The sequence below is a fragment of the Burkholderia sp. BCC1996 genome, from assembly GCF_905339955.1.
Taxonomy (GTDB): domain Bacteria; phylum Pseudomonadota; class Gammaproteobacteria; order Burkholderiales; family Burkholderiaceae; genus Burkholderia.
This window is the reverse complement of sequence record NZ_CAJPHM010000008.1, coordinates 56,744-113,444: the sequence shown is the minus strand read 5'-3', so window position 1 is coordinate 113,444 and position 56,701 is coordinate 56,744. Positions and strand designations below refer to the sequence as shown.

General features: G+C 67.1%; 53 protein-coding genes and 1 riboswitch (2 of these 54 cut by a window edge). Of the genes, 27 read left to right on the top strand and 26 right to left on the bottom strand.

Translation table 11 applies throughout. The features are described 5' to 3' along the window. The 6 genes from U4Z64_RS14025 to U4Z64_RS14000 form a co-directional block, all read right to left on the bottom strand. Positions 1-170 carry the 5' end (the start) of an ABC-three component system middle component 2 gene (locus tag U4Z64_RS14025; RefSeq protein WP_124453741.1) on the bottom strand. Its footprint begins 316 nt before the window's first position, so 170 of the gene's 486 nt are visible here — the first part of the coding sequence; its start codon is at positions 168-170; its stop codon lies off the left edge, out of view. Then, positions 145-1,203 carry an ABC-three component system protein gene (locus U4Z64_RS14020; RefSeq protein ID WP_011204877.1) on the bottom strand — a complete coding sequence of 353 codons (1,059 nt, stop codon included), beginning with the start codon at positions 1,201-1,203 and terminating at the stop codon, positions 145-147. The genes U4Z64_RS14025 and U4Z64_RS14020 overlap by 26 nt, the downstream gene beginning before the upstream one ends. A 637-nt stretch (positions 1,204-1,840) precedes the next feature. After that, positions 1,841-2,167 (bottom strand): hypothetical protein, encoded by a 327-nt coding sequence (locus tag U4Z64_RS14015; RefSeq protein WP_011204876.1) that lies wholly within the window; start codon positions 2,165-2,167, stop codon positions 1,841-1,843. Between the two features lies 1 nt (position 2,168). Then, positions 2,169-3,650: a hypothetical protein gene (locus U4Z64_RS14010; RefSeq protein WP_321820269.1), complete on the bottom strand. Its 1,482-nt coding sequence runs from the start codon at positions 3,648-3,650 to the stop codon at positions 2,169-2,171. Between the two features lie 68 nt (positions 3,651-3,718). Continuing rightward, entirely contained in the window at positions 3,719-3,976 is a 258-nt protein-coding gene (locus tag U4Z64_RS14005; protein ID WP_045606388.1) for a hypothetical protein, read from the bottom strand. A gap of 493 nt (positions 3,977-4,469) precedes the next feature. After that, a complete protein-coding gene (locus U4Z64_RS14000) occupies positions 4,470-5,183 on the bottom strand; it encodes a hypothetical protein (RefSeq protein ID WP_011204873.1) in 714 nt (237 codons plus the stop codon). 1,067 nt (positions 5,184-6,250) lie between these two features. Between U4Z64_RS14000 and U4Z64_RS13995 the strand changes: the two genes are divergently transcribed. Next, positions 6,251-6,961: a hypothetical protein gene (locus U4Z64_RS13995; RefSeq protein WP_321820268.1), complete on the top strand. Its 711-nt coding sequence runs from the start codon at positions 6,251-6,253 to the stop codon at positions 6,959-6,961. Between the two features lie 110 nt (positions 6,962-7,071). On the opposite strand, the gene U4Z64_RS13990 is transcribed toward U4Z64_RS13995, so the two are convergent. Next, on the bottom strand, positions 7,072-8,046 hold the full coding sequence (locus U4Z64_RS13990; protein WP_257773813.1) for a LysR family transcriptional regulator: 975 nt from the start codon (positions 8,044-8,046) through the stop codon (positions 7,072-7,074). Between the two features lie 197 nt (positions 8,047-8,243). Further along, positions 8,244-9,212 carry a GlxA family transcriptional regulator gene (locus U4Z64_RS13985; RefSeq protein ID WP_321820267.1) on the bottom strand — a complete coding sequence of 323 codons (969 nt, stop codon included), beginning with the start codon at positions 9,210-9,212 and terminating at the stop codon, positions 8,244-8,246. Positions 9,213-9,328: 116 nt separating this feature from the next. On the opposite strand from U4Z64_RS13985, the gene U4Z64_RS13980 reads away from it, so the two are divergent. Next, positions 9,329-10,012, top strand: a complete 684-nt coding sequence (locus tag U4Z64_RS13980; RefSeq protein ID WP_321820266.1) for a DJ-1/PfpI family protein — start codon at positions 9,329-9,331, stop codon at positions 10,010-10,012. Between the two features lie 82 nt (positions 10,013-10,094). Then, positions 10,095-10,406 carry a cupin gene (locus tag U4Z64_RS13975; RefSeq protein ID WP_321820265.1) on the top strand — a complete coding sequence of 104 codons (312 nt, stop codon included), beginning with the start codon at positions 10,095-10,097 and terminating at the stop codon, positions 10,404-10,406. A 43-nt stretch (positions 10,407-10,449) separates the two neighbouring features. Here U4Z64_RS13975 and U4Z64_RS13970 read toward each other — a convergent pair whose 3' ends face one another. The 4 genes from U4Z64_RS13970 to U4Z64_RS13955 form a co-directional block, all read right to left on the bottom strand. Beyond that, positions 10,450-10,734 (bottom strand): PAAR domain-containing protein, encoded by a 285-nt coding sequence (locus tag U4Z64_RS13970; protein WP_044844531.1) that lies wholly within the window; start codon positions 10,732-10,734, stop codon positions 10,450-10,452. A 127-nt stretch (positions 10,735-10,861) separates the two neighbouring features. After that, a complete protein-coding gene (locus U4Z64_RS13965) occupies positions 10,862-12,064 on the bottom strand; it encodes a porin (RefSeq protein ID WP_321820264.1) in 1,203 nt (400 codons plus the stop codon). A gap of 114 nt (positions 12,065-12,178) precedes the next feature. Beyond that, positions 12,179-13,651 carry an amidase gene (locus U4Z64_RS13960; RefSeq protein WP_321820263.1) on the bottom strand — a complete coding sequence of 491 codons (1,473 nt, stop codon included), beginning with the start codon at positions 13,649-13,651 and terminating at the stop codon, positions 12,179-12,181. A gap of 28 nt (positions 13,652-13,679) precedes the next feature. Next, positions 13,680-14,996: an MFS transporter gene (locus U4Z64_RS13955; protein ID WP_124486907.1), complete on the bottom strand. Its 1,317-nt coding sequence runs from the start codon at positions 14,994-14,996 to the stop codon at positions 13,680-13,682. 199 nt (positions 14,997-15,195) lie between these two features. Here U4Z64_RS13955 and U4Z64_RS13950 point away from each other — a divergent pair, with 199 nt between their 5' ends. Both U4Z64_RS13950 and U4Z64_RS13945 read left to right on the top strand, forming a co-directional pair. Further along, positions 15,196-16,113 carry a LysR substrate-binding domain-containing protein gene (locus tag U4Z64_RS13950; protein WP_044844534.1) on the top strand — a complete coding sequence of 306 codons (918 nt, stop codon included), beginning with the start codon at positions 15,196-15,198 and terminating at the stop codon, positions 16,111-16,113. 292 nt (positions 16,114-16,405) lie between these two features. Next, entirely contained in the window at positions 16,406-17,293 is an 888-nt protein-coding gene (locus tag U4Z64_RS13945) for a LysR family transcriptional regulator (RefSeq protein WP_321820262.1), read from the top strand. Positions 17,294-17,518: 225 nt separating this feature from the next. Here the strand turns inward: U4Z64_RS13945 and U4Z64_RS13940 are convergent, their stop codons facing one another. Continuing rightward, positions 17,519-17,911, bottom strand: coding sequence for an MAPEG family protein (locus tag U4Z64_RS13940; RefSeq protein ID WP_257773818.1), 393 nt, complete (start codon positions 17,909-17,911; stop codon positions 17,519-17,521). Positions 17,912-18,330: 419 nt separating this feature from the next. Here U4Z64_RS13940 and U4Z64_RS13935 point away from each other — a divergent pair, with 419 nt between their 5' ends. Next, the gene (locus U4Z64_RS13935) at positions 18,331-21,438 is read left to right on the top strand and encodes a transglycosylase domain-containing protein (RefSeq protein ID WP_321820261.1); all 3,108 of its coding nucleotides are present in this window, start codon (positions 18,331-18,333) and stop codon (positions 21,436-21,438) included. 34 nt (positions 21,439-21,472) lie between these two features. Here U4Z64_RS13935 and U4Z64_RS13930 read toward each other — a convergent pair whose 3' ends face one another. Then, the gene (locus U4Z64_RS13930) at positions 21,473-21,820 is read right to left on the bottom strand and encodes a GFA family protein (protein WP_321820260.1); all 348 of its coding nucleotides are present in this window, start codon (positions 21,818-21,820) and stop codon (positions 21,473-21,475) included. A 152-nt stretch (positions 21,821-21,972) separates the two neighbouring features. Here U4Z64_RS13930 and U4Z64_RS13925 point away from each other — a divergent pair, with 152 nt between their 5' ends. Next, the gene (locus U4Z64_RS13925; protein ID WP_124486902.1) at positions 21,973-22,218 is read left to right on the top strand and encodes a DUF1272 domain-containing protein; all 246 of its coding nucleotides are present in this window, start codon (positions 21,973-21,975) and stop codon (positions 22,216-22,218) included. 27 nt (positions 22,219-22,245) lie between these two features. Here the strand turns inward: U4Z64_RS13925 and U4Z64_RS13920 are convergent, their stop codons facing one another. Continuing rightward, complete coding sequence (locus U4Z64_RS13920; protein ID WP_235879271.1) at positions 22,246-22,965, bottom strand: FadR/GntR family transcriptional regulator; 720 nt, start codon at positions 22,963-22,965, stop codon at positions 22,246-22,248. Between the two features lie 119 nt (positions 22,966-23,084). Here U4Z64_RS13920 and dgoD point away from each other — a divergent pair, with 119 nt between their 5' ends. Continuing rightward, positions 23,085-24,233 carry a galactonate dehydratase gene (gene dgoD, locus U4Z64_RS13915; protein ID WP_321820259.1) on the top strand — a complete coding sequence of 383 codons (1,149 nt, stop codon included), beginning with the start codon at positions 23,085-23,087 and terminating at the stop codon, positions 24,231-24,233. A 146-nt stretch (positions 24,234-24,379) separates the two neighbouring features. Here the strand turns inward: dgoD and U4Z64_RS13910 are convergent, their stop codons facing one another. Next, positions 24,380-25,312: a CopD family protein gene (locus tag U4Z64_RS13910; protein ID WP_321820258.1), complete on the bottom strand. Its 933-nt coding sequence runs from the start codon at positions 25,310-25,312 to the stop codon at positions 24,380-24,382. Between the two features lie 377 nt (positions 25,313-25,689). On the opposite strand from U4Z64_RS13910, the gene U4Z64_RS13905 reads away from it, so the two are divergent. The 3 genes from U4Z64_RS13905 (at position 25,690) to U4Z64_RS13895 (ending at position 29,347) form a co-directional block, all read left to right on the top strand. After that, entirely contained in the window at positions 25,690-26,454 is a 765-nt protein-coding gene (locus U4Z64_RS13905) for a c-type cytochrome (RefSeq protein WP_044844542.1), read from the top strand. A 19-nt stretch (positions 26,455-26,473) separates the two neighbouring features. Continuing rightward, complete coding sequence (locus U4Z64_RS13900) at positions 26,474-27,772, top strand: c-type cytochrome (RefSeq protein WP_044844543.1); 1,299 nt, start codon at positions 26,474-26,476, stop codon at positions 27,770-27,772. A 129-nt stretch (positions 27,773-27,901) separates the two neighbouring features. Then, the gene (locus tag U4Z64_RS13895) at positions 27,902-29,347 is read left to right on the top strand and encodes a DEAD/DEAH box helicase (protein WP_321820257.1); all 1,446 of its coding nucleotides are present in this window, start codon (positions 27,902-27,904) and stop codon (positions 29,345-29,347) included. Here U4Z64_RS13895 and U4Z64_RS13890 read toward each other — a convergent pair. From U4Z64_RS13890 to U4Z64_RS13880, 3 genes are all read right to left on the bottom strand, one after another. Next, the gene (locus U4Z64_RS13890) at positions 29,341-29,850 is read right to left on the bottom strand and encodes a hypothetical protein (RefSeq protein ID WP_321820256.1); all 510 of its coding nucleotides are present in this window, start codon (positions 29,848-29,850) and stop codon (positions 29,341-29,343) included. The two genes, U4Z64_RS13895 and U4Z64_RS13890, sit on opposite strands and share 7 nt — an antisense overlap. 69 nt (positions 29,851-29,919) lie before the next feature. Next, complete coding sequence (locus U4Z64_RS13885) at positions 29,920-30,747, bottom strand: ferritin-like domain-containing protein (RefSeq protein ID WP_044846781.1); 828 nt, start codon at positions 30,745-30,747, stop codon at positions 29,920-29,922. Positions 30,748-31,061: 314 nt separating this feature from the next. Further along, positions 31,062-32,702, bottom strand: a complete 1,641-nt coding sequence (locus U4Z64_RS13880; protein WP_321820255.1) for a gamma-glutamyltransferase family protein — start codon at positions 32,700-32,702, stop codon at positions 31,062-31,064. A gap of 223 nt (positions 32,703-32,925) precedes the next feature. Between U4Z64_RS13880 and U4Z64_RS13875 the strand changes: the two genes are divergently transcribed. Then, positions 32,926-33,705 carry a DeoR/GlpR family DNA-binding transcription regulator gene (locus tag U4Z64_RS13875; protein WP_044846783.1) on the top strand — a complete coding sequence of 260 codons (780 nt, stop codon included), beginning with the start codon at positions 32,926-32,928 and terminating at the stop codon, positions 33,703-33,705. Positions 33,706-34,020: 315 nt separating this feature from the next. Further along, complete coding sequence (locus U4Z64_RS13870; protein ID WP_044846784.1) at positions 34,021-34,218, top strand: hypothetical protein; 198 nt, start codon at positions 34,021-34,023, stop codon at positions 34,216-34,218. 91 nt (positions 34,219-34,309) lie between these two features. On the opposite strand, the gene U4Z64_RS13865 is transcribed toward U4Z64_RS13870, so the two are convergent. Next, a complete protein-coding gene (locus U4Z64_RS13865) occupies positions 34,310-34,678 on the bottom strand; it encodes a hypothetical protein (RefSeq protein ID WP_321820254.1) in 369 nt (122 codons plus the stop codon). 162 nt (positions 34,679-34,840) lie between these two features. Between U4Z64_RS13865 and glpD the strand changes: the two genes are divergently transcribed. The 3 genes from glpD to U4Z64_RS13850 all read left to right on the top strand — a co-directional run bounded on the left by glpD (position 34,841) and on the right by U4Z64_RS13850 (position 38,785). Continuing rightward, on the top strand, positions 34,841-36,364 hold the full coding sequence (glpD, locus tag U4Z64_RS13860; protein WP_044846786.1) for a glycerol-3-phosphate dehydrogenase: 1,524 nt from the start codon (positions 34,841-34,843) through the stop codon (positions 36,362-36,364). Positions 36,365-36,469: 105 nt separating this feature from the next. Then, positions 36,470-37,972, top strand: coding sequence for a glycerol kinase GlpK (glpK, locus tag U4Z64_RS13855; protein WP_321820253.1), 1,503 nt, complete (start codon positions 36,470-36,472; stop codon positions 37,970-37,972). 96 nt (positions 37,973-38,068) lie between these two features. Next, the gene (locus tag U4Z64_RS13850; RefSeq protein ID WP_044846788.1) at positions 38,069-38,785 is read left to right on the top strand and encodes an MIP/aquaporin family protein; all 717 of its coding nucleotides are present in this window, start codon (positions 38,069-38,071) and stop codon (positions 38,783-38,785) included. 257 nt (positions 38,786-39,042) lie between these two features. Here the strand turns inward: U4Z64_RS13850 and U4Z64_RS13845 are convergent, their stop codons facing one another. From U4Z64_RS13845 to U4Z64_RS13835, 3 genes are read right to left on the bottom strand one after another with little or no spacing between them, the layout of a single operon-like run. Next, positions 39,043-40,293, bottom strand: coding sequence for an NAD(P)/FAD-dependent oxidoreductase (locus tag U4Z64_RS13845; RefSeq protein WP_321820252.1), 1,251 nt, complete (start codon positions 40,291-40,293; stop codon positions 39,043-39,045). Between the two features lie 4 nt (positions 40,294-40,297). Further along, entirely contained in the window at positions 40,298-40,606 is a 309-nt protein-coding gene (locus U4Z64_RS13840) for a non-heme iron oxygenase ferredoxin subunit (protein ID WP_044846790.1), read from the bottom strand. Positions 40,607-40,643: 37 nt separating this feature from the next. After that, positions 40,644-41,783, bottom strand: coding sequence for a fatty acid desaturase family protein (locus U4Z64_RS13835; protein WP_044846791.1), 1,140 nt, complete (start codon positions 41,781-41,783; stop codon positions 40,644-40,646). A gap of 121 nt (positions 41,784-41,904) precedes the next feature. Here U4Z64_RS13835 and U4Z64_RS13830 point away from each other — a divergent pair, with 121 nt between their 5' ends. The 6 genes from U4Z64_RS13830 to U4Z64_RS13805 all read left to right on the top strand — a co-directional run bounded on the left by U4Z64_RS13830 (position 41,905) and on the right by U4Z64_RS13805 (position 48,249). After that, on the top strand, positions 41,905-42,969 hold the full coding sequence (locus U4Z64_RS13830) for a LacI family DNA-binding transcriptional regulator (protein ID WP_321809338.1): 1,065 nt from the start codon (positions 41,905-41,907) through the stop codon (positions 42,967-42,969). Between the two features lie 140 nt (positions 42,970-43,109). After that, entirely contained in the window at positions 43,110-44,144 is a 1,035-nt protein-coding gene (locus U4Z64_RS13825) for a xylose isomerase (protein WP_321820251.1), read from the top strand. 36 nt (positions 44,145-44,180) lie between these two features. After that, positions 44,181-45,011 (top strand): TIM barrel protein, encoded by an 831-nt coding sequence (locus U4Z64_RS13820; RefSeq protein ID WP_044846794.1) that lies wholly within the window; start codon positions 44,181-44,183, stop codon positions 45,009-45,011. A gap of 179 nt (positions 45,012-45,190) precedes the next feature. Next, positions 45,191-46,312 (top strand): porin, encoded by a 1,122-nt coding sequence (locus U4Z64_RS13815; protein ID WP_321820250.1) that lies wholly within the window; start codon positions 45,191-45,193, stop codon positions 46,310-46,312. Between the two features lie 77 nt (positions 46,313-46,389). Continuing rightward, positions 46,390-47,376, top strand: coding sequence for an inositol 2-dehydrogenase (iolG, locus tag U4Z64_RS13810; protein WP_321809334.1), 987 nt, complete (start codon positions 46,390-46,392; stop codon positions 47,374-47,376). 186 nt (positions 47,377-47,562) lie between these two features. After that, a complete protein-coding gene (locus U4Z64_RS13805; protein ID WP_124488633.1) occupies positions 47,563-48,249 on the top strand; it encodes an HAD family hydrolase in 687 nt (228 codons plus the stop codon). 90 nt (positions 48,250-48,339) lie between these two features. Here the strand turns inward: U4Z64_RS13805 and ribB are convergent, their stop codons facing one another. The 3 genes from ribB to U4Z64_RS13790 form a co-directional block, all read right to left on the bottom strand. Further along, the gene (gene ribB / locus U4Z64_RS13800) at positions 48,340-49,050 is read right to left on the bottom strand and encodes a 3,4-dihydroxy-2-butanone-4-phosphate synthase (protein WP_124488632.1); all 711 of its coding nucleotides are present in this window, start codon (positions 49,048-49,050) and stop codon (positions 48,340-48,342) included. Positions 49,051-49,168: 118 nt separating this feature from the next. Next, a riboswitch (FMN riboswitch) is annotated at positions 49,169-49,317 on the bottom strand. Between the two features lie 188 nt (positions 49,318-49,505). Further along, a complete protein-coding gene (locus U4Z64_RS13795; protein WP_044846799.1) occupies positions 49,506-50,189 on the bottom strand; it encodes a helix-turn-helix domain-containing protein in 684 nt (227 codons plus the stop codon). Positions 50,190-50,407: 218 nt separating this feature from the next. Next, positions 50,408-51,583 (bottom strand): MFS transporter, encoded by a 1,176-nt coding sequence (locus U4Z64_RS13790; RefSeq protein WP_321820249.1) that lies wholly within the window; start codon positions 51,581-51,583, stop codon positions 50,408-50,410. Between the two features lie 147 nt (positions 51,584-51,730). Between U4Z64_RS13790 and U4Z64_RS13785 the strand changes: the two genes are divergently transcribed. From U4Z64_RS13785 to U4Z64_RS13765, 5 genes are all read left to right on the top strand, one after another. After that, positions 51,731-52,663, top strand: coding sequence for a LysR family transcriptional regulator (locus U4Z64_RS13785; protein WP_044846801.1), 933 nt, complete (start codon positions 51,731-51,733; stop codon positions 52,661-52,663). A gap of 273 nt (positions 52,664-52,936) precedes the next feature. After that, positions 52,937-54,310 carry a tRNA (N6-isopentenyl adenosine(37)-C2)-methylthiotransferase MiaB gene (miaB, locus tag U4Z64_RS13780; RefSeq protein WP_044846802.1) on the top strand — a complete coding sequence of 458 codons (1,374 nt, stop codon included), beginning with the start codon at positions 52,937-52,939 and terminating at the stop codon, positions 54,308-54,310. A gap of 33 nt (positions 54,311-54,343) precedes the next feature. Continuing rightward, entirely contained in the window at positions 54,344-55,390 is a 1,047-nt protein-coding gene (locus U4Z64_RS13775; RefSeq protein ID WP_044846803.1) for a PhoH family protein, read from the top strand. A gap of 158 nt (positions 55,391-55,548) precedes the next feature. Beyond that, complete coding sequence (gene ybeY, locus U4Z64_RS13770) at positions 55,549-56,334, top strand: rRNA maturation RNase YbeY (RefSeq protein ID WP_321820248.1); 786 nt, start codon at positions 55,549-55,551, stop codon at positions 56,332-56,334. 14 nt (positions 56,335-56,348) lie between these two features. Further along, a protein-coding gene (locus tag U4Z64_RS13765) for a gamma-glutamylcyclotransferase (RefSeq protein WP_044846805.1) crosses the window boundary here: on the top strand, positions 56,349-56,701 show its 5' portion. It continues 280 nt past the right edge of the window; only the first 353 of its 633 coding nucleotides appear in the window; the start codon lies at positions 56,349-56,351; the stop codon falls past the right edge of the window.

Here is a 56,701-nt window from a genome sequence, read left to right as displayed (position 1 = left end):
GGCGTATGAAGGCTGCTTGGGCCACCAAGGTCAGCTGAGTAAATTGCCGCATAGTCCAGATAGACAAGTGTCTGCAGGTCCGCCTTACGAGGATGCAATGCGAGCAGCAAGAACACCATCCGGACGCCAAGCTCGAATGGACTGTTAAACACTTTCGCCGTCTGCTTCATCGCTTTCGACCCATTGGGCCCGACCTTGATTTGCGAGATGATGACAACTGCCCTGCAGGTCGCCGGACCTGAGGCGCGCCCGTAACGGGTTATTCATTATCTGCAACACGTTTGCTGTTTTAAGAACGGAGTGCAGGCGAACGAATCCACTTTCGTGCGGAAAGGTCAACTCTGCCCCAATCCCGTTTTCCACCTCGTCCAGGAGCGCTTCAAATGCCCCAGGCAGCTTGTCACGGCTAAAGCGGTGCAATCCCTCCGCTGAATAAAAGAGCCGCCTCTGCGCCTTGAAGTGCGCCCCGTGCGCGGGCGGAATATCGGGCACGTCATCAATCTTCACCTGTGCATGCTCGGCATATACCCGCAGCAATGCGGTCACATACGTCGACTCGCTAGAAACCGGCTTTGGAGGCACTTCTGGGTCATTTTCTCGCGGAGCGAGGACTCCGAATCGCGCCCAATACGAAGCTGTATCTCTCTCGTGGATTGACAGCAGTTCCATGGGTGGCAGACGCTTCACAACGTCAAACGGGAATACCTCAATGAACTTTTCAAGGTCGGCGTCAAGGGGTTGTTTGAACTTCCCGAACTTGCCCCCTTTCTTTCGCCAGTCGTCGAGAAGTCGTTCCTTCAGTCGTACCGGATTCTTGAGCAGGTCGAAAAGCGTTGTGCCAACGTCCCTGCTTGCACATATGAAATACTTCGCAGGGCGCGTATAGTCTTCACGCCAGACGCACGTCACGAACTTTGCAAGCTCTGGAAAAAACTCGCTGGGCGTCAACGGACTATCGTAATGTTTTGCCTGATAGAGGTCCCAGGTGCCCGCTGCCGGATATTCCTTCGAGTACCCACATACGTCACGACCTTTGTCTCCACTCCCCCCGAGAGCCACCACTTCAACATAGTTCCCCTCCTTCTGAAGTTGACGGACGCATTCCTCGATAAAGTCTTCCCACTCGCCCTCGTGCATCAACAGTAACCGCTGCTGTGGCGAAATGGCGGCAGGACCAGGATGGAAGACACTTGGATGGTTCATAACGAAAACCCGCAAACGATTTTCAAGCGCTGCCAGCGGGAACGCTCAAGGCGGCATGTTGGCATTCGAAATACCACGTCGGCTGTATCGACATGCGATTGGAGCGCCGGCGCGTGCAAGACCGCTGTTTATCGGCGCATTTCTCTAAACCTTGAGAATGATAGCGAACACGGCGGAAATCAAGACCGTCGTGTCTCACCTAGTCAAGGATGCAGAAGGCACGCTCTCGTGCCGCAACAGCTCAAAAACCGATATGCCCGTCAAACGTCGAAGGTAACTGCGCGGCATCATCTTTGAGACGAAAGCTCGCTTCATGAGGTTACGCGCCACACGCGGCCGATTCAAGGAGCATGTGACCTGCGCCCGACATTAGTCCGATACGGCGGGACAGTCCGAGTTCAATCAACTTGGTAGCACCAAAGCGCATAGGCCTGCCTAGCTCTACGATAGTAGATGCGTTCGCTTGGCGCGGCGGCGGGCGGCTCCCTCAAAAGCAGCGGTCAGTAAATCTGCCTGCCTCGATGCGTAACGCCGAGCTATCACCGCGTCGCGCAACGAAATCCACGTCTACGATAGATAGGCCGTAATGCCAGAATTCCAGCGCGGACCGCAAATGTCGCTCGCCTTGCGTCGCAACTTAGCGAGAGCCACTACCTCTACCGGCCGCTTGCACATACCCCTCATCGATGAGGCGTCGACACCCGGCAGACACCTGCAGGGCCGAAACGAGGTCCGCCTTATCGATATCGAACCGGGCCCCAAGCTCTCCTGCAAGCTTGAATCCAGCCTCGAGGCTCACATGCCGGATTGCTTCACTGTAGGTACGCCCAATGACGTAGCCAATCCTGTACTCCGGAACCCTCGATTCGATTTCATGGAGCGGCGCGTCCTCAACGGCCTCCGCCCCATGTTCGAAGCCAAGCGCGAACGGGCTGCGCTGACAAGACCTGTTCTCCTTTGCCATTTCAGACAGCCACTATCGCGCCATTTTCTTTCTGCTGCTCGATATAGGCGGCTACTTGTGTGAACAGGTTCAGAAGTTCCTTCGACGTGCGTCCCTTAACCGCAAACTCGAATAGCTGTTCGTGGTACGCACGCTTGATGGTCTGAGTTTCTGCATGTTGACGGACACTTTCGGCACGCAGGTCCCAGCCTTGATTCGAAAAAAACATCTGACCGTAGACCTGTTCGATGAGTTCTTCCGCATGGATGGGCAACATCAGGCCATCTCCGCTGTCCAGTGTCGAAAATGCCGGGTATCTTGAGCTGTTTTTATTATGCTTGGCGGGAAACTCCTTGAGAGTCTGGACAGGGCGGAGTTGTGATTTTCCGCCCCAATAACCCTTGACGTAAAAAACGCTTACCGTCGCCATGGCGAAAATAAACAAATTCTCGGGGCTCCCATGGGCCAACTCTGCCTGCTCTGGCCCACAGTTTCCTCCCCGGTTCGCCTTATACCGTTTTTGCACTGACTCAGTTAGCTGTACCGCCCGGTCGATGTCGTGGGGCGTCATGACCCGCGCGAAGAAATCCTCCTTTTCACGTAGCCATCCCTTTGCACCAAACCATCGTGACAGCAGCTCCGCAAGCCCCGTCCACTCGGCTCCCCGCGTCGGTACTTCGTCGGGTACCATCCAGATACCACAGCCATTGAGCCTGCTGAGGAACTGCGCTGCTACTGTGGCCGACTCTTCTCCTCTGGCGTCCTTCGCGCAAGTCTCCCAAAGCGCGCGGTTCACCGACAGATTCACAGCGACCCGTGCCCGCAGACTATCGGAAGCTTCGCCTGCCAGGCTGGCATCCTTGCACCAAGCGTCGACGTTCTGCTTCATGAATTGAAGCGCATCACGGGAACACCGTTTGTCTTCGTTGGCTGGCAGCGCGACGCTTAGAGGCAATCCCAGGGCTTTGTGGCGCCGCCCTGCAAAAAGAGTAATCTGGAAACCGAGCAGTGTATCTAACCAGTTGATGGTCTCCATGAACGCGATATCCCCACTGAAGGGCAAGCTCTGCGCACCTTTCGACTTGAACTGCTTGGGAGCCTTCCATTCGGTCATCGCCGCGTAAGGGCCGCCGGGCTCGTGGAGTTCCTTCAACAGCTTCTCACGCTCTCCCGCCCACAGCTCCGCAGTCTCTTTGTCCTTGCCGGTTAGCAAGGGCGAGAGATACCGCATCGACGCGAAGTCGCGGGGTGTGATACGGCGCTCGCCGGTTGGTCCAACATCCCATGCATCAACAGGCAGCTTCGCAAGGAGCGGCGCATTCCACTTGTGGGCCAGCGTATTCGACGCCTTCCGAAAAAGTCCGACCAGAAAACTTACATCGTTCAGATGCCCGTCATGCAGAATTTCGGATGCCGTGCGCTCCTCAAGCGAGAGGATGTCCGCGAGATTTTCTCGCGCCCGGCGGAACTCTTCGTCCGTGTAGTTTTTCACGTCTTTGACCATCGCGCTCTCCACTTTCGGGTTGAATTGTTGCCGACCGGCGTGTTGCCGGCCGGCCTCCCGCGTCTAACTTAGTCGGGCTCGTGGATGTCTTCACCGTCACCGCAATCACCGTCATCCGGGCCGTTGCATTCGTAGCAGTGCCCCTCGATAAACCCGTCACGGCGGATGTCACCGTCGTCCATCTCATCGATGTGCGTGCAGTCGTTCAGCGCGAGGGCTTCATCGCTGACGTAGCCCTCGAGCATGGTCGGATTGTCCTGCGGGCAGGTATCGCACGGAACCGGGCGGTGATTTTTGTCGTGTCTGGGCTGGGTCGAGCCGTACATGGTAATCCCCAAATGAAAAATTGAATGTCGTCTCGCGACGGATTGGTGTGTGGCGGTTTCATTTGAGCAAATTACGCAAAGAAAAGCTCGGGCCGAAATGCACACACCCCCTCGGTCGCCCCGCAGACAAGGACATCGCGTAGCACAATGCGTCCCGCAAACTAGACAGATGCGTCCGCAGAACTCGTACGCGCTACAAATGGCGTGCTATGCCTTGCTAGGCTGGCGTACGGCCTCGCATCTTCGCCGCTACTGGCGTGCACCGGCGTCCCGAGCGAGTCAAGAAGCGAGACTCGATTTCCGGTGCTACATCGTGGTGATAGATGGGGTCTGACCGTCGCCACCATCGTACGCAAAGGGATTCCGAATTGCGCCACGCACCCATTCCTGTTGACACGGGCGACGACGTGCTCACGATTGCCCGAAACATCTTTGCAGGTCGACACCGCTGGTCGAGGCTTTGCGCCGGCAACTCATGGAACCTCTGCGGGCTTTACGTCGCGGGCTCCAGCGCTACCGCTCGCGACCGCCGCGCACGGCTGTCGATGTATTTCAGGGCTACTGCGGCGAACGGTATGTTCAAACGCTGGAAACAGCGCCGGACGGCCTCCTGCTTCATGGCAAGCGCGGGAATCATGGCATCTCGAAAAGCGTCTGCCTGTTGCCGCAGCCCCAGTTCGTCCACAAGACTGTCAGCCGCCAGGATTTGCGGTCCCTCCATGAGCACATGGTGGGTGAACAGCCAGTTCACCAGCGCGTGCCGTCGCCTGTCATCCGGCACGAGTGGATTGACACGGATTTCTTCAAATTTCCTTGTCATGACACCGGCCCAATACTCCCGCCGCCCGGGAAACCGGAAAATTTCTTCGGGCACGATGACAAGATGCTCAAGACCGTTATCGAGGTTTGTCAGCCCGCGCTCCAGCTCCGGCGTCCAGTCGTTGTAGTCTTCGTTCACCACTATCTGGGGGACACCGTCGACCAGAAACCGGCGGATATGCAGTAGTTCGTGCATTACGGACGCGGGCTGGAAGGACTCCTCCCCGGATACCAGAAGTGTCGCGCCATGTTCGTCAACGTGGCAGGCTACGGTTGCGCCTCGTGCGGGGTCCACTTCGACCTGAATGACGAGACCGCTCTGCTGCTCCGTCCCTTGCACGAGTGTCTGGAGGTCGTCCGGCAGCTGACGCAGGTAATGGTCGTCCATGGCGCGGCTCCGTTCGGGTCAGATTCTGCAAGCCTACGGCACGGTCCGCCCTTCCGTCACGTCGTACGTTTGCACGCAAGGCGTAGCCCGGGCAGCGATTCACCTGCGGGAGCCCTAGCATCCGACGGCAGCATCAACTACCCGGCGGGCACCCTTCCCCGGGACAACGGCAGGAGGCCTTCCAGCGGGTCCATTGAACCGACCCTGCGGGCCGAACCAGAACCAGAACCGGGACCCGCGAGCTACCACTTGTGCGTGCCGCCGAGGAGTGCCAAGATGGTTACAAAATCAGAGTTAAGTCTTTGTTTTTAAAGGACCGGCTTTATACTAAGCGAGAATCTCACCGCCGCCGCCAAATTCGAAGGCGAGGTCAGCCGAGCCAATCTTGCAAAAGCTGCCAATCTCAGAGCGGCTTGCGGTTAGCGAGAGGTTGGGTGAAGCTCCGGCGCATTGGAACGTACCTTGTCCACGACGCTCGCAAACAAGCATTTCGGTCGCTGGTTATGGAAGGACGTGCCTTGCGGCAGCGGTCCGTTTCTGGTACAAAGTCTCGGTACAAAGCGTGATGCAGTCGGCTCGATAACCCTTTGATTTGTTGAGGGTTATGCTCTCTGGACGAAGCTGGGAGCCTCCTCCCTGATTCGCCACCAAATGCGAAAAGCCGCTGTTCCGCAAGGATCAGCGGCTTTTTTCATTGCTCCGCGATCCGCGCGCGGCATCCATCGCCCTCCAGCCGACCACGCGGCGCCACGCACGCGACATCCAGCATCCGGTTCGCCCGAGTCGCGCATAGGCACGAGCGACCTCCGTCCTCCTCCTGCCAACCGAAATCCAGCGCCATTCATCACGCCGGGCCCATCCGTTCGGCCTCGCGAATCATCGTCGTCGACTACGTGCGTTACAGTGCGGTTCGAACGCCGAGCACCGACGGGCTCGCGGCCATCCCGATTTGATTCGAACCGAGGCAATCGGATCCGGTCGGCAACACAGATAACAACAATCCCATGACTGAACACAACGAATCGAAGCACGACCAGTCCGTTCGACGTACGCGAAAACCGTGGCTGGTGGCGGGCGTCGCGATCGCGGTCGCTGCATTTTTCGGCGCGCGCTTCATGACGACGCGAGACGATCTGGACAAGCGCACGATCGACGACATCCTGAAAGTCGCGCTCGCGGACAAGAACACCGCGCCAACGGACGCCTGCGTCGGCCTGGCCGGCGCCGAACTACCCGCGGACGTGAACGCGAAGGAATTGCTGAGAGTCGACGGTGTGGTGAGAAAGGACGTGCAGGCGTTGATCAACCGTGGCCTGATTACCGTGAAATTCAACGCGGGCCGGGGCAAGCCGACGATCAGAAATCCGGACTACGAGCCGCATGACACGAATGTCCCGCTGAGCCAAATCGAGCTCACGCCGGCCGGCAAGGCGTTCTATCGGTACAGGGAATTCGAGAGCAAGGACGCGTCCGCTCCCGGCGGGAGTGTCCTGTACATGATCAATTTGTTCTGCGCGCACGTGACCTACGGCGGCGTCGAGAAATTCATCGAGCCGATGAAGAATCCGTTCGACGACAATCCGCACCTGGTTTCGTGGGTCAACTTCCTGTGGAAACCGGATCAGCATGCCACGCCGTGGCTGGCAGACCCGGACCTCATGGACTCCCTGTCGTTCTACCCCGAAAAGGATGGCTGGGCGCACAAGGGGATTCTCATCGAACGGGACGACAACGGACACTGGGCGCTCGGCGACAATCCGTACGCGATCCGCTGGTAGACGCGCGATTGCGCGGCACGGCTCACCAGCCTGACGACCGATGAAGACGAGACGAGGCATTCACGACCTCACTCATCTTCATCGTCAACGCCCGGCAGCGTACCGCCGCCCTAAGCGACCACCGCCCCGCGCTGGGCGTCGGGCACCTCCGCCCGCACCTTCCCCCGCCAGTTCTCCCCGCCCTCCAGCGCCGGCGTCGACTCGAACAGCTCCGCGATCCAGTCCGCGAACACGCGCACCTTCTGCGACAGATGCCGGTTGTGCGGATACACGATCGAGATCGGCTTGGGCTTCGGATTGCAATCGGGCAGCACCTCGACCAGCGTGCCGTCGCGCAGGTTCGGCAGCACCATGAACAGCGTCGGCTGGATCATCCCGAACCCTTCGAGCCCGCACGTCACGTACGCATCCGAATCGTTCACGGTGACACTGCCGTTCATCCGCACCTCGACCGGCTTGCCCTCGATCATGAACACCCACGGAATCGCCCGCGCGCCGTGGCTCGCGCGGAAATTCACCGCATGATGGTCGGCCAGGTCGGCGATCTCCTGCGGCTCGCCGTGACGCGCGAGATAGTCGGGCGACGCGCAGGTCACGCGCTTGAGCATGCCGATCCGGCGCGCGACCATCGACGAATCTTCGAGCGGCCCGACCCGGATCATGCAGTCGATGCCCTCCTCGACCGGATCCACGTAGCGGTCCGCCAGGCCGAGGTCGAGCGTGATGTCCGGATAGCGCTGCCGGAAGATCGACAGCGCCGGCAGCACGACGCGCCGCCCGAGCGAACTCGGCATGTGGACGCGCAGCACGCCGCTCGGCTTGCGGTTGCCGGTCTGGAAACTCGCGTCGGCTTCCGCGATCTCCGAGATGATCTTCATGCAGTGCTCGTAATACGCGGCGCCCTCCGGCGTCAGCGACAGCCGGCGCGTCGTCCGGTGCATCAGGCGCACGCCGAGCAGCGCCTCGAGATTCTGGATGATGGTCGTGACCGACGCGCGCGGCATCGCGAGCGTGTCGGCCGCGCGCGTGAAGCTGTTCGCGTCGACCACGCGGGTGAAAACTTCCATTGCCTGGATGCGGTCCATGCTGCGCCCCCTTCGAATCGCCAACGGAACAGAATAGAGCGCGCAACGCGCGCGGCACAAGCCCCCGCCCATTGTTCTCCACGCCTGAACAGTCACGGCGTTTCGGATTGGAAAGTGATCGGGATTCGCGCAGTTCCGAACGTCGACGGCTCCGTCCCCGGTTGCCACGCACGGCACGCCCGCCGCGCATCGGCACGTTACCGCACGAACCGCTCGCGATAGCCCTGCGGCGACACGCCGAGCACGCGCACGAAACTGCGCCGCAGCGTCTCTTCCGAACCGAAGCCGCACCGCGTGGCGATCCGTTTGACGGGCCACGCGGTTTCGCCGAGCAAGCGCTGCGCAGCCTCGACGCGAATCTGTTCGACCGCGCGCGCGGGCGTGCGGCCGGTCCCCGCGCGGTAGTGCCGCACGAAGCTGCGTTCGCTCATGCTGACGCGCTCGGCGAGCGCCGGCACCGACAGGTCGGCCGTCAGGTGCTCGGCGATCCACGCATGCAGTTCGCCGAAGCGGTCGTCGGTGCGCTGCATCGACAGCATCGCGCTGAATTGCGCCTGCCCGCCCGGCCGCTTCAGGAACACGACGAGTTCGCGCGCGGCATCGAGCGCGATCGCCCGCCCGAGGTCCTCCTCGACGAGCGCGAGCGCGAGATCGATGCCGGCCGTCACGCCGGCCGACGTCCACAGCGCGCCTTCGCGGATGAAGATCGGATCGGGCTCGACGCGCACGTTCGGATAGCGCGCGGCGAATTCGTCGCAGCGCGCCCAGTGCGTGACCGCGCGCCGCCCGTCGAGCAGGCCAGCCTCGGCGAGCAGGAACGCGCCGGTGCAGACCGATGCGACACGTCGCGCGCGCTGCGCCTGCCGCCGGACCCAGCGCACCGTGCGCGCATCCCGCGACGCGGCCTGCACGCCTTTGCCGCCGGCCACGATCACCGTGTCGGGCCGCCCGGCCGAGCGCAGCGAATCGGCCATCACGACGAGCCCCGAGGACGTTTCAACCGGCCCCGCCTCGGCGGCCACGACGCGCGGCGCATACGGCGCGGGCCGGCCGCGCTCCTGCGCGAGTTCGTTGACGGAGGCGAACACCTGCAGCGGCCCGGTCACGTCGAGCAACTGCGCACGGGGGAACGCGAGGATCAGGATCGAGCGCGGGGCGGCTGGCATGGCAGTTGGCTGAAAACGTGGGTGATCTGGCAATTTCGCCAAACACTACGCGCCTAGAATCGATCTGTCCATCGTGCGCCGGCCGCGGCGCCTCCCCTTCCCTTCGGAGTGTTCGCATGACCCTGCATATCGGCCTTCTCGTGTTTCCGGGCGTCCAGCAACTCGATCTCACCGGCCCGCACGACGTGCTCGCATCGCTGCCCGACGCGGCGGTTCATCTGGTCTGGAAATCGCGCGACACCGTCGCGTCGAGCAGCGGCCTCGCGCTCGCGCCGACCTGCACGTTCGACGACTGCCCGCCGCTCGACGTCATCTGCGTGCCCGGCGGAATCGGGATCAACGAACTGCTGCTCGATGCCGAAACGATCGCGTTCGTGCAGCAGCGCGCGGCCGCCGCGCGCTACGTGACGTCGGTCTGCACGGGCGCGCTGCTGCTCGGCGTGGCCGGCCTGCTGCGCGGCCGCCGCGCGACGACGCACTGGGCGTTTCATGCGCTGCTCGCGCCGCTCGGTGCGGTGCCCGTGCGCGAACGCGTGGTGCGCGACGGCAACCTGATCACCGGCGGCGGCGTGACGGCCGGCATCGACTTCGCGTTGACGATCGCCGCCGAACTGGTCGGCGACGAAGAGGCGCAGGCGATCCAGCTCGCGCTCGAATATGCGCCCGCGCCGCCGTTCGATGCAGGCTCGCCGGATACCGCGCCGGCATCGGTCCTGAAGCGCGTGACCGAGCGTTCGGCTGCGGGGCTCGAGAAGCGGAAGCAGACGATCGACGCAGCCTTGCGCGCGATGTCGCGCTGATCCCCGGTACACGGAAACCGGCGCGCGGCCGTGCAGCCTGCCCGCGCTCCGCAGCCTTCACATTCACGGACCGGACCTACCGATGAACATCATCCGCAGCACCGCGTTCACCGCACAGCGCGCATGGGGCGCGCTGGACATCGCGAACCTGAACGGCATCACGGTCCGCCTGCACTGGACCGATCAGCCGTACCGGTGGCACGTGAACGACGGCGAGGAAGTCTTTGCGGTGCTCGACGGCCGCGTCGAGATGCGTTACCGCGAAGCAGACATCGAGCACGCGACGGTGCTCGAAACCGGAGACGTCTTCCATGCGACGGTCGGCACCGAACATGTCGCGCATCCGCTCGGAGAAGCGCGCATTCTGGTGATCGAGACCGCAGGCAGCGTCTGACGACGGGCGGCGCGCCGCGCGCGTCGCACTGAGTCGACGGGCATCAGCCCGAGATGGTGCCCGTCCCCTGCGACGGGATCAGCTTCGGCTGCGGCGCGCACAGGCACTGGCACAGGTCGTGTTCGAGCGCGACGACCTTGCCCATCACGGTCATCGTCCGCTCGCCGCCATCGGAGACGATCACCCCCTGGGTCTTGCACGCGGCGCAGAACACAGGCGCGCCGAGATAGGCAAGCTCGCGGCCGTCGAACGACGAATTGGCGATCCCGTCGAGCACGACGCCGCCGTGATCGGTCGTGTCGCCCTTCAGAATGAATTTGCGGCTCATGGTTCGGCTCTCCCTCGGAAACGCCGCGCAGCACGGCGTCGGGCCGCGTGCGGGCAGTCGGTATCCGCCCGTCGGTCGCGGGCGTTTCGCGAGGATATCACCGCGCAGCCGCTCGCCGTCGCCCTGATCAGAACTTGTGGCGCATGCCGATCCGCGCCTGGAACTGCCGGTCGTTCGCGGAGGCGCCGGGGCCGTTGATCGCCGCGACCGCCGCATGCCCGGTCGAGTCGGTGCCCGACGCACGCTGGAACACGGCGCTCACGTAGACGTCGGTGCGCTTCGACAGGAAATAGTCGAGCCCCGCGGCAACCTGGTGATACGTCGCGCCGTCGCGGCCGTCCACGCCGCCGCCGCGCGTGTAGTCGTACGCCACGCCGCCGAACAGGTAAGGCGTGAACTGATAGCGCACGCTCGCCTCGGCGTTGTTGAACACCGCGTTGCCGGACACGCCACCCGGATTCGGCCCGGACGACAGATCGCCGAGCTGGCGAAACGACGTGTTCGTGTACATCGCGCCGAGCGTCACCGCGCCGATCGCATAGGTGCCGCCGAGCGCCACGACCTGCAACGTGCGCGCCGACGCATAGCCCGAATACACCGGCGACAGCATGTTGTTGCCCGGCACGCCGCCCACGGTCGGCGCGGGGCTGCCGGTCGTGCCGAAGAACGACACGTTCGGGTTGCGCGCATTCAGGTAGCCGGCCGCCACCGCGAGCGGCCCACGCGTGTAGCCGGCCGTGGCCGACCACACCTGGTTGCGCGTCGTCGCGCCCGCCACGCCGCCGACCCCGTACATCGCGGCGACGCGCAACCCGCCGTAGTCGTTGCTGGTGAACTTGATCGCGTTGTTGGTCGAGTTCGCGTTGTTCACGTTGTCGAGGTCGCCGGGGTGCGCGACCATGTAGCCGCCGAACAGCGCAGCGGCCTCGAGCGGGCCGAGGAAGTCGACGTTGGTGTCGTACTGCCGCCCGAGCGTGACGGTGCCGAACGGTCCCGACAGCCCGACGAACGCCTTCTTGCCGAAGATCAGCCCGCCCTGCCCGAGCTTGCCGGTGCTCGGATCGAACCCATTCTCGAGCGTGAAGACGGCCTTCAGCCCGCCGCCGAGATCCTCGCTGCCACGCAGCCCCCAGCGGCTCGCCTGCTGCACGCCGCCGAGCATCCGCAGCGCGGGCTTGCCGCTTGCCACGCCGTTCGCGCCGGTCACCGCGACGTTGCTCGAGTAAGTCAGCCCTTCATCGATAATGCCGTACAGCGTGACGCTGCTCTGTGCGTGCGCCGCACCCGCGATCAGCGCGACGCCCGCGCCTGCCAACAGCCGTTTTTTCATCGAGAGATCTCCATTGCGCGGGTCGAATGGCCAAACGCAGGCGTGCGCGCCCCCCGCAGGCGCGCGGCCCGCCGGCACGGACCGGAACGGTCCGCTATCAGCCGGGAAAAGTGGTCAGCGCAGCGCGTCGGCGACGACGGGCGGCAGCATCCGGCGACGGCCGGCCGCGACTTCGTACGCATGGCCGAACTGGAGCACGCCCCAGTCGTCGCGGTAGCGGCCGACGATCTGCATGCCGATCGGCAAGCCGGTCGCGGAGAAACCGCACGGCACGGACAGGATCGGCGCCTCGGTCGACGACAGCAGCCAGCACACGCGCATCCAGTCGATGTAGGTCGTGTTCGCGATACCGAGCACGTCGGCGGGCACGCGCAGCGCGGCGTCGAACGGCATCACCTGCGTCGTCGGCAGCACGTAGAACGCATAGCGCTGCATGAACGCACGCATCCGGTCGAACAGCCGTGTCTTGCGCACGAACATGCGGCCGAGATCCGCGGCCGAGAGCGACCGATGCAGCCGGTATTCGTCGAGGAGTTCGGGCTTCAGCGCGGCACGCTGCCGTTCGTCGAAGCCGTCGACCAGCGTACCGATCATCCAGGCACGCTCGATGCGGAATACTTCTTCGGCGTCCGAAAGATCGGGATCGTCGAATTCGACTTCGCAGCCGAGCGACGCGAACACGCGCGCCTGCGCATCGACGGCGCGCCGGATCTCCGGATCGACCAGCACGCCGGGCAAGCCGCGCGACATCGCGATGCGCGTGCCGCGGAAATCGCGTTCGAGCGGCTGCGCGAAGCGCGCGCCCGGCTCCGCGATTTCAGTCGCGGTTTCGCCGCTCGGCCCGGCGATCGCGGACAGCAGCAGCGCGGTGTCGGCGACGTCGCGCGCCATCGGCCCGTCGACACCGAGCGTCGCCCAGCCGTTCAGGTCCGGCGCGCGCGGCACGCGGCCCGGCGACGGCCGCAGCCCGACCACGCTGTTCCACGCGGCCGGGTTGCGCAGCGAGCCGCCCATGTCGCTGCCGCATGCGAGCGGATTCATCCCGCAGGCGAGCGCCGCGGCAGCGCCGCCGCTGCTGCCGCCCGCGGAACGCGTCAGGTCCCACGGGTTGCGGGTCGCGCCGAACACCGCGTTGAACGTATGCGAGCCGGCGCCGAATTCCGGCGTGTTCGACTTGCCGATCATCAGCGCGCCGGCACTCGCGCAGCGGCGCACGATCAGCGCGTCGTGCTGCGGCACGTGATCGGCGAACAGCGGCGAGCCGAAGGTCGTGCGCACGCCGCGCGTCGCGGTCAGGTCCTTCTGCGACACCGGCAGCCCGTGCAGCGGCCCCACCCATTCGCCGCGCGCCCAGCGTGCGTCGATCTCGCGTGCGCGGGCACGCAGCGCATCGGGATCGACGACGGTGACGAGCGCGTTCACGCGCGGGTTGACCGTCGCGATGCGCGCGAGATGCGCATCGAGCAGGTCGCACGCGCTGATCTGCCGCGCCTTCAGCAGATCGAGCATGGTGCGTGCGGGCAGGTCGCACAGGTCGCCGGCGGCGACGTCGGCCGGCGACGACGAAAACGAAACGGTGGTGGTCATGGGCGAATGGAAGAAAAGGAAAGATCGGTCAGTCATCCTGAGCGCTTCGATCGGACGCAAACGCGAGCGCGACGAGCGACAGCACGCCGCAGACGATCACGTACCACGCCGGCGCGGCCGGATTGCCGGTTGCCCCGATCAGCCAGGTGACGATGAACTGCGCGAAGCCGCCGAAGATCGACACGCCGCCCGCATACGCGATCGACAGCGCGGTCGCGCGCGTGCTCTTCGGAAACAGCTCTGCGAGGATCACGCCGTTCGCGCCGGCATTGATCGAGTGCAGCGCGGCGAGCAGCATCACGACCGCGTACATCGTCGCGATCGACGGCACCGCGCGGATCAGCCAGAAGCCCGGCAGGATCAGCACGGTCAGCGCGACACGCGTCCACAGCGCGACGCGCTTGCTGCCGGTGCGGTCCGACAGCCGTCCGCCGATCGGCGCGGCGACGAACATCACCGCACCGGACAGGATTCCGCACCACAGCGCGGTATCCATCGGCAGGTGCAGCACGCGGATCGCGTACGTCGACATGTAATAGAGGACGATGAAGTGCGCCGCGGTGCCGCCGACCACGAGGCCGAGCGCGGTCAGCACGGCGCCGCCGTCGCGCCGCAGCACGGTGCCGAGTACCGCGGACGAGCGCCGCGCGGCCGCGGCCGGCGCGTGCTGCTCGATCGCATTGAAGCGCGCGCGCAGATACAGGCCGACCGGCGCGATCAGCACGCCGGCGAGGAACGGCACGCGCCAGCCCCACGATTCGAGCGCGGCGGGGGCGAGGAAATGCGACAGCAGGAAGCCGACGAACGAACCGGCCAGCGCCGCGGCGCCCTGGCTCGCGAACTGCCAGCTCGTGTAGTAGCCGCGCTCGCCGGGCGGCGCGCGTTCGGCGAGCAGCGACGTCGACACGCCGACCTCGCCGCCGGCCGAAAAGCCCTGCAGCAGCCTGGCGAGCACGACCAGCACGGGCGCCGCGATGCCGATCTGCGCATAGGTCGGCAGAATGCCGATCATCCCGGTGCCGAGCGCCATCGTGACGAGCGTGAGGTTCATTGCCGGCACGCGGCCGAAGCGGTCGGCCACGAGCCCGATCACGACGCCGCCGACCGGTCGCGCGATGAAGCCGACGCCGAACGTCGCGACCGACATCAGCAATTGCTGCTGCGCGGACGCGGCCGGAAAGAACAGTTTGCCGAGCAGCACCGCGAAGAAGCTGAACACGGTGAGATCGAAGAATTCGAGGCCGTTGCCGATCGTGATCGCGACGATCAGCTGGCGATTGGACGGGGATGCGGCAACGTCGCCGACATGCCCGCCGAACATGCTGTCCGCTCGGGGCGCCTTCATGAAGATGAGTCTCCGTACTGGTTATGCGGGTCTGGTGCGCGGCCCGTTCGACGGCCTGCGCATGCAGTCTAGGCATTCAAAATACGCAGCCCGGAGCGACATTTTCCGATCGTGATAACGCCCGGTTATCGCGTGCTTTTCGCGCGCCGCCGCGGTGTAGGATGCGAAGGTCGCCACTGCCGCCGCGCCCTGCCACGCCGTGAAACACCACCAGCTCCGGGCGCTTGCCGCCATCGCCGAACACGGCAGCCTGCGCGCCGCCGCGCGCGCGATCCACCTGTCGCAGCCCGCGCTCACGAAGGCGATCCGCGAACTCGAGCAGGACCTCGGCGTGCCGCTCGTCACGCGCAACGCGCGCGGCGCGCAGCTCACGCGCTTCGGGCAGGCCGTCTATGCGCGTGCGCGCCTGATCCTCGCGGAGATGCAGCATGCGCGCGACGACGTGATCCAGCTTTCAGGCGGCAAGGAAGGCGCGCTCGCGTGCGCGCTGACGCCGCTGATGTCGCTCGGTTTCCTGCCGGCCGCGCTCGATGCGTTTCGGCAGCGGATGCCGACGATCCGCCTCGACGTGCGCGAAGGCTTTCTCGACACGGCGCTGCCGCGCCTGCGCGACGGCTCGCTCGACTTCGTGATCGCGATCGTCGATGCGACGCGGCTGTCACCCGAATTCACGTTCCGGCCGCTGCTCGAATCGGAGCTGATCCTGATGACGCGCGCGAGCAATCCGCTGCGCCACTGCACGTCGCTCGCGCAGCTGCAGGATGCGCAGTGGGTGCTGAACACGTCGCCGGAAAGCATCGGCCGGCTGCTGCAGAACGTGTTCGTCGCGCACGGCTACCGGGCGCCGCAGCCGATCGTCGAATGCACGTCGTTCAGCGCGGCGTTCTCGCTGTCGGTGCACACCGACACCGTGTCGTGCGTGCCGAAGCATTTCATGGAAGTCGACTGGATCCGGGAACGGATGGTCACGATCGACGTGAAGGAGACGATCCCGACCGTGTCGGCCGGCGTGCTGACGCGCCGCGACGCGCTCAACACGGTCGCGTGCGACTACCTGATCCACTGCTTCGTCGAGGCCGTGCGGCGGCACGATCCCGCGAAGCTGCTGTGGCGATAGCGACGCGTCTGATTTGATTCGGCCTGCATTGATCATATCGATCGTTTTATACGAAAACTTTTCACGCATTTTCGTACATTTACTAAATACAGACCGATAAAATAGGTTTATATCGAGTTGAATACGAAGATGAATCCGCTGAATCCAAATCCGTCAAACCGCTTATTCTGAAGCCAATTCAGCACCCAATCAACACATCATTTCATAATAATTATTCGTTAAAACAAGCCGCTCAAGTCCAACCATCGAAGAATAAAATTCAATAAACCAATTCCTGTTCTTCGATAAAAAAATGGACGAATTCCTCCCAATGCGGCTGTTCATCAAGGTCGCCGAACTCCACAGTTTCGCGCGCGCGGCGACGGAACTGAACATCTCCAACTCGTCGGCCACGCGCCTCGTGATGGGCATCGAGGACCGGCTCGGCGCACGCCTGCTGAACCGCACGACGCGCAGCCTGTCGCTGACCGACGCCGGTCATCTGTACCTCGCCCAGATCCGGCACGTGATCGAGGAAATCGACCGCGTCGAGGAAACGATCGCGTCGATGCACCACGAGCCGATCGGGTCGCTGAAGATCGCCGCGCCGGTGATGTTCGGCATGCAGGTGCTCGCGCCTGCGATCGACGCGTTCAAGGCGCGGCATCCGGCCATCGTGCCGGAGGTCACGATGCTGGACCGCCATGTCGACCTCGTGTCGGAGGGCTTCGACGTCGGGCTGCTGCTGTCGCAGCACATCGGCAACAACACGCTGGTGAAACGCCCGCTCACGCGCCTGAAGCGGATCGTCTGCGCGGCGCCGTCGTATATCGAACGGCACGGTGCGCCGGCCCATCCTCACGACCTCGCATCCCACGCGTGCCTCGCGTTCCATGCCGACTTCGCGGGCGAGCACCTGTCGTTCGACCCGGGTTCCGCGTGTGTCACCGTGCGCCCGAACAAGTCCGCGTCGTCGAACAACATCGGGCTGATCCGCAACTGGGCGCTCGCCGGCATGGGCATCGCGGTGCTGCCGGACTTCCTCGCCGCACCGGATCTCGCCGCCGGCCGGCTGCGCGAACTGCTCGCCGACTATCGGCTCGAGGAACTCGAGATGAACATCGTATACCCGAGCCGGCGCCATTTTCCCCGCAAGGCGCGGCTTTTCATCGATCACCTGATCGATCATTTCGTCAGGTGAATGAAAGGCTGTAATCACGTGCCATTTTTACCAACGCCGGCGACGCCGTACGACCAGCGCCTCGGTTATTCGATGCTTCCCGCATTCCAGCAGCAGCTGCTCGCGCGCGGCTTCGTCATCGGCAAGCAGGTGCGCGATTCGGGCGTGCGACCAGCTGATCCACTGCTTCGTCGAGGCCGCGCGGCGGCACGATCCCGCGAAGCGGCCATGGCGACAGCGACCTGCTCAGACGAACAGCGCGACGCATAGCGCGGCGCCGCACAGATATGTGCCGAGCGCGCCGATGAACCGCAGGGGATTCGGCCTCGCCATGGTCGGCCATGCGAGCAATCCGATCACGAGCAGGCAGCGGCACGCGGTTGCCGCGACGATCAACGAGACGATCGCGCGCGATGGGTCGTGTGCGCCGAAATAGAGAAACAGCACCGCGAGAAACGGTGCGTATTCGGCCGTGTTGCCATGCGCGCGCACGATCTTGTGCAATCCGTCGCTCGGATCGGACGCACACCCGGAATTGGTGGTACGCCGGAAGCGCGTGACGGACACGACCAGGCCGAGCCCGAACAGCATCAACCCCAGGATCGCCGTGCAAACGAGCGCGACGGGATGAATCGACATGGCACCCCCGGCGAAAACGGACATGCGCCGCATATCCGGCGATCGTACCTGCGGCCCGTGCATCCGGCTATCTCGGAAACTCGTAGCTTCGTCGCGCATCGCGCCATGACTTCGGCAATACGATCGGACCCGATTTGTCGCGATTTCGCGATGCACAAGGCCGGTGCGTAAAACGATCAGCGCGATCGGCACGGCCACCTTGTCGCCGTTGACACACGCAGGCACGCGAGCGGAACGCGCAAACGTTACGTCACGGCGACACGCGCCACCGCACCACAGGCCGGTTCCCGCATGTCACAGGCATGCGCGTTGCGCCGACGCATCTCGGTAGTGAACCACCCTTGGCAGCCCGCTGCGGAGGACTACACTAATCCTTAATGGGGTGCGGCCGGAGCCTGCGCCTTCAGGGAGACGCCGCCATGAATCGGCCGCTGAATCGCATCCTGCCGCGCGTGACCGGGAGTGCATCGGTCTGGACGTGGATCAAGTGGTCCTTGCTCGCCGCGCTGGTGATCGCGGTGGCGATCATTGCCCGGCTCGTGATGACCGAGTTCGAGACGTCGCGCCTGCAGGCGCGCTACCTGTCCGAGCTCACCCGCGACATCGGCTATACCGTCGAGGCGGGCGCGAGCGATCACATCCGCTTCCCCGTCAACGGGCCGTACGACCAGCGCCTCGGCTATTCGCTGCTTCCCGCGTTCCAGCAACATCTGCTCGCGCGCGGCTTCGTCGTCGGCAAGCAAGCGCGCGATTCGGAACGGATGCTGTCGCTCGCCGATCGCGGCCTGTTCCTGCCTTACGAAGAGAAAGACCAGGCCGGGCTGATGCTGTTCGACTCGACCGGCTCGCCGCTGTTCGCGACCGTGTTCCCGCAACGCGTGTACGCCGACTTCGACACGGTGCCGCGCGTCGTCGCCGATTCGCTGCTGTTCATCGAGGATCGCTACCTGCTCGACGCGAACCAGCCGAACCGCAACCCGGCGATCGACTGGGGCCGCTTCGGCCGCGCGCTCGCCGACCAGGCGCTGCACGTCGTCAACCGTCATCAGGCACGCCCGGGCGGCAGCACGCTCGCGACGCAAATCGAGAAGTTCCGCCATTCGCCGGACGGCCGCACCGCGACGCCGCCGGAGAAGCTGCGCCAGATCGCGTCCGCGTCGATCCTCGCCTACATGAACGGCCCGCAGACGATGCTCGCGCGCCGCGCGATCGTCGTGCGCTACCTGAACTCGGTACCGCTCGCCGCGCGGCCGCACGTGGGTGAAATCACCGGCATCGGCGACGGTCTCGCCGCGTGGTACGGCCGCGACTTCAACGACGTGAACCGCATCCTGTCCGCGCCGACGACCGGCGACAACGTCGACGAACAGGGCAAGACATTCCGCGAAGTGCTGTCGCTGATCATCGCGCAGCGCGCGCCGTCGTACTTCCTGAATCGCGGCTATCCCGCGCTGCAGAAGCTGACCGACAGCTACCTGCGGCTCCTGTCGAACGGCGGCGTGATCTCGCCCGCGCTGCGCGATGCGGCACTTGCCGCGCAGATCGAGCGCAGCGCGCCGCCGGCCGCCGCGCACGTGCAGTCGTTCGTGTCGCGCAAGGCCGTGTCGTCCGCGCGCGCGTCGCTGCTGTCGGCACTCGGGATCAGCGACCTGTACCAGCTCGACCAGCTCGACCTGGAAGCCACCAGCACGCTCGACAACGGCGTGCAGCAGGCGGTCGCCGAACGGCTCGCGAAGGCGTCGACCCGCGACGGCGCGCAGGCCGCCGGCCTGTACGGCTTCGAGATGCTCGCGCCGAAGGACGACCCGTCGCACCTCACGTACAGCTTCACGCTGTACGAGCATCGCAACGGCGCGAACATGCTGCGCGTGCAGACCGACAGCGTGAACCAGCCGTTCGACGTGAACCGCGGCGGCCGCATCAACCTCGGCTCGACCGCGAAGCTGCGCACGCTGATCACCTACCTGCAGATCGTCTCCGACCTGCATGCGCGCTACGGCAACCTGTCGAACGCGCAACTCGCGAAGGTGAAGCCCGACCCGCTCGACGGGCTGTCGCACTGGGCGCTCGACTACCTGTCGCATACGCGCGACCGCTCGCTCCAGGCGATGCTCGACGCGTCGGTCGAACGCAAGTACTCGGCGAGCCCCGACGTGTTCTACACGGGCGGCGGCGCGCAGGTGTTCTCGAACTTCGAGAAGTCCGACAACGGCCGCATCCTCACGCTGCATACGGCGTTCGAACACTCGGTCAACCTCGTGTTCGTGCGGCTGATGCGCGACATCGTCCATTACGAGATGCTGCAGGCGGCCGGCCCGTCGTCGTCGTGGCTCGACGATCCGGCGCAGCGCAAGCATTACCTCGAGCAGTTCGTCGACGGCGAAAGCCAGGTCTACCTGAAGCGCTACTACACGCGCTATGCGGGCAAGGCGCCCGACGATGCGCTCGCGCTGCTGCTGCAGAACGTGCGCAAGTCGCCGCCGAAGATCGCGACGGTGCTGCGCAGCGTCGCGCCGAACGAATCGCTCGCGTGGTTCGATGCGCAGATGCGCGCGCAGCTGAAAGGCACGCCGGCCGCGACGCTGTCGGACGACGATCTCGCCGCGCTCTACGCGAAATACGCGATCGACCGCTTCAACCTCAACGATCGCGGCTATATCGCGAGCGTCCACCCGCTCGCGCTGTGGACGCTCAACTATCTGCGCGCCCACCCGAACGCGTCGCTCGCCGAGGTCCGGCGCGACAGCCGCGATGCGCGCTTCTACACGTACTCGTGGCTGTACAAGACGCGCTACCACGCGACCCAGGACCGGCGCATCCGCCGCATGGTCGAGCTGCGCGCGTATGCGGAAATCACGAAGGCGTGGCGCGCGCTCGGCTACCCGTTCGAGGAAGTCACGCCGTCCTACGCGGCCGCGATCGGCGCATCGGGCGACCAGCCCGACGCGCTCGCGAAACTGATCGGCCTGATCGCGACCGGCGGCCGGAAGGCGCCGACCGAGACGATCACGCGCCTCGATTTCGCGAAGGGCACGCCGTACGAAACGCGCTTCGTGCGCGCGGCCGCGCAGCCGCAGCCGATGCTGTCGCCGGAGATCGTCAACGTGGTGCGCACGCTGCTGCGCGACGTCGTGCTGAACGGCACGGCGCGGCGCCTGTCGGGCGGCTTCACGCTGCCCGACGGCAAGACGCTGCAGGTCTACGGCAAGACCGGGACGGGCGACCAGCGCTTCAATGTCTACGCGCGCGGCGCGCGGCTGATCGAGTCGCGCAAGGTCAATCGCAGCGGCACGTTCGTGTTCGTGCTCGGCGACCGCTTCTTCGGCGTGCTGACGGCGACCGCGCACGAACCTTACGCGGCGCGCTACGACTTCACCAGCGCGATGGCCGTGCAGTTGCTGAAGTCGATGGCGCCGGCGCTCGCGCCCCTGATCGAACGCCCGGTCGAGGCCGGCACGCGCACGACGGGCCCCGCGCCGCAGGCGGAAACGCCGGCGCCGCAGGTCGAGCAGGTCGAGCCGTCCTGACGGCGGCCCGCTCGCTCATGCCACGACGCGCCGCTCAGTGCGAGCGGCCGTCGTAGTGCGTGACGGGCAGCGCATCGAAATCGACATCCTCGAGGCATCGCACGTTGATCGCGGCCATCGCGGTGCCGTCCGGATGGGTCCCCTCGGCGAACGTGTGGATCCCGCAGCGCTTGCAGAAGCGATGGCGGATCACGTGCTTGTTGAACAGGTAGGTGGCGAGATTGTCGTCGGGCGTGAGGAGTGTCATGTGATCGCGCGGCACGAACCACATCAGCGCGCCCTTGCGCCGGCAGATCGAGCAGTTGCAGGCCATCACGCCCTGCAGGTCGCCTTGCGCCTCGAACTTCACGTCGCCGCAATGACAGCTTCCGTGATAAAGCATGGTCGTCTCCCGGGGCGGCCCGTGCGCGTCGGCGGTATCCGGGCGGACACCGTTGGCCAGGCCGGTCCAAACGCGTACAGTAGCGCTCGCATGCGCCGCATGCAACGTCCGGCGGCGCCCGCCCCGACCCTCTGCGACCAAGGAAAACCGTCATGCTCGAACTGCGCCCCGGCTGCGAATGCTGCGACAAGGACCTGCCGCCCGATTCGGCGGAGGCGCGCATCTGTACGTTCGAATGCACGTTCTGCGCGACCTGCGCCGACGACGTGCTGAAGGGCCGCTGCCCGAACTGCGGCGGCGACCTGGTCGCGCGTCCGCGGCGGCCGGCGAGCCTGCTCGCGAAGTACCCGCCATCGACGGAGCGCATCGTCAAGCCGGGCGGCTGCGCGAACGCCTGACGGCGCCGCACCGCCCGTCCGTTTCCGTCACGCCATCTCGATCCGCGCGCGCGTCACCGCGAGCAGCGACGCCATCGCGCGGCGCGCGCCGTCCTCGTCGCGCACGCGGATCGCATCGCTGACGGCAACGTGCTCGGCGAGCGATGCGTTGTAGACGTGCGCCCGGCGCGCGTTCAGATGCAATTGCGCTTCCAGCGTGCGGTCGATCAGCGCGCCGAGCGGCACCAGCAGTTCGTTGCCACCGGCCTCCAGCACGCTCAGGTGAAAACGCAGGTCCGCACGCACCCACTCGTCGACGTTGCGCGCGGCGGCCATCGCGCGCGCCGCGCCATCGATCGCATCGAACGCTTCGGGCGTATGCGTGCGAGCAGCCAGCGCGGCCGCATGCGGCTCGATCATCTCGCGCATTTCCTGCAGCTTCAGCGCGAACGCGAGCGGCGGCGCAACGCGCGCGTACCAGTCGAGCAGGTCGGCGTCGAGCAGGTTCCATGCGCGGCGCGGCCGCACGCGCGTGCCGACCTTCGGCCGCGATTCGACCAGTCCCTTCGACGTCAGCGTGCGCAGCGCCTCGCGCAGCACCGTGCGGCTCACGCCGAACATCGCCATCAGGTCCGGCTCGCGCGGCAGCAGCGACTCGGGCGGATGGTCGCCGCGCAGGATCGCCGTCGCCAGCCGGAAGGCCGTCTGTCCATGCAGGTCGCGTTGAATGATCGTTCTCCGGTGATGGGCAACGCCGCAGCTGCCCACTATCTGCACAATAGTGCTATTAATACTATTTTTTAACGCGCTACGCTAGGATCGTCGTCACGTACTCGACCGGCGCCGCGTCCGCACGTCCGCGCCGGTCCACCCTGGAGACAAGCGACATGAAAATCACCCGCCTCGAAACCTTCGTCGTCCCGCCGCGCTGGCTGTTCCTCAAGATCGAGACCGACGAGGGCATCGTCGGCTGGGGCGAGCCGATCGTCGAGGGCCGCGCGCACACCGTCGAGGCCGCGGTGCAGGAACTCGCCGACTACCTGGTCGGCCGCGACCCGCTGCTGATCGAGGATCACTGGCAGGTGATGTACCGCGCCGGCTTCTACCGCGGCGGCCCGATCACGATGAGCGCGATCGCGGGCGTCGACCAGGCGTTGTGGGACATCAAGGGCAAGCATCACGGCGTGCCCGTGCATGCGCTGCTCGGCGGCCAGGTGCGCGAGCGCATCAAGGTGTATTCGTGGATCGGCGGCGACCGGCCGAGCGACGTCGCGAACAATGCGCGCGCAGTGGTCGAGCGCGGCTTCAAGGCGGTGAAGATGAACGGCTCCGAAGAGCTGCAGATCGTCGACACCTACGACAAGGTCGAGCAGGTGATCGCGAACGTCGCGGCGGTGCGCGACGCGGTCGGCCCGCACGTCGGGATCGGCGTCGACTTCCACGGCCGCGTGCACAAGCCGATGGCGAAGGTGCTCGCGAAGGAGCTCGATCCGTACAAGCTGATGTTCATCGAGGAGCCGGTGCTGTCGGAGAACGCCGAGGCGCTGCGCGACATCGTCAACCAGACCAACACGCCGATCGCGCTCGGCGAGCGGCTCTACTCGCGCTGGGACTTCAAGCACATCCTCGCGGGCGGCTACGTCGACATCATCCAGCCCGATGCGTCGCACGCGGGCGGCATCACCGAGTGCCGCAAGATCGCGACGCTCGCGGAAAGCTACGACGTCGCGCTCGCGCTGCACTGCCCGCTCGGCCCGATCGCGCTGGCCGCATGCCTGCAGCTCGACGCGGTCAGCTACAACGCGTTCATCCAGGAACAGAGCCTCGGCATCCACTACAACCAGGGCAACGACCTGCTCGACTACCTGCGCAACCCCGAGGTGTTCCGCTACGAGGACGGCTTCGTCGCGATCCCGCAGGGCCCGGGGCTCGGCATCGACGTCAACGAGGAGAAGGTGCGCGACATGGCGAAGACGGGCCACCGCTGGCGCAACCCGGTGTGGCGCCACGCGGACGGCAGCGTCGCCGAGTGGTGATGCCGTGGTGAGATGAGATGCGTTGCGCGGCGGGCATGCCGCGCATCGGCTTCGAGACGGCCTCCCGGCAGGCGGCCGTTCTTGCATCCGCAGCACGCAGCACGCGGCGCGCGGGCACCCGGCCCTGCGCCGCGTCGGCCCGGCCGTCAGCCGAGCGCCGCGAACCCCGGCACGCAGGACGCCAGCACGGCGGCCGCGACGAACACGCCGATCATCGTCAGCGCCTCGAGGTGAAGGATGTTGCGGAACGTGTGCGCATCCTCGGTCGACGCGGTACGGCGCAGGCGCGGCAGCGCGGAGAAGCGGTTCAACCCGCCGAGCACGAGCGCGAGCGCGACGAGCAGCAGCTTGAGCAACAGCACGCGCCCCCACGTGCTGCCGTCGAGCGGCGCGACCGAGCCGCCGAGCCCGCGCAGTGCATTGAGCACGCCCGTGCCGAGCACGAAGACGACCGCGATCACCGACGTACGCGACAGGTGCTGGCCGATCCGGATCAGCGCGCCGCGCGCGACCGACGAGCCGAGCACCGGCAGCACCGCGAGCCCGCCCGCGAGCACGAGGCCACCCCACACCGCGGTGGCGAGCAGGTGCAGCGTCTGCACGCCGACCGCCGCGGACAGCGGGCCGGTATCGGCCGCATGGCCGAGCGACGCCTTGCCGACCGCGACCACGATCACCGCGAGCCACAGCACCGCGTGCGCGACCGGGCCGTCCGGCTTCGCGAGCGCGACGATCGCGAGCGCCACGGCGCCGGCAAACGCGACGCTCCACGCGAAGCCCGCGTGGGTCTGCGTGAGCATGACGGGAATCGCGGCGAACGCACCGCCGAGCCCCGCGCCGCTCATCGCCGCGGCTTCGTACACGAGCCAGCCGAGATCGGCGAGCACGAGCGCGAGCGCCGCCGCGACCAGCGAATGTTGCGCGCGCAGCCATGCGGGATGCGACGGCGCGACGACCGGCCGCGCGCCGTCCTTGCCGAGCCACGCCTTGAGCAGCGCCGAGCCGACCGCCATCGCGAACGTCGCGTCCATCAATGCCGCCAGCGCGACCTGCCCGATCCACAAGCTGTCGATCCTCATCGCGCGCACCCTCCCGGGAACGGCCGGCCGGCGGCGCGGCGGCAAGTGGAACGACAGCGGGAAGACGGCAACGGCACGGTAAGGAACGTCATCGATGAATCCGGAAACGGGAGAAATGACTGGATCTGCGGCGGAGGCGGCGCCGCGCGACCCGCGAGTGTACGGTCTTCGATGGTCAAAGCGCACGCCGGTTCACACGATGCGTGCAGATAGCGCGTCAAATTGTCGCAAGTCGTAAACAGGCAGGAACCGATGACCTTTTGCCAAATAGCCGTCATTACCCATCGATGATAGAATGCCGCGTCGCAGCAGCCCGGCTGTCCTGCCGTCCATGCGCCGAGCCGATCGTAGCCCGGACAGGTCCCCGACGAATAAACATGGAGTCTCGTGTGTCTTCAAGACGCCTCTTCCGTCCGTTGCTTGCCGTTCTCCTGATCGGTGGCGCGGGCCTTATGAGCGCTGCCCAAGCGCAGACCAAGCCCACGGAGCAAGCGCACGCCCAGCAGGCGCCGCTCAAGGCACCCGATACGATGGCCGAGCGTGTGCGCGGCTGTACCGCATGTCACGGCGTTCACGGCCAGGGCACGGACAACGACTATTTCCCGCGTCTTGCCGGCAAGCCGGCGGAGTACCTGTACAACCAGCTCGTCAACTTCCGTGATGGCCGGCGCAAGTACCCGCCGATGAACTATCTGCTGACCTACCTGAACGACGATTACCTGAAGGAAATCGCCGAGCACTTCTCGGCCGAGCGTCCGCCGTACCCGACGCCGGCCAAGCCGACGCTGCCGGCTGCCACGCTCGCGCGCGGCAAGCAGCTCGTCACGCAAGGCGATCCGTCGCGCAAGCTGCCGGCCTGCGTGGCCTGCCACGGCGCAGGGCTGACCGGCATGCAGCCGGCGATCCCGGGCCTCGTCGGCCTGCACGCCGATTACCTGAGCGCACAGCTCGGCGCATGGCGCTCGGGCAACCGCCACGCGAAGGCACCGGATTGCATGCACGACATCGCCGCGAAGCTTTCCGACGAAGACGTGACGGCCGTAACCGCATGGCTCGCCGCGCAACCGGCGCCCGCCAACCCCGTGCCGGCACCGGCGCGTTCGATGAAGACTCCGCTCGCCTGCGGCAGCGAACCGCAATAAGGCAAGGGAGACAGACACAATGAAACGCAAGTCCCTGTTTGCACTCTCGGCTGTCGCGATCGTCGCGGCCGCCGCCCTCGTGCCGGTCCTGTGGCCGGGCAACGACACGCTGCACGGCGCTGCCGCCGTCGCGGCCACGCCGGCCGACCAGGCCGCGCTGATCAAGAAGGGCGAATACCTCGCGCGCGTCGGCGACTGTATCGCGTGCCACACCGTGCGCGGCGGCAAGTCGTTCGCGGGCGGCCTGCCGATGGCGACGCCGTTCGGCACGATGTACACGCCGAACATCACGCCGGACGACAAGGACGGCATCGGCAAGTGGACGTCGGACGACTTCTACCGCGCGATGCACACCGGCCGTTCGAAGGACGGCAGCCTGCTCTACCCGGGCTTCCCGTTCGCGAGCTACACGAAGGTCACGCGCGCCGACTCGGACGCGATCTACGCGTACCTGCGTTCGGTCCCGCCGGTCTCGGTGCCGAGCCGTCCGCACGAACTGAAGTTCCCGTTCAACAACCGCAACCTGCTGATCGGCTGGCGCACGCTGTTCTTCAAGGAAGGCGAGTACAAGCCGGATCCGACCAAGTCGGTCGAATGGAACCGCGGCGCGTACCTCGTCGAAGGCCTCGGCCACTGCTCGATGTGCCACACGTCGATCAACATGATGGGCGGCCCGGTGAACTCGGCAGCCTTCGCGGGCGGCCTGATCCCGCTGCAGAACTGGTATGCGCCGTCGCTGACGAACGACAAGGAACTCGGCCTCGGCGACTGGCACGTGCAGGAGCTGTCGGACCTGCTGCAGGCCGGCGTGTCGAACAAGGGCGCGGTGTTCGGCCCGATGGCCGACGTGGTGCACAACAGCCTGCAGTACATGAGCGACGAAGATACGCGCGCGATGTCGACGTACCTGAAGTCGATCCCGCAGAAGGCTGAAGCGCCGAAGAACATGCAGTACGAGCCGTCGAAGCAGTTCGGCAACACGCTGTTCGACCAGGGCAAGAAGATCTACGCGGACAACTGCGCGACCTGCCACGCCGAAACCGGCGCGGGCAAGCCGCCGGCGTATCCGCCGCTCGCGGGCAACCATTCGATCGTGATGGAATCGGCGGTCAACCCGATCCGCATGGTGCTGAATGGCGGCTATCCGCCGAGCACGTTCAAGAATCCGCGTCCGTACGGGATGCCGCCGTTCGCACAGTCGCTGTCGAACCAGGAAGTCGCGGCAGTCGTCACGTATATCCGGATGTCGTGGGGCAACAACGGTACGCCGATCTCGCCGCAACAGGTGAGCGACCTGCGTTCCGCGCCGCTTGACTAAATAGCGCGCGACACAAACGGGGGCGCGGCTGCGGGAAACCGCAGCCGCGCCCCTTTGCTTTTTTGCGACGCCGTTCCCCGCGCTGGCCGCGCGAGGCGTCGCCGATCATAAAACTCAAGAGTGGTATCTATGTCTTTCGAATCTCTCGGCCTGGCCGAACCGCTCGTCAAGGCGGTCAACGAACTCGGCTACACGTCGCCGACGCCCATCCAGCAGCAGGCGATCCCGGCCGTCCTCGGCGGCGGCGACCTGCTCGCCGGCGCGCAGACCGGCACCGGCAAGACCGCCGGCTTCACGTTGCCGATCCTGCAGCGCCTGCACACGTTCTACGCCGAGCATCGCGGCGCGAAGCGCGCGGTGCGCGCGCTGATCCTCACGCCGACGCGCGAACTCGCCGCCCAGGTCGAGGAAAGCGTGCGCGCGTACAGCAAGTACCTGAAGCTGCGCTCGACCGTGATGTTCGGCGGCGTCAGCATCAATCCGCAGATCGATGCGCTCAAGCGCGGCGTCGACATCGTCGTCGCGACGCCGGGGCGTCTGCTCGATCACATGCAGCAGAAGACGATCGACCTGTCGGATCTCGACATCCTCGTGCTCGACGAAGCCGACCGGATGCTCGACATGGGCTTCATCCACGACATCAAGCGCGTGCTCGCGAAGCTGCCGCCGCAGCGCCAGAACCTGCTGTTCTCGGCGACCTTCTCCGACGAGATCAAGTCGCTCGCCGACAACCTGCTCGATTCACCGGCGCTGATCGAAGTCGCGCGCCGCAACACCACCGCGGAAAGCGTCGCGCAGAAGATCCACCCGGTCGACCGCGATCGCAAGCGCGAGCTGCTCACGCACCTGATCCGCGAACACAACTGGTTCCAGGTGCTCGTGTTCACGCGCACCAAGCACGGCGCGAACCGGCTCGCCGAGCAGCTGACGAAGGACGGTATCAGCGCGATGGCGATCCACGGCAACAAGAGCCAGTCGGCCCGCACGCGCGCGCTCGCGGAATTCAAGAACAGCACGCTGCAGGTGCTGGTCGCGACCGACATCGCCGCGCGCGGGATCGACATCGACCAGTTGCCGCACGTCGTCAACTTCGACCTGCCGAACGTGCCGGAAGATTACGTGCACCGGATCGGCCGCACGGGCCGTGCCGGCGCGACCGGCGAGGCCGTGTCGCTCGTGTGCGTCGACGAGAAGCAGCTGCTGCGCGACATCGAGCGGCTGATCAAGCGCGAGATTCCGCAAGAAGTGATCGCGGGCTTCGAACCCGATCCGACCGCGAAGCCTGAGCCGATCCAGCAACGCCGCGGCCAGCAGCCGCGCGGCGGCAACGGCGGCGGCGGTGGCGGCAATCGCCAGCCGCGTGCCGGCGGCTCGGGCCAGCCGGCCGCGAAGCGCGACGGCAATGCGCAGCCGAAGGCCGCGAAGGCGGCCAAGCCGCGCGCGGCCGGCGGTGCGAGCGGCAACGCCAGCGGCGGCGGCCGCCCGTCAGGCGGCAACGGCGCGCGTCCCGCGAACGGCAACGCCGCGCACGCGAACCGCAACCGTTCGTCGCGCAGCGGCCAGCGCGGTCACTGAAGCCGCGCGGCCGCGCGCCGCAGGTGCTCGACCTGGCGCTGCCAGCGCGCGAGCACCTCGGCGCGCGCCTCCCCTTCCAGCGCAAACGTGACGCCGGTCGCGAGACGCGCATAGCCGACCCGCTGCGCATCGCCGTGCGCGATCGTCGCAGCGAATCCGGCAAGGCCCCCGAAGTCCCCTTCGAGCGGCTCGATCCTCAGTTGTGCCTGAAAGAATGCGCCGTCCGCGACGAGCGTCAACGCGGCCGCGCGCCGTTGCGTCAGCGCGCGCGCCGCGCGCGATTGCGGCCAGAGCGCGAGCAGCAGCGTATGCGCGTCGCGCGCGTGGATCTCGCCGACGCTGAGCAGCGTCGTGCGCAGCTGGCCGTCGTCGGTCGCGACGATCAGCGATGCGGCGAAGTCGGCATGGCGTGCGAGCGCGGTGCCGTCGAACAGCGCAACGACGGCCGGCGGCCACGCGTCGAACGTCCATTGTTCGAGCGCGTGGCGATGGGAATCGGTCATGATGGCGGCCCCGGTGAAAAGCAGATGATGATCTGCGCAGCATACGCGCGCCGGACCGCGCGGTGACGATCAGCGCATGAACACGTGCCGCGTGATCTTCGTCAGCGGATAGTGGACGCTCGGCTGGATCTTCGCGGGCAGGTCGAGCGGCTTGAGCAGCATCTTCACGCACATGTCGGCCGACAGGTTGCGCCGCACGAGCGAGCTGATGCGCGCGGCACGCTCGCGGTTGTATTGACTGTCGCCGACGCGATCCGGGTAGCGGACTGCGAACACGTGGCGCAGCGCGATCTCGGAATCCTCGTTCTTGATTTCCATCACGCGGCGCATCAGCGCGCCGAGCACCGCGAGACGGCCGTTGCCTTCGAGCTTGTTGTACTTCTTGAAGAACTTGAAGAAGTGCTTGTAGTGACGCACTTCGTCCGAGCGGATGTTGTCGGTGATTTCCTTCAGCACCGGCTCGTCCGAGCATTCGTTGATCGCGCGATAGAGCGTGGCCGTGCCCGTCTCGACGACGCAGCGCGCGACCATCTCGAGCGCGCGGGTCTTCTCGAACGCGTCGACCGAGCAGGTCTTCGAATACTCGGCGAAGAAATTCGCGAACGCGGTGTCCCAGTCGAACTCGGGCCACACGTGCGCGATATACGCCTTCAGCGCGCGCCCGTGCTGCAGTTCCTCGTGCTCCCACGCATTGTTGAGCCACGCGGACACTTCCGGATCGTCGTTGAAGAACTCGCTCAGGTTGCTCGTGTAGAGATCCGAGCCGCTTTCGATGAACGACGACGCGCACAGCAACAGCAGCAGATCCTCGTTCGCGGCGGCGCGCTGACGATCGATCCGGTTCAGGTCGATGTCCTCGATACGCCACGGCATGACATGCGTCGTTTCAGTAGGCATGGTGGTGCGCTCCCAGTCGTCGCGCGGCCGGCCGGCCCCTCTCTTCGCACAGGCCCGGCGTGCCCGCAGGCGACGTTTTGCTTGCATTTATTAGTGGATTGGTCCGGCCGAACCATGCTGGCATCTTAGCCGGACTTTTATGTTCGTGCTTCAAAGCACTGACCATGCCCGCCGCGCGCAGTTCCGCCGCGCATGTTGCGGATCGTTAGATGAGGTGTTCGAACCGGTTGCGCGCGTGCGACGGCATGCGCTGCATCCAGGCAAAACGGGCGGCCATCCGGCCGCCCGTCGGGCACCACGCTGGAAGCGTTCCGTCAGAAACCGGCCGCAAGACCGTCGCGACGGCTGTCGCTCGCGGCCACGTAGCCGCGGTCGGGATCGTCGCGATCGAGACGCCACACGAACTGCCCCGAACCGAAATCCATGTAAGGATCGTCGATCGACTTGATCGTATGGCCGCGCGCGGCGAGCCCGTCGACCGTCTCGCGCTTCATCGTCGACTCGACGTCGAGCGTGAAGTCGCGATTGACCTTCCAGCGCGGCGCGTCGCAGGCGGCCTGCGGCTGCTGCCCGTAGCCGAGCATGCGCACGACGGTCTGCAGGTGGCCCTGCGGCTGCATGTCGCCGCCCATCACGCCGAAGCTCATCACGGCCTCGCTGCGGCCGTCGACTTCCTCGGTGACGAACGCGGGGATGATCGTATGGAACGGCCGCTTGCCGCCCGCGACGACGTTCGGCGACGCCGGATCCATCGAGAAGCCGTGCCCGCGGTTCTGCAGGGCAATGCCGGTACCGGGCACGACGAGCCCCGAACCGAAACCCATGTAGTTCGACTGAATGAAGCTCACCATCATCCCGCGTTCGTCCGCCGCGGACAGGTAGATCGTGCCGCCCGAATGCGGGCGGCCGGCAGCGAAGTGCGTCGCGCGCGCGCGATCGATCAGCTTCGCGCGTTCCGCGAGATACGCATCGTCGAGCATCTGCGCGGGCGTCACGTCCATCGCGCGCGGATCGGCGACGTAGCGATAGACGTCCGCGAACGCGAGCTTCATCGCCTCGATCTGCAGGTGCTGCGAGTCGACCGAATCGACCGGCCATTCGCTCAGGCCCGCCTGCTCGGCGATCCCGAGCGCGATCAGCGCGGCGATGCCCTGCCCGTTCGGCGGGATCTCGTGAATCGTATGACGGCCGAAGCGCTTGCCGATCGGCTCGACCCATTCCGGCCGGTACGCGCGCAGGTCGGCTTCGGTCAGCGCGCCGCCGCCTTCGCGCGCGAACGCCGCGAGCTGCGCGGCGAGCGCGCCTTCGTAGAACGCGCGCGGGCCGTCCTTCGCGAGCGTGCGCAGCGTCTGCGCATGGCCCGGCAGGCACATGCGCTCGCCGACGTGCGGCGCGCGCCCGCGCGGCATGAAGGTGTCGGCGAAACCCGGCAGTCCCTGCAGCTCGGGCACCGCGGCCGCCCATTTGTGCGCGACGATCGGCGACACCGCATAGCCGCGCTCGGCGATCTCGATCGCCGGCTCGAGCAGGTCCGCGAACGGCAGCGAGCCGAACTTCGCATGCAGCGCTTCCCAGCCCGCGATCACGCCCGGCACCGTGACGGTGTCCCAGCCGCGCGTCGGCTTGTTCGCGATGCCGTGCGCGTCCTCGCCGTGGCGCTTGCGGAAATAGTCGGGACTCCATGCGGCCGGCGCGACGCCCGACGCATTCAGCCCGGACAGCCGGCCGCCGTCCCACACGAGCGCGAACGCATCGCCGCCGAGCCCGCACGACACGGGCTCGACCACCGTGATCGCGGCCGCAGCGGCCAGCGCCGCATCGACGGCATTGCCGCCCTTCCACAGCATCCGCAGCCCGGCCTGCGCGGCGAGCGGGTGCGACGTCGACACGACGTTGCGCGCGAATACCGGGATGCGGGTCGTCGGATACGGGTTGTGCCAGTTGAAGCCAGTCATCGGTTCCACCTCGTCGAAAGCTGAATGAACGCGCCGGACGCACGACCGGCATGCGCGGACAGTCCGCCATTGCAGCGCGATCCGCGCGATCGCACAAATTCATTTGTCACATGAATCCATGTACTTTCCGCATGAATTCCGGGCGGTGATACGCCACAGGCCGGTCGAACGCCCTTCCCGCCCTTACAATACCCGCTCCGCCTCACGATCCGACCGCCGAGCCATGACCCGAGATCCCCGCCTCACCCTCAACGCGCGCCAGCAGGAACTGCTCGAATGGGTGCAGCGCGACGGCTTCGTGACCGTCGACGATCTCGCCGCGCACTTCGCGGTCACGCCGCAGACGATCCGCCGCGACGTGAACTGGCTCGCCGACCTGAACCTGCTGCGCCGCTACCACGGCGGCGCGAGCCTGCCGACCAGCTCGGAGAACGTGTCGTACACCGCGCGCCAGCGGATGTTCCATGACGAGAAGCGGCGCATCGCGGCGCTCGCCGCGTCGCACATCCCCGACCAGGCGTCGCTGTTCATCAATCTCGGCACCACGACCGAGGAAGTTGCGCGCGCACTGAATCGTCATCACGGGCTGCACGTGATCACGAACAACCTGAACGTCGCGTCGATGATGAGCGGCTATCCCGACTGCGAGGTGCTGATCACGGGCGGCATCGTGCGGCCGTGGGACAAGGGCATCGTCGGCGAACTCGCGATCGACTTCATCCGCCAGTTCAAGGTCGACTACGCGATCATCGGCACGTCGGCGATCGAAGCCGACGGCACGCTGCGCGACTTCGACACGCGCGAGGTGCGCGTGGCCGAGGCGATCATGCAGCATGCGCGCACGGTCTACCTCGTCGCCGATCATTCGAAGGTCGGCCGCCCTGCGCTGGTGCGCCAGGGCCACCTGAGCCAGGTTCATGCACTCTTCACCGACAAGCCGCTGCCGCCGGAGATGGCCGACGCGGTGGCGAACGCGGGCACCCAGGTGTACGTCGCGGAATGACCCCGCGGAATGACCCGCGCGATGCTGCACCGCACCTGAAACTTCAAGTGAAATCAAGAAGTTGGCGCGCCCGCTGAACCGCTAGCGGTTTGCGTGCCTGTCAAACTGAAAATTAACGGGGCACGATTTGTCGTTGCCCGCGCGCTCGACTAGACTCCAGTTCCCCGGCCCGTTCGCGCGATCCGCCCGTGCCAAGGCGTGTGCGAATCCGAAGGCCGGCGAATACAGCTTTCCCCCCAAGCCATACCCCGCCGGGTATCGCGCAGCGGCGTTTGCGCCGGCTGCGCGGGCAAACCGATTGCCATGGAGAGAACGATGCTGAGTCCGCATGAATTCGCCACGCTACTGCTTGTGAAGGATGCCCCCGATCACGGGGACATGGATCGCGATGAACTCGACGCGCTGCTCGAACAGCAGCTCGTGCGGCTGGAAGGGCTGGGATCGGGACGCAAATACTGCGTGACCGAAACCGGCGACGCCGCGTTGCGATCCATCAAATGCCGCTATTCCTGAAGTCCCGCTGTTCCTGACTTGAGCGCGCCGGCCGGATTTCCGGCCGAGCCGCTTTTCCCGCGCTTTTCCCGCCTCCCGCAGCGCTCCGGCGTCAGCCGCCGCGCAGCGTCGGATCGACCGCGGCCCGCCAGCTGACGGCCTGCGCGCGTGCGCCGTTGAAATACGCGACCCATCCGGCGCGCCCCGCCGCGTCGGGCGCCGCATAGTGCGCCGAAAGTTCGTTTACGAACGCGCAATAGTTCGCCTGCGTCAGCCCGCGATACCGTTTCGCCACATACGCGTCGTACAGCGTCGAATAGACCGGCTGCGCGTCCGCGCCCCAGTCGTGCGCGGTGCCGCCGCACGACGTCTGCAGGTCGACGAACGACGGCGCCCGCCAGTTGCCGGCAAGCGGTGGCGTGCCGGTGCTGCACCCTGCCAGGACGACGGCGCACGCACCGGCCCACATCCCAATACGCATGATTCACCTCGCGAAACGGTCGATTGCGCCAGTATCGTCCGGGATCGCGCCACGCGCTACTGGCCCCGCTTTTTCGAACTTTACTTTTTCGATTTCGTTCGTTAAATTTCGAATTCGAACATTTCATGTTCGCCCATTTCCATCAGACGATAAGGACAGCAGGTGACCCAACCGAATCGCTACGATCTGCTCGTCGTCGGCGGCGGCATCAACGGCGCCGGCATCGCGCGCGATGCGGCCGGCCGCGGCCTGTCGGTCCTGCTCTGCGAGCAGGACGACCTCGCGTCGCACACGTCGTCGTCCAGCACGAAGCTGATTCACGGCGGCCTGCGCTACCTCGAATACAACGAATTCGGACTCGTCCGCAAAGCGCTGCAGGAGCGTGAGACGCTGCTGCGCGCGGCGCCGCACATCATGTGGCCGCTGCGCTTCGTGATGCCGCACATGCCGAACCTGCGGCCGGCCTGGCTGATCCGCATCGGCCTGTTCCTCTACGATCACCTCGCGAAGCGCGAACTGCTGCCCGGCTCGCGCGGCATCGACATGCGCCGCCATGCGGCCGGCGCGCCGCTGATCGACTCGATCAAGCGCGGCTTCGTGTATTCGGACGGCTGGGTCGACGACGCGCGCCTCGTCGTGCTGAACGCGCTCGATGCGAAGGAGCGCGGCGCCGAGATCCTCACGCGCACGAAACTCGTGTCGGCGGAACGCCGCGGCGACGAATGGGAAGCGCGGCTGCGGCACGCGGACGGCTCGATCCGCGTGGTGCGTGCGCGCGCGGTCGCGAACGCGGCCGGCCCGTGGGTCGGCGAAGTGCTGCACGGCGCGCTCGGTCGCGGCGCGCAGCACAGCGTGCGGCTCGTGAAGGGCAGCCACATCATCACGCGGCGCCTGTTCGATCACGATCACGCATACATCTTCCAGAACCCGGACAAGCGGATCATCTTCGCGATTCCGTACGAGCACGACTTCACGCTGATCGGCACGACCGACGTCGAATACACGAACGATCCCGCGAAGGTCGCGATCGATCGCGACGAGACGCAGTATCTGTGCGATTCGATCAACCGCTACTTCAAGCGCAAGATCTCGCCGGCCGACGTGCACTGGACCTATTCGGGCGTGCGCCCGCTGCTCGAGGACGAAAACGCGGCGAATGCGTCGGCCGTCACGCGCGACTATCGCCTCGAGATGGACGACGGCGCCGGCGCGCCGCTGCTGTCGGTGTTCGGCGGCAAGATCACGACGTTCCGCAAGCTCGCGGAGGAAGCCGCCGACCTGCTGTGTCGCGCGCTCGGCCGCGACGCGAAGACCTGGACGGCCGGCGCGCCGCTGCCGGGCGGCGACATCGCGAACGCGAAGTTCGACGTGTTCGCCGACGCATTCGCGAAACGCCATCCGTGGCTGCCCGCCGCGCTTGCCCGTCGCTATGCGCGCGCGTACGGCACGCGCGCGGAACGCGTGGTCGACGGCGCGACGTCGCTCGCCGACCTCGGCGCCGAGATCGCACCGGGCATCCACGACGCCGAACTGCGCTACCTGCGCGACGTCGAATGGGCGACCTGTGCGCAGGACGTGCTGTGGCGCCGCTCGAAGCTCGGCCTGCACGTGGCGCCCGGCACGCTCGACGCGGTGACGGCCGCGGTCGATGCGTGGTTCGCCGCCGCGCACGCACCGCATGCGTGATCCGTTTGCAGTTGCAGTTGCCTGACCGACGTTGATTCACCGACGCGCCGCGTAACATGCGGCGCGCATCACAACTACGCCAATCCACGGATGGAGATGAGAGACATGCAGGATCAGTACATCCTCGCGCTTGACCAGGGCACGACGAGCTCCCGCGCAATGCTGTTCGATCGCCAGGGCAACATCGTATCGATCGCCCAGAAGGAATTCGAACAGATCTACCCGCAACCCGGCTGGGTCGAGCACGACCCGCAGGAAATCTGGTCGACGCAGGCGGGTGTCGCCGCCGAAGCCGTCACGCGCACCGGCCTGAACGGCATGTCGATCGCCGCGATCGGCATCACCAACCAGCGCGAGACGACGATCGTCTGGGATCGCGAGACGGGCCAGCCCGTCTACAACGCGATCGTGTGGCAGGACCGCCGCACCGCCGACTTCTGCGATTCGCTGAAAGCACAGGGCCTCGAGGCGAAGGTGCGCGCGAAGACCGGCCTGCCGATCGACTCGTACTTCTCCGCGACCAAGATCCGCTGGATCCTCGACAACGTGCCCGGCGCGCGCGACAAGGCTCGCCAGGGCAAGCTCGCGTTCGGCACCGTCGACAGCTGGCTCGTGTGGAACTTCACGAAGCACGAGCTGCACGTGACCGACGTGACGAACGCGTCGCGCACGATGCTGTTCAACATCCACACGCGCGAGTGGGACAGCGAGCTGCTCGAGCTGCTCGACATCCCGCGCAGCATGCTGCCGGAAGTGAAGGCGTCGTCGGAAATCTACGGCCACACGAAGACCACGGTATTCGCGTCGAAGATCCCGCTCGCGGGGATCGCCGGCGACCAGCACGCGGCGCTGTTCGGCCAGATGTGCACGACGTCGGGCATGGTGAAGAACACCTACGGCACCGGCTGCTTCCTGATGATGAACACCGGCAACAAGCCGATCGAGTCGAAGAACAACCTCGTCACGACGATCGCGTGGCAGATCGGCGACGACGTGCAGTACGCGCTCGAAGGCAGCATCTTCATCGCGGGCGCGGTCGTGCAGTGGCTGCGCGACGGTGTCGGCATCATCAAGACGGCCGCCGAGATCGAAGCGCTCGCCGCGAGCGTGCCGCATACCGACGGCGTCTATCTCGTGCCGGCGTTCGCGGGCCTCGGCGCGCCGCACTGGAACGCACGGGCGCGCGGTTCGGTGTTCGGCGTCACGCGCGGCACGACCTCCGCGCACCTCGCGCGCGCGGCGCTCGACGCGATCGCGTACCAGTCGCTCGACGTGCTGGCCGCGATGGAAGCCGACTCGGGCATCAGCATCGGCGAGCTGCGCGTCGACGGCGGCGCGAGCGCGAACGACCTGCTGATGCAGTTCCAGGCCGACCTGCTCGGCGTCGACGCGGTGCGTCCGCAGATCACCGAGACGACCGCGCTCGGTGCAGCCTATCTCGCGGGCCTCGCGATCGGCTACTGGAAGAACCTCGACGAAGTGCGCAGCCAGTGGCAGCTCGATCGCCGCTTCTCGCCGTCGATGCCGAAGGAGCAGGTCGAGCGCTGCATGGCCGGCTGGCAGCGTGCGGTGCGCGCCGCGAAGGCGTGGGCCGACGACGCGCAGTAAGCACCGCGGCAGCAATCACAAGAACTCCGAACGAAATACAACAACACCGGCGGACCGCGCAACGCGCGAGTCCGCCGCGACCTACGAGAGACAAACATGTCACCTTATATTGCAGAATTCATCGGCACCGCCATTCTCGTGCTGCTCGGCAACGGCGCGGTCGCCAACGTGCTGCTGGCGAAGACCAAGGGCAAGGGCGCGGACCTGATCGTGATCGTGATGGGCTGGGCGATGGCCGTGTTCGTCGCCGTCTACGTGACCGCATCGTTCAGCGGCGCGCACCTGAACCCGATCGTCACGATCAGCCTCGCGCTCGCGGGCAAGTTCGCGTGGTCGAAGGTCGGCGGCTACATCCTCGCGCAGATGCTCGGCGGGATGGCGGGCGCCTTGCTCGTGTGGCTCGCGTATCGCCAGCACTTCGCGAAGGAAGTCGATGCGGACCTGAAGCTCGCGGTGTTCTGCACGGCGCCCGCGATCCGCAGCACCACGCACAATGTGCTGACCGAAGCGATCTGCACGTTCGTGCTGATCCTCGGCGTGCTGTATCTCGCGTCGCCGCAGGTCGGCCTCGGCGCGCTCGACGCGCTGCCGGTCGGCCTGCTCGTGCTCGGCATCGGCATCTCGCTCGGCGGGCCGACCGGTTATGCGATGAGCCCGGCGCGCGACCTGTCGCCGCGCCTGATGCATGCGCTGCTGCCGATCCCCGGCAAGCGCGACAGCGACTGGCGCTATGCGTGGGTGCCGGTGATCGGCCCGCTGCTCGGCGGCGCCGCGGCGGCCGGCCTGTATCTGCGCCTGCACGCGATGGCCTGAGCGCGGGCTTGTTCATTCGGGCTCGGGTTCGAACCCGAGTCCGAGTCCGAGTCCGAGTCCGAGTCCGAGTCCGAGTCCGAGTCCGAGTCCGAGTCCGAGTCTGAGTCCGAGCCCGAGCCCGAGTCTGAGTCTGAGTCTGAGTCTGAGTCTGAGTCTGAGTTCGAGCCCGAGTCTGAGTCTGAGTCCGAACCAGAACCCGAGCCCGAGCGCGCGGCAGTGACTGCCGCGCGCCTCCCCTTCTCCTTCGCCCACCGCCGCTAGCGTTCGCCCGCGGCCGACACCAGCGACTTCAGCTTCACCCCCGCATCCGCGACCGCTTCCGTCGTCACGCCGATCCCGCGCTCGACCAGCAGGCGCGCAACGCGCATCTCCTTCACGAACCCCGACGCACGACCGAAACCGCTCGCCGCGACGAGCCGCTCGCCGGCATCGAAGTGGAAATGGATTTCCGCATCGTCGCCGAGCATGCGCGCGACCGTCCGCACACCGAGCGCCGGTTCGCCGGCCACCTGCAGTTGCGCGTCGTATTGATCGGACCAGAACCACGGCGTGTCGCGATACGGTTCGTCGGCGCCGAGCATGTTGCGTGCGGCGACGCGCGCCTGCGTTTCCGCGCCGTGCCAGGTTTCCTGACGCACGAGCCGCCCTGACGGCCCGCTCGGGAACACCGCGACATCGCCGGCCGCGTAGATGCCGCGTGCCGAGGTCTCGAGCCGCGCGTTCACGACGATCCCGCGCTCGGTGACGAGCCCCGCGTCGCGCGCCAGTTCGTCGGCCGGCTCGATCCCGATGCCGGCCACCACCGTATCGGCGAGCAGCGTGTCGCCGTCGTCGAGCACGACGGCCAGTGCGCCGCCTTGCGTGCGCTCGATCGCGACGGGCCGTCGGTTCAGGCCGATCGCGACGCCCCGCGCCGCATGCAGCGCATGCACGCGTGCCGCGATCGGCTCCGGCACCGCACGCCCGAGCAGGCGCGGTGCCGCGTCGAGCACGGTCACGCGACAGCCGCGCAACCGCGCCGACGCCGCGACCTCCAGACCGATGAAGCCGCCGCCGATCAGCACGACGCGCGCGTCGGGCACGAGCCGCGCACCGAGTGCCGCCGCGTCGTCGAGCGTGCGCAACGCGAATACGCCGTCGCGCTCCGCGCCCGGAATCGCGAGGCGGCGCGCACGGCCGCCGGTCGCGAGCAGCAGCGCTTCGCAAGCGAAGCCGCGGCCATCCGACACATGCACCTCGCGCGCCACCGGATCGATCCGCTCGACCGTCGCGACGATCGGCTCGATGCCGTCCGCGCGCCACGCATCCGGATCGCGCAGCCCGCATTGCGCGGCGCTGCGCTCGCCGGTCAGCACGCCCTTCGACAGCGGCGGCCGCTCGTACGGCAAGTGCGCCTCCGCGCCGATCAGCACGATGCGCCCGCGCCAGCCGCCCTCGCGCAACACCTGCGCCGCGCGGCCGCCCGCATGGCCCGCGCCGACGATCGCCATCACCCGGTCGTTCGCCATCGCGTCACACCTCGATCAGGATGCGGCCGTTCTCGATCTTCGCGCGGTAGGTGCGCAGCTTCTCGCACGCGGGCGCCGACAGTGCCCGGCCGTCGCGCACGTCGAAGCGCCCGTTGTGCTTCGGGCATTCGATCACGTGATCGATCACGAGCCCGTCCGCGAGATGCACGTGCTCGTGCGTGCACAGCCCGTCGCTCGCATACACGTTCCCGTCGATCCGGTAGATCGCGTATGTGCGGCCGTCGTGGTCGAAGCGCGCGACGTCTTCGTCGTCGATGTCGTCGAGGGCGCCGGTGTCGATCCATTGCGTCATGTTGCGTGTCTCCTTCGTTGGAATGTTCGATGCGCGGTCATGCGCGCGCCGCGTCGGGCACCGGCCGCACGACGTAATGCGACGGGTCGCGCGTCTGCCGGACGAGCGCCGGCACGATCTCCGCATACGCGGCCAGCGTGCTGCGGTAAGGCGGCGGCATGTCAGCCTTCACGGCTTCATGCAGTTTCGGCAGCGCGTGGAACGGCACCATCGGGAACATGTGGTGTTCGACGTGATAGTTCATGTTCCAGTACAGGAAGCGGAATACCGGATTCATCCTCACGGTCCGGCAGTTGCGCCGGTGATCGAGCACGTTCTCCGGCATGCCCGCGTGCTGCGTGAGGCCGAAGTACAGGTACAGCCACGCGCCGTACAGGCTCGGCAAGCCGATGTAGAGCACCGGCAGGATCGTGTGCCAGTACAACGCCGCACCGATCACGCACGCATAAACGGTCAGATGAATCCGCACCTCGCGCACGGCCTTCGGCCACTCCGATTCGGGCACGTAGGTGCGCTCCTCGGCGTCGAGCCGGCCGGCGAACGCGAGCACGATCATCTTGCGCAGCTCGCTCGCGACGTGCTTCAGCGCCACCACGTTCAACATGAGCCCGAGCCAGTCGGTCGGCTTCGGCGCGGCGATTTCCGGATCGCGGCCGACGATCAGCGTGTCGGTGTGATGGCGCGCGTGGCTCCAGCGCCAGACCGTCGCGCGGCGGAACACCTGGAACGACGCGACCTGGTACAGCACGTCGTTCATCCAGCGCGTGCGGAACGCGGTGCCGTGTCCGCACTCGTGCCAGCGCGAGTCGGCCGGGCTGCAGTAGAGCGTGCCGTACACGAAGAACGCGAGGATCGCCCACGCGGAATGCGCACGCCAGGCGAGCCACGCGAGCACGCCGCTCGCGACGATCGCCGCGTACCAGATCAGCGTGTCGCGGATCGCGCGCGCATCGTCGCGCTGCATCAGCTGCTTCATCAGCGGCCGCGGCACCGGGCACCGGTACCACGCGGCATTGACGAGGCCCGCGGCACGCGCACGCTCGCCGGCACCGCCGATCATTCGGTAATCCTGACGGCGTGCCGCCGCGTCGCGGTCGTGCGCCTGATCGTTCGTGTGGGCCACGCGTGTCTCCTGATTGTTCGTTTGCGGGAAGCGCGGCACGCGCTTCGCATGCATTCAAAATTAGGCGACGGCCATGCCCCGCTCAATCGAAACATTGACGAAATTTCGCCATCGCTTTAGCGTTCCGGACAGCGCCACACCCCGCTGGCGACGACAGACGAACACGGAGACGACCATGGCCGACCCGACCGGTCCGCGCTGGCGCAAGCGCACCGCGCGCTTCGACGAGATCGCGGCGCTCGCCGGGGTCAGCACGACCACCGTCGACCGCGTGCTGAACGAGCGCGGCAGCGTGTCCGCGCAGGCACGCGAGCGCGTGGTGGCGGCCGCGCGCCAGCTCGGCGTGCCGCGCCAGTTGCCCGACACGCGGCACGGGCTGCTTCACGTCGACGTGCTGCTGCCCGACACCGATGCACCGTTCTTCCGGCGGCTGCAGCAGGCGGTGCAACGCTCGCTGCAGATGCTCGACCGGCGCGTGGTCGTGCACCGGACCATCCTGCCCGCCGCGGACGACGAGCGCGCGGCCGCGCTGATCGAACGGCCCGCTTACCGGCGCGCGGCGCTGATCGTCACCGCGCGCGACACGCCGCGCGTGCGCGACGCACTGGCCGGCGCGATCGCGCGCGGCGAGACCGTCGTCACGATGGTCACCGACATCGGCGGCGTCGGCCGCGTGCACTACGCGGGCATCGACAACTATCGCGCCGGACGCACGGCCGGCTACTACATCGGCCGCCTCGCCGCGCGCCCCGGCCGCGTGCTGCTGCTCGCCGGACGGATGGGCTACCGCGCGCACGCCGACCGGATGGCCGGCTGCATCGACCAGTTGCGGGAAGCCTTTCCCGACCTCCGCTGCGACGACGCGCCGATCGAAACGCTCGACCAGGACGACCGCTGCTACCGCGCGGTGACGAACGCGCTGCACGCGCACGACGACATCGTCGGGATCTACAACAGCGGCGCGGGCTCGGCCGGCATCGAGGCCGCGCTGCGCAAGGCGGGCGCGTCCGGGCGCGTCGTCTGGATCGGCCACGAGATGATCGACCTGCACCGCACCTACATCGAGGCCGGTTCGATGGACATCGCGATCGACCAGGATCCGGACGGCCAGGCGATTTCCGCGCTGCAGCACGTGCTGCACGCGTGCGGGATCGTCGAACAGCCGCCGCCGGGCGACCCGGTCGAATTCCGCGTGTTCTGCTCGGCCAACGTGCGCACCAGCGCGTACCTGCCGGCCTGACGCCCGCCGCGCATCGCGCGGACGCGCGCCGCCAAAAAATCGACCGCCGCATGGGCGATTTTTCGTCAACGTTTGTCATGCAGCCCGCTCGGCACGTCCGTACATTTGGCAGCCATCCAGAACCGGAACGGACGGAGACGATGGCTGAAGCGATACTCATCGGCGTGAACCTCGACGGCGTGCTCGAACACGACGGCCTGCCGCTGCCCACGCCTGCCGAGCGGTTCCAGATGATCGCGGACGCCGGCGTGTTCGACTACGTCGAGAAGAACCCGGTGCACGGCGAGGACCTGTCGCCGTACTTCGCGCTCGTCGACCGGCATGCGCTGCCGATCCGCGTGATCGGCGGCATCTGGTGCGCCGGCCGCGACGAAGCGCACGTCGCCGAGATCGTCGACGCCGGCGCGCGGTTCGGCAGCACGGTACTCAACTGCCAGCTGTACGCGCACCATGCGGACGGCCATCCGCTGTCGGACCGCGAAGTCGCCGACTTCTACCTGCGCGTATACGAACGCGGCGAGCCGGTTGGCTGCCTGCCGAGCCTCGAAGTGCACGTCGACATGTGGAGCGAGGATTTCCCGCGGATCGCGCGCGTCGCGCAATGCGTCGAGCAAACAGGCGTGCCGTTCCGGATCACGCTCGACCATTCGCACCTGCTGTTCAAGCTCGGCAATCGCCCCGAACTCGATGCGTCGGGCCTGCGCGAGCCGGTCGAGCGCGTTCGGCAGCTGCTCGACCCGGCCTCGCCGTCGGCCGTCTACGCCGACTGGATCGCACGCGGCTGGGTCCGCCACGCGCATGCGCGCAGCGTGATTCCGAACAATCCGGAGAACCGCTGGATGCGCCGCGCGGACGGACGGCCCGGCCGCGGCATCCAGTACCCGTTCGTCGAACCGGCGCCGGGCGCGTATCACGGCGAATGGCGCGCGGCACCGCTCGACACGTGGAAGACGGCGCTGCGGCGCCTGCTGGAGTGGCAGGTGCATACGCGGCCGACACCGCTCGAGCAGATCAGCTGCGAGTTCATCCCGTTTCCGGACTACGGCGGCGGCGCCCGCTATTCGATCTTCGACAACAACGTCGCGTGCGCGCAATGGCTGCGCGCCACGTGGCGCGCGCTCGCCGCGGAACCGGCGGATGTGCCGGCCGGCACCGGCGCACGCAGCTTCACCTGATTCGCCCCGCCCCATTCGACACCTGAGGACCGAACGATGACGCAACCCGCCTTTCACTTTTCGCTGAACCGGATGAGCGCGCCGCGCCTGCCGCTCGACCGCTATGTCGCGCTGTGCCGGCGGCTCGGCATCGACTCGATCGAGATTCGCAACGATCTCGACGGCGTCGAGATCACCGACGGCACGCCGGCTTCGGCCGTGCGCGCGACGGCCGAAGCCGGCGGCGTGACGATCCTGACGATCAACGCGCTGCAGCGCTTCGACCAATGGAACGCCGAGCGCGCGGACGAAGCGACCGTGCTCGCCGACTACGCCGCGCAATGCGGCGCACGCGCGCTGGTGCTGTGCCCGACCAACAGCCGCGGCGACACGCGCGAGCCCGCCGCGCGGCACGCCGATCTCGTCAAGGCGCTCAAGGCGCTCGAGCCGATCCTCGACGCGCGCGGCCTGCTCGGCTTCATCGAGCCGCTCGGCTTCGAGGAATGCGCGCTGCGCCGCAAGTCGGACGCGGTGAAGGCCATCTACGCCGCAGCCGGCGAGCAGGTATTCCGGCTCGTGCACGACACGTTCCACCATCATCTGTCGGGCGAGGACATCTTCTTCCCGAACCTGACGGGCCTCGTGCACATCTCGGGCGTCGAAGAAGGCGACCTGCCGGTCGACCGGATGCGCGACGGCCATCGCGTGCTGGTCGGCGGCGCCGACCGGCTCGGCAATGTCCGGCAGCTGCGCGAGCTGCTCGCGCGCGGCTATCGCGGGGCATTCTCGTTCGAGCCGTTCGCGAACGAAATCGCGGAAGCGGGTGACATCGAAGACCGGCTGCGCGCCAGCATCGACTACATCCGCGGCGAGCTGGCGGCTCGCTGAGCGTCGCAGCGGCGCACGCCGCCGCGGCAATCGCCGCGCGGCACGTCGCGTCGCGCATCCTGCCGCGCATGATACGGAATGCGATGCGGTACACGACGTGACGTACGCGCGAGACACGCGCGACACGACGCAGGCAAGCAGGCAATCCACAACAAAACGACGACAGGTCTGGAGACGACATGAAACGAGTTTCGCCAACGGCACTCATCTGCTCAGGATTCCTATGTTATTCGAGTGCTTTCGCGCAAACATCGGTCACGCTATACGGCGTCGCCGACGCCGGCCTCGACTACGTGAGCCAGGTGCAGGCCGGCAACGGCACCACCGCGTCGCGGCTGCGCGCGCAAAGCAGCGACTGGGGCGCGAGCCGGTTCGGGCTGCTCGGCCAGGAAGACATCGGCGGCGGCTATCGCGTGATCTTCAATCTCGAATCGGGCATCAACCTGATGTCGGGCACCGCGGGCGACGGCAACGGCAGCCTGTTCAGCCGCAAGGCGCTCGTCGGCGTGCGCCACGACCGGCTCGGCACGCTGACGTTCGGCCGCAACCTGTTCATCGCGAACGATCAATGGGACATAGATCCGCTGCTGCAGCAAGCCTATTCCGCGACCGCGCTGGTGCGCAGCCGCAACGTGCCGATCACCAGCAACAACGTCGAATACCGGTCGCCATCCTGGAACGGCTTCAGCGTGCACGCGCAGTACGCGCTCGGCAACCAGGCAGGCGGCTTCAATCTCGGCGCGGCGCACGAGTACGGCCGCAGCGACGGCATTCAGCTCACGTACCGCAACGACGTCGTGATGCTGCGCGCGATGTACGACGAGCTGCGCGACGCGAACGGCCGGATGAGCAACGTGTTCGCGAGCTCGCGCGAGGTCTTCGCCGGTGCGAACCTCTATTGGCGCGCGCTGACGTTGCAGGCCGCGTACACGCACCTGAACGCGCCCGACACGCCTGCCGGCCTCGCGCGCAATGCCGATCACTACTGGATCGGCGCGCAGTATCGCGTGACGCCCGCGCTATCGCTCGGCGGCGCCGCGTACTACGTGCACGTCGGTTCGGGGGCCGGCGACGCGACGCACGATCCGTCCGGCCACGCGTCGATGTTCGCGCTCGGCGGCGCGTACAGCCTGTCGAAGCGCACGCTGCTCTACGCGACCGTCGCGCACGTGCGCAACGCGAGCGGCTCGAATTTCTCGGTCGCGAACAACAACCCCGGCACGGACAACGACAACCTCGCGAATCCGCTGCCGGGCCGTTCGCAGACCGGCGTGAACATCGGCATCAATCACTCGTTCTGACGAGCGCGACGGTGCGCGGCCGACGTGAGCCACGCAGCGTCCCACACAACGGAATCACCAGGAGAAAGGAGCACACCATGATCGAATTCGCGTTGTTCGGTGCGGGAAGAATCGGGAAGATCCACGCGGCGAATCTGGCGCGCCACCCGGGCGCGAAACTCAAGTACGTGGTCGACCGCCATGCGCCGTCGGCCGCGGCACTCGCGCAGGCGCACGGCGCGCAGGTCGCCGACCTCGAACGCGCGCTCGGCGACCCGTCCGTGCAGGCCGTCGTGATCGCATCGAGCACCGATACGCACGCGGACCTGATCGTCGCGGCGGCGAACGCGGGCAAGGCCGTGTTCTGCGAGAAGCCGGTCGACCTGAGCGTCGCACGCTCGCGCGAATGCGCGGAGGTCGTGCGCCGCCGCGGCGTCACCTGCATGATCGGCTTCCAGCGCCGCTTCGATCCGACCTTCGCCGCGCTGAAGGCGCGCGTCGAGCGCGGCGAGATCGGCACCCCGGAAATGCTGGTCGTCACGAGCCGCGACCCCGGCGCGCCGCCCGTCGACTACCTCCGCAGCTCGGGCGGCATCTTCAAGGACATGCTGATCCACGACTTCGACGTGTTCCGCTGGATCCTCGGCGACGAAGCGCAGACGCTGCACGCAACCGGCAGTTGCCTGACCGACCCGGCCGTGCGCGACGCCGGCGACATCGATTCGACCGCCGTGACGATCCGCACGCGGCGCGGCCTGCTGTGCCAGATCAACACGTCGCGCCGCGCGGCTTACGGCTACGACCAGCGCTTCGAGCTGCTCGGCAGCAACGGGATGCTGCAGGCCGGCAACGTGCGGCCGACCGAAGTGAGCGCATGGTCGGCGAACGGCATCGCCACCGACGTGCCGGAGCCGTTCTTCCTCGAGCGCTACCGGCACGCGTACGCGGCCGAGATCGCGCACTTCGTCGACGCGCTGCGCGACGGCACGCCGGTCAGGACGACGATCGACGACGGGCTCGCCGCGCTCGAGCTGGCGGAAGCCGCGATGACGTCGTGGCAGACGGGGCGCGTGGTCGAGGTGTGACGCACGCGACGGCGGCCGGCGGCAGCACGCCGCCGCCGTGCGGCGGGTGCCGGGCCGGATCCGCTACGCCGGACCGGCCCGGCCGCAGCGGCAGCGGCAGCGCGCCGAACGGCGCACGGCGCAGCCGTGAAAGCACGTATCATGGCGGCATGATCGGCGTCGCCGACACCCCGCTTCTTCACCATCATGCTCGATCACCTTATCTGCGACTGCGACGGCGTGCTCGTCGACAGCGAAGTCATTGCCGACCGCGTGCTGCTCGAAACGCTGTCCGCCACCTTCCCGCATCTCGATTTCGAAGCCGCCGCGAAGTCTGCGTTCGGCCAGCAGACGTCGCGCTTTCTCGCGGGGCTCGAAGCGCATTTCGGCATCCGGATGCCGGACAACTTCATCGAGACCGTCGAGCGCAACATCGAAACCGGTCTCGCGCAATCGCTCGCGCCGATCACCGGCGTGCGCGACGCGTTGCTGAAGGTCGGCCTGCCGGCCGCGGTGGTGTCGAACAGCCGGCTCGTGCGCGTGCGCAGCTCGCTGAAACGCGCGTCGCTCACCGAAATCTTCGGCGAGCGCGTGTTCAGCTCCGAGCAGGTCGCGCGGCCGAAGCCCTACCCCGACGTGTACCTGCATGCGGCGCGCACGCTTGGCGTCGCGCCGGCGCGCTGCATCGTCGTCGAGGACAGCGTGTCGGGCCTGAACGCCGCGCGCGCGGCGGGCATGAAGACGATCGCGTTCGTCGGCGCGAGCCACATCCCCGACAACTACGCGGACGCGCTGCGCGCGATGGGCATCACGCGGATCATGCGCAGGATGGATGAACTGCCGGCGCTCGTCGCGGCCGGCCTGCGCGGCGAATTCGGCGACGTGCAGTCCTGACCGACCGCCGCGCCGAAGCGACATCACCGGCGTGCGGCTCGCTGCGCACGCCGTATCGCGGGCGCCACGGTGCGCCCGCCACGCCGGCCCTCAGGCCGGCTCGCAGCAGCGCTCGCGCGCGGCCGCCAGCGCTTCGCGGAATTCGACGAGCTCCGCGATCGTCAGCATCGGCAGCCCGTGCTGCTGCGCGAAACGCTCGACGTCGTCGCCGCGCGTCATCGTGCCGTCGGGATTCATCAGCTCGCACAGCACGCCCGCCGGCTTCAGCCCCGCGAGGATCGACAGGTCGACCGTGCCTTCGGTGTGGCCGCGGCGCGCCAGCACGCCGCCCGGTTGCGCGCGCAGCGGAAACACGTGGCCGGGGCGCACGATGTCGTACGGCTTCGCATCGTCGGCGATCGCCGCGCGGATCGTCGTCACGCGGTCGGCCGCGGACACGCCGGTATGCACGCCTTCGCGCGCCTCGATCGACACGGTGAACGCGGTGCCGTTGCGGCTCTCGTTGGTCTGCACCATCGGCGGCAGCTCGAGCGCGCGGACCTTGTCGTCGGTCAGGCACAGGCACACGATGCCGCTGCACTCGCGGATCAGGAGCGCCATCGTCTCGGGCGTGATGCGTTCGGCGGCGACGATCAGGTCGGCCTCGTTTTCACGGTCGTGATCGTCCTGCAACACGACCGCGCGGCCCGCGCGCAACGCGTCGAGCGCGGCGGCGATGCGCGGCGGCACCGGTTCGGAATCCAGCAGCGGGAGATCGGCAAAGGCGTCGGCGGGTGCCGACGAAACGGACTTGAAGGACATGTGAAACGCTCCTCGCAATTACGATTTGGGCGAAAAACGTTTCAGGGCATTGCAAACAGACAGAACGACAACCCGCTTCGCACGCATGGCAAAGCGGCCCTGACGGACATGACTATCTGCACATCTTCTCTCATCCGGACTATGACCGTCGGCTCTGGCATTCGACCAGATCTGCTGACCCCGCGCGGATGCGCGGGCGCTCGCGGGCTCGCCGGCTTTCGCCAGCCTACCGCCGGTGGGGAATTTCGCCCCGCCCTGAAGACGCACTGATTACCGGCCCGGGGGTCTCCCCGTGGAACGGCCGGCCAAGCATACATCAGCTGCGCGCACCGCGCAGCGAACCACACCTAAAACCTTACTGACGACGCCGTCTAACGGGATCGTCCGAACGGCCGACACCGGGCCTGCGCGCGTCCCGATGGAACCGGCGCCGGGCCGCCGACCCGCCCGCGCGCTCAGCCGGCCGCGTGCGCGGCGTCGGGCACGAGCCAGCGCGGCGGCACCTCGGGGCTCACCGTCACGCGGAACGCGCGCGCCTCGCTGTCGCCGGGATTGCGCAGGCTGTACGGCTGGTCGGCGTCGAACACGATCGCGTCGCCGGTCGCGAGCAACTGGCGGCGATCGTGCACGCTGACTTCGAGCGTGCCCTCGCTGACGACCAGGTTGACCGTCGTGCCGGGCGCGCGGCGCGTGCCGGGCTCCGTGTGCAGCGGCGCGATCCGCAGCTCGTGGAACTCGGCCGCGGCCGGCTCGCCTTCCGGATACAGCGCGCGCGCCGAGAAGCGGCCGTTCGAGCTGACGACGCGCGCCGCGCGCTCGGCTGCCAGGTGCTCGAAGCCGTTCACCGCGTGACGGCGCAGGAATGCGGCGACCGATACCTTGAGCGCCGCGGCGATCTTGCAGAGCACCTTGATCGACGGCACGCTGCGCGCGGATTCGATCTGCGCGAGCATCGCGCGCGACACGCCGGACAGCCGCGCGAGCGCATCGAGCGACAGCTGCCGCTCGGCGCGCAGGCGCGCGAGGTTCACGCCGACGACCTGCTCGAGGACGTCGAGCGACGCGGACGTCCGCGCGTCGACGGCATTGCCGGATTCGAAGGAAGACACGTCGCGCACCAGCGCAAGGGGTGAAGACATAGCATGGCCTCCGGGCCGCCGCGCGGCCCTGCGAATGGGGTAAGCCTGAATCGGAATCGGGTTGCGCCACGAACGGCGCGTATCGAGACGCTATCACCCGGCCCCGACCCGGCAAACGAAGTTATCTTCACACCGTTATCAGCATCGCGGAGGAATGCGTTTCTCGCGAACCTTTTCCTGTCGCCATAGCGCCGGTGCACCGCCGCCCCGATGCACCGTCAATGCGCGGCCGGTGCGGCGCCGCGCGCCGGCGCGCGCGCATCGAGCCGCATCGCGAGCCACGTGACGACGAGCGCCGCGAACGTCACCGCGACGGCGACCCACGGCAGCGCGTCGAGCGCGAAGCCGTGCCCCAGCGCGAGGCCGCCGAGCCACGCGCCGGCCGCATTGCCGACGTTGAACGCGCCGATGTTCAGCGTCGACGCGAGGTGCGGCGCGCTCGCGGCCTTCTCGACGACGCGCGCCTGCAGCGGCGGCACCGTCGCGAACGCGGCGATTCCCCATACGAACACGGTCACCGCGGCCGCGACCGGCAGGTGGCTCGTCTTCGCGAACACGGCCATCACGGCCATCAGCGCGACCAGGATCGCGATCAGCGACGGCATCAGCGCGCAATCGGCGAGCTTGCCGCCGAGCGTGTTGCCGACCGTCAGCCCCGCGCCGAACAGCACGAGGATCAACGCGACCGCGCGCGGCGAATAACCGGTGACGGTTTCGAGGATCGGCGCGATATACGTGAACACGACGAACACGCCGCCGAAACCGAGCACGGTCATCAGCAGCGCGAGCCAGACCTGCGGCTCCTTCAGCACGCGCACTTCGTGGCCGAGGCCGACGGGCCTGCTGTCGTGGCGGTTCGGCACCAGCAGCGCGACGCCGCCGAGCGACAGCACGCCGAGCGCGGCGACGATCCAGAACGACGCGCGCCAGCCGAGCAGCTGGCCGACGAACGTGCCGAACGGCACGCCGAGCACGTTCGACAGCGTGAGGCCCGTGAACATCAGCGCGATCGCGCTCGCGCGCTTGTCGGCCGGCACGAGCGACGCGGCGACCACGGCGCCGATCCCGAAGAACGAGCCGTGCGCGAACGACGTGACGACACGCGCGACCATCAGCATCGCGTAGCCGGACGCGGTCGCGCACAGCACGTTGCCGACGATGAAGATCGCCATCAGCAGCTGCAGCGCGGCCTTGCGCGGCATGCGGCTCGTCAGCACCGCGAGCAGCGGCGCGCCGGCCGCAACGCCGAGCGCGTAGCCGGTGACCAGCAGCCCGGCCGACGGCAGCGACACGGCGAGGTCGTGCGCGACTTCGGGCAACAGGCCCATGATGATGAATTCGGTGGTGCCGATGGCGAAGGCGCTGATCGCGAGCGCCAGGAGCGGAATGGGCATGACGTTCTCCGAAAGGGCGGCGGGCGCGACGCCCGGTCGGTGCCGCACCGCACAAAAGGCGGGATCTGCGCGCATTGTCCCGAATACGCCTATCTTTGATAATTGGCGTGGCATTTGAACCATTTTCAAAAATTTCTGGAAAATCCGATGGATCGACTGGGCGACATCCGGCTGTTCGTCGAGGCGGCCGAACTGGGCAGCCTGTCCGCGGCCGGGCGCAAGCTGAACCTCACGCCGGCCGCCGCGAGCGCGCGCCTCGCGAAGCTCGAGGCGAAGGTCGCGACGCGGCTGTTCGAGCGCTCCACGCGGCAACTGCGGCTCACCGACGAAGGCCGGCTCTACCTGAACTGCTGCCGGCAGGCGCTGCAGGCGCTCGACGACGCGCACGCGCTGCTGCAGGAAGGCCGCAACGTGGTGGCCGGCAAGGTGCGGCTGTCGTCGACGTCCGATTTCGGCCGCAACCAGCTGCTCGACTGGCTCGACGAATTCACCACGCTGCATCCGGGCGTCACGTTCTCGCTGACGGCGTCCGATTCGGCGTCGAACCTGTGGCAGGACGAGATCGACCTCGCGATCCGCTTCGCCGCCCCGCCCGACGGCGCGTTGATCGCGCGCCGGCTCGCCGCGAACCGGCGCGTGCTGTGCGCGGCGCCGTCGTTCGTCGAGCGCCACGGCGTGCCGGCCGATCCGCACGATCTGGCCCGCTTTCCCTGCAACGTGATCACGATCGCGTCGGGCCCGATGAACACGTGGCGCTTCACGCGCGGCGACGAGGTGCAGACCCACACGGTGCCGGTGTCGACCGCGTTCGAGACCAACGACGGCGGCTTGACCCGCGAATGGACGCTGCGCGGCCACGGCATCGCGCTGAAGTCGCTGTGGGACATCGCCGACGACGTGCGCGCCGGCCGGCTGCGCGTGCTGCTGCCCGACTGGCGGCACCAGGACGCGCCGCTGCACGCGATCTATCACAGCAAGCGCTACATGGCGCCGCGCGTGCGCGTGCTGCTCGACTTCCTCGCCGAGCGCTTCGCGCGCGAGGAAGCGGCGCTCGACGACCTGCTGAACGCGTGCCGCTGACGGCTGCCGCGCCGTCATATCAGGGTCGGAATGCAACGAAAGGCGTCGCGCGGCCGCAACCCGCCGCCCGCCCGGCACGGCGCGTAAAGCTATAATGGAAGGCTTTCCCGACGGCTTTTCACGCGTTCACGCGTTGCGCGAGAGGCTCGCCCGACGCGCGCTGCGCGCCCCGGTCCGCCACGCGGCACCGGCACGCGCCGCTGCATCGCAGCAGCCGTCCCGATTCACCCTTGACGACGCCCCCAGGTCAACCACTGCGAACGGCGAATCCCCATGACCAAGAAAGTTTACGTAAAGACCTTCGGCTGCCAGATGAACGAGTACGACTCGGACAAGATGGTGGACGTGCTCAATGCGGCCGAAGGCCTCGAAAAGACCGATACCCCGGAAGACGCGGACATCATCCTGTTCAACACGTGCTCGGTGCGTGAGAAGGCGCAGGAAAAGGTGTTCTCCGATCTCGGCCGCGTGCGCGAGCTGAAGGAAGCGAAGCCGGGCCTGCTGATCGGCGTCGGCGGCTGCGTCGCCAGCCAGGAAGGCGCGTCGATCGTGTCGCGCGCGCCGTACGTCGACCTCGTGTTCGGCCCGCAAACCTTGCACCGCCTGCCGCAGATGATCGACGCGCGCCGCGAGAGCGGCCGCGCGCAGGTCGACATCTCGTTCCCGGAAATCGAGAAGTTCGACCACCTGCCGCCCGCGCGCGTCGAGGGGCCGAGCGCGTTCGTGTCGATCATGGAAGGCTGCTCGAAGTACTGCAGCTACTGCGTCGTGCCGTACACGCGCGGCGATGAAGTGTCGCGCCCGCTCGACGACGTGCTGACCGAAGTGGCCGGCCTCGCCGACCAGGGCGTGCGCGAAGTCACGCTGCTCGGCCAGAACGTGAACGCCTACCGCGGCGCGCTGGCGGCCGGCTCGTCCGAAATCGCCGATTTCGCGACGCTGATCGAATACGTCGCCGACATCCCCGGCATCGAACGGATCCGCTACACGACGTCGCATCCGAAGGAATTCACGCAGCGCCTGATCGACACCTACGCGAAGGTGCCGAAGCTCGTGAGCCACCTGCACCTGCCGGTCCAGCACGGCTCCGACCGCATCCTGATGGCGATGAAGCGCGGCTACACGGTGCTCGAATACAAGTCGGTGATCCGCAAGCTGCGCGCGATCCGCCCGGACCTGTCGCTGTCGACCGACATGATCGTCGGCTTCCCCGGCGAGACCGAAGAGGATTTCGACAAGATGATGGCGCTCGTGCACGAGATGAGCTACGACACCAGCTTCTCGTTCATCTACAGCCCGCGCCCCGGCACGCCGGCCGCGAACCTGCACGACGACACGCCGCGCGAGGTCAAGCTCAAACGCCTGCAACATCTGCAGGCGACCATCGAGGAAAACGTCGCGCGCATCAGCCAGTCGATGGTCGGGAAGGTCGAGCGGATCCTCGTCGAGGGCCCGTCGCGCAAGGATCCGAACGAACTGTCGGGCCGCACCGAGAACAACCGGGTCGTGAATTTCCCTGCGCCGCTCGCGTCGCACCCGCGCCTGATCGGCCAGATGATCGACGTGAAGATCAACCATGCGTACCCGCACTCGCTGCGCGGCGAGCTGCTGCTCGTCAGCGACGACGCGAGCGCGGCCACCCACTGACCGACTGACGTTCCACAGGAGCCCGACGCTACTTTGAAGACCGTCCAAGCACTGGAATTCACCGCGCCGCGCGACGACAACGCGCGCCTCGCCAACCTCTGCGGCCCGCTCGACGAGAACCTGCGGCAGATCGAACAGGCGCTCGACGTCACGCTCGCGCGGCGCGGCCACCGGATCACGATCCGCGGGCGCGGCGCGAAGCTCGCGCTCGCGGCGCTCGAGAACTTCTACAACCGCGCGCGCGATCCGCTGTCGGTCGACGATATCCAGCTCGCGCTGGTCGAAGTGCGCCACACGTCCGGCAACGGCCGCCAGGACACGCTCGACGTGCGCTTTCGCGGCGATCCCGACCATCCGTTCGACGAGCCCGTCGTGCAGCTCGACGATGAAATGCCGGACGAAGAACCCGCGCCGAAGCTCTACACGCGGCGCGCCGACCTGCGCGGCCGCACGCCCGCGCAGCGCGAATACCTGAAGCAGATCCTGCAGCACGACGTGACGTTCGGCATCGGGCCGGCCGGCACCGGCAAGACCTACCTCGCGGTCGCGTGCGCGGTCGACGCACTCGAGCGCGACCAGGTCAAGCGGATCGTGCTGACGCGCCCGGCCGTCGAGGCCGGCGAGCGGCTCGGCTTCCTGCCGGGCGATCTCGCGCAGAAGGTCGACCCGTACCTGCGGCCGCTGTACGACGCGCTGTACGACCTGCTCGGCTTCGACAAGACCGCGAAGATGTTCGAGCGCCAGATGATCGAGATCGCGCCGCTCGCCTACATGCGCGGCCGCACGCTGAACCACGCGTTCATCATCCTCGACGAGGCGCAGAACACGACGCCCGAGCAGATGAAGATGTTCCTCACGCGGATCGGTTTCGGCTCGAAGGCCGTCGTCACCGGCGACACGAGCCAGGTCGACCTGCCGCGCGGGCACAAGAGCGGCCTCGTCGAGGCGCAGCAGGTGCTCGGCGGCGTGCGCGGCATCGCGCTCACGCGCTTCACGAGCGCCGACGTCGTGCGCCATCCGCTCGTCGCGCGCATCGTCGAGGCGTACGACGACTTCCACGCGCAGCACAAGGACGCGTAGGAAGCCGGCGGCGCCCGCGCGCCGCACCGGCCGACGGCTCCAGCCCGGCCCGCCCGACGGCGCGCCGGGCATTTTTTCGCCTGCGCGCGGCCGGTTCGAATTCGGGAGCGATCGGCCGTTTGGTGTATCCTCAACGCGTTCCAATCGCCGCACCCGTCATGAAATCTTCCCGTTCTCGCAAGTCCGGGCGCGACCAGTCCGCCGCGCCCGATTCCCCCCGTCTTTCGCTGTTCGATGCGAAGGGCAAGGCCCGGACCGTCAACGCGCAAGGGCTTCGAATCGACTTCCCGGACGGCCGCAGCCTGATGTTCGACCTGTCGGGCAGCTCGGGCGAGGCGGCCGTCGCGATCGTCGCGCAGCACAACGATCCGGCGATGCGCGCGAAGCTCGCGCTGCAGCCCGAGCACTACGACAGCGTGACGCTGCACGTGGGTGCCGAACCCGCGCCGCGCGACGAGGAAATCGCGGAAATGGCGGACGAGCTGCGCGAGCTGGAGCTCGACCTGTCCGTGCAGTACGGTGACGAGATCACCGCCGACATCCGCAAGACGCTGCCGAAGCGCAAGCTGATCGCCGAATGGCTCGAGCCGGCGCTGTTCGCGAACGCGCAGCTCACCGTGCGCTTCGTCGGCGAGGAAGAAGGCCGCACGCTGAACGCCGGCTACCGCCACAAGGACTACCCGACCAACGTGCTGACCTTCGCGTACGACCCGGCGCCCGACGGCACCGTGATCGGCGACCTCGTGCTGTGCTGCCCGGTCGTCGAGAAGGAAGCGCACGAACAGGACAAGCCGCTCATCGCCCATTACGCGCACCTGCTGGTGCACGGCGCGCTGCACGCGCAGGGCTACGATCACGAGACGAGCGACGAGGACGCCGCCGAAATGGAAGCGCTCGAAGTCGACATCCTCGCGAAGCTGGGCTTCCCGAACCCGTACCAGTAAAAGCCGTCTGCACCATGCACCACGCCGCGATGCTGCCGCCCGCCTACCCGCCGTCGATCGGCGAGGGACGGCTGCTGACGGAAGACGAACTCGCGGCGTCGCTCGCGCACACGATGCGCGACTGGGACGGCCGGCAGGATCTCTGGCTGTTCGGCTATGGCTCGCTGATCTGGAACCCCGGGCTGCCGACCGTCGCCGCCGTGCGCGGCAAGGTGCACGGCTACCATCGCGGGCTCTACCTGTGGTCGCGCGTGAACCGCGGCACGCCCGAACGTCCGGGCCTCGTGCTCGCGCTCGATCGCGGCGGCTCGTGCTCGGGCATCGCGTTCCGGCTCGCGGGCCCGACTGCGCAGCCGCATCTCGAGAC

Excerpts from the sequence above, each read along its gene's own strand:
- U4Z64_RS14020 (WP_011204877.1), bottom strand. The coding sequence starts at position 1,203 with ATGAACCATCCAAGTGTCTTCCATCCTGGTCCTGCCGCCATTTCGCCA.
- U4Z64_RS14015 (WP_011204876.1), bottom strand. The coding sequence starts at position 2,167 with ATGGCAAAGGAGAACAGGTCTTGTCAGCGCAGCCCGTTCGCGCTTGGC.
- U4Z64_RS14010 (WP_321820269.1), bottom strand. The coding sequence starts at position 3,650 with ATGGTCAAAGACGTGAAAAACTACACGGACGAAGAGTTCCGCCGGGCG.
- U4Z64_RS14005 (WP_045606388.1), bottom strand. The coding sequence starts at position 3,976 with ATGTACGGCTCGACCCAGCCCAGACACGACAAAAATCACCGCCCGGTT.
- U4Z64_RS14000 (WP_011204873.1), bottom strand. The coding sequence starts at position 5,183 with ATGGACGACCATTACCTGCGTCAGCTGCCGGACGACCTCCAGACACTC.
- U4Z64_RS13990 (WP_257773813.1), bottom strand. The coding sequence starts at position 8,046 with ATGGACCGCATCCAGGCAATGGAAGTTTTCACCCGCGTGGTCGACGCG.
- U4Z64_RS13985 (WP_321820267.1), bottom strand. The coding sequence starts at position 9,212 with ATGCCAGCCGCCCCGCGCTCGATCCTGATCCTCGCGTTCCCCCGTGCG.
- U4Z64_RS13980 (WP_321820266.1), top strand. The coding sequence starts at position 9,329 with ATGACCCTGCATATCGGCCTTCTCGTGTTTCCGGGCGTCCAGCAACTC.
- U4Z64_RS13975 (WP_321820265.1), top strand. The coding sequence starts at position 10,095 with ATGAACATCATCCGCAGCACCGCGTTCACCGCACAGCGCGCATGGGGC.
- U4Z64_RS13970 (WP_044844531.1), bottom strand. The coding sequence starts at position 10,734 with ATGAGCCGCAAATTCATTCTGAAGGGCGACACGACCGATCACGGCGGC.
- U4Z64_RS13965 (WP_321820264.1), bottom strand. The coding sequence starts at position 12,064 with ATGAAAAAACGGCTGTTGGCAGGCGCGGGCGTCGCGCTGATCGCGGGT.
- U4Z64_RS13960 (WP_321820263.1), bottom strand. The coding sequence starts at position 13,651 with ATGACCACCACCGTTTCGTTTTCGTCGTCGCCGGCCGACGTCGCCGCC.
- U4Z64_RS13955 (WP_124486907.1), bottom strand. The coding sequence starts at position 14,996 with ATGAAGGCGCCCCGAGCGGACAGCATGTTCGGCGGGCATGTCGGCGAC.
- U4Z64_RS13945 (WP_321820262.1), top strand. The coding sequence starts at position 16,406 with ATGGACGAATTCCTCCCAATGCGGCTGTTCATCAAGGTCGCCGAACTC.
- U4Z64_RS13940 (WP_257773818.1), bottom strand. The coding sequence starts at position 17,911 with ATGTCGATTCATCCCGTCGCGCTCGTTTGCACGGCGATCCTGGGGTTG.
- U4Z64_RS13935 (WP_321820261.1), top strand. The coding sequence starts at position 18,331 with ATGAATCGGCCGCTGAATCGCATCCTGCCGCGCGTGACCGGGAGTGCA.
- U4Z64_RS13930 (WP_321820260.1), bottom strand. The coding sequence starts at position 21,820 with ATGCTTTATCACGGAAGCTGTCATTGCGGCGACGTGAAGTTCGAGGCG.
- U4Z64_RS13925 (WP_124486902.1), top strand. The coding sequence starts at position 21,973 with ATGCTCGAACTGCGCCCCGGCTGCGAATGCTGCGACAAGGACCTGCCG.
- dgoD (WP_321820259.1), top strand. The coding sequence starts at position 23,085 with ATGAAAATCACCCGCCTCGAAACCTTCGTCGTCCCGCCGCGCTGGCTG.
- U4Z64_RS13910 (WP_321820258.1), bottom strand. The coding sequence starts at position 25,312 with ATGAGGATCGACAGCTTGTGGATCGGGCAGGTCGCGCTGGCGGCATTG.
- U4Z64_RS13905 (WP_044844542.1), top strand. The coding sequence starts at position 25,690 with ATGGAGTCTCGTGTGTCTTCAAGACGCCTCTTCCGTCCGTTGCTTGCC.
- U4Z64_RS13900 (WP_044844543.1), top strand. The coding sequence starts at position 26,474 with ATGAAACGCAAGTCCCTGTTTGCACTCTCGGCTGTCGCGATCGTCGCG.
- U4Z64_RS13895 (WP_321820257.1), top strand. The coding sequence starts at position 27,902 with ATGTCTTTCGAATCTCTCGGCCTGGCCGAACCGCTCGTCAAGGCGGTC.
- U4Z64_RS13890 (WP_321820256.1), bottom strand. The coding sequence starts at position 29,850 with ATGACCGATTCCCATCGCCACGCGCTCGAACAATGGACGTTCGACGCG.
- U4Z64_RS13885 (WP_044846781.1), bottom strand. The coding sequence starts at position 30,747 with ATGCCTACTGAAACGACGCATGTCATGCCGTGGCGTATCGAGGACATC.
- U4Z64_RS13880 (WP_321820255.1), bottom strand. The coding sequence starts at position 32,702 with ATGACTGGCTTCAACTGGCACAACCCGTATCCGACGACCCGCATCCCG.
- U4Z64_RS13875 (WP_044846783.1), top strand. The coding sequence starts at position 32,926 with ATGACCCGAGATCCCCGCCTCACCCTCAACGCGCGCCAGCAGGAACTG.
- U4Z64_RS13870 (WP_044846784.1), top strand. The coding sequence starts at position 34,021 with ATGCTGAGTCCGCATGAATTCGCCACGCTACTGCTTGTGAAGGATGCC.
- U4Z64_RS13865 (WP_321820254.1), bottom strand. The coding sequence starts at position 34,678 with ATGCGTATTGGGATGTGGGCCGGTGCGTGCGCCGTCGTCCTGGCAGGG.
- glpK (WP_321820253.1), top strand. The coding sequence starts at position 36,470 with ATGCAGGATCAGTACATCCTCGCGCTTGACCAGGGCACGACGAGCTCC.
- U4Z64_RS13850 (WP_044846788.1), top strand. The coding sequence starts at position 38,069 with ATGTCACCTTATATTGCAGAATTCATCGGCACCGCCATTCTCGTGCTG.
- U4Z64_RS13845 (WP_321820252.1), bottom strand. The coding sequence starts at position 40,293 with ATGGCGAACGACCGGGTGATGGCGATCGTCGGCGCGGGCCATGCGGGC.
- U4Z64_RS13840 (WP_044846790.1), bottom strand. The coding sequence starts at position 40,606 with ATGACGCAATGGATCGACACCGGCGCCCTCGACGACATCGACGACGAA.
- U4Z64_RS13835 (WP_044846791.1), bottom strand. The coding sequence starts at position 41,783 with ATGCATGCGAAGCGCGTGCCGCGCTTCCCGCAAACGAACAATCAGGAG.
- U4Z64_RS13830 (WP_321809338.1), top strand. The coding sequence starts at position 41,905 with ATGGCCGACCCGACCGGTCCGCGCTGGCGCAAGCGCACCGCGCGCTTC.
- U4Z64_RS13825 (WP_321820251.1), top strand. The coding sequence starts at position 43,110 with ATGGCTGAAGCGATACTCATCGGCGTGAACCTCGACGGCGTGCTCGAA.
- U4Z64_RS13820 (WP_044846794.1), top strand. The coding sequence starts at position 44,181 with ATGACGCAACCCGCCTTTCACTTTTCGCTGAACCGGATGAGCGCGCCG.
- U4Z64_RS13815 (WP_321820250.1), top strand. The coding sequence starts at position 45,191 with ATGAAACGAGTTTCGCCAACGGCACTCATCTGCTCAGGATTCCTATGT.
- iolG (WP_321809334.1), top strand. The coding sequence starts at position 46,390 with ATGATCGAATTCGCGTTGTTCGGTGCGGGAAGAATCGGGAAGATCCAC.
- U4Z64_RS13805 (WP_124488633.1), top strand. The coding sequence starts at position 47,563 with ATGCTCGATCACCTTATCTGCGACTGCGACGGCGTGCTCGTCGACAGC.
- ribB (WP_124488632.1), bottom strand. The coding sequence starts at position 49,050 with ATGTCCTTCAAGTCCGTTTCGTCGGCACCCGCCGACGCCTTTGCCGAT.
- U4Z64_RS13795 (WP_044846799.1), bottom strand. The coding sequence starts at position 50,189 with ATGTCTTCACCCCTTGCGCTGGTGCGCGACGTGTCTTCCTTCGAATCC.
- U4Z64_RS13790 (WP_321820249.1), bottom strand. The coding sequence starts at position 51,583 with ATGCCCATTCCGCTCCTGGCGCTCGCGATCAGCGCCTTCGCCATCGGC.
- U4Z64_RS13785 (WP_044846801.1), top strand. The coding sequence starts at position 51,731 with ATGGATCGACTGGGCGACATCCGGCTGTTCGTCGAGGCGGCCGAACTG.
- miaB (WP_044846802.1), top strand. The coding sequence starts at position 52,937 with ATGACCAAGAAAGTTTACGTAAAGACCTTCGGCTGCCAGATGAACGAG.
- ybeY (WP_321820248.1), top strand. The coding sequence starts at position 55,549 with ATGAAATCTTCCCGTTCTCGCAAGTCCGGGCGCGACCAGTCCGCCGCG.